This window comes from Halomonas terrestris, assembly GCF_049166755.1.
Classification (GTDB): Bacteria; Pseudomonadota; Gammaproteobacteria; order Pseudomonadales; family Halomonadaceae; genus Halomonas.
On sequence record NZ_JBMHFZ010000020.1, the window covers coordinates 1 to 55,732 of the forward strand.

Below are 55,732 nucleotides of genomic sequence, written 5' to 3' on the forward strand. Positions count from 1 at the left end.
ACGTGGAGAAAAGTTTCGAACGCATGGCGGAAAGGCGAAGAGCCTGTGAAACCCACTATCCACAGGCCCGGCAGACGACCACCGCCTGTGGATGGATTCCCTTGCCTCGAGGACGACAACGCCCGCGCAGGGCGGGCGTCGCAGTGGCGGCTCAATCGGCGGGCGGCGAGTGCTTCATCTTGCGCATCATCGCCATCACTGGCCCCGAGGCCACGTAGGTACCGAAGAGCAGCAGCAGCATCACCGAGGGTTCCACCGAGATCACCACGAAACCCAGCACGATGGCCAGCAGCACCACGAAGGGCACCGGCCCCTTGAGGTCGATATCCTTGAAGCTGTAGTAGCGAATGTTGCTGACCATCAGCACCCCGGCGGCGGCCACCACCATCAACATCAGCAACTTGAAGCCGAAGGCCTCGGCATCGAAGCTGTGGAAGGTCCAGACGCTGGCGGCGACGAAGGCCGCGGCCGACGGGCTCGGCAGGCCGATGAACCACTTCTTGTCGACGCTGCCGATCTGCACGTTGAAGCGCGCCAGGCGCAGCGCGGCACAGGCCACGTAGAGGAAGGCCACCACCCAGCCGGTCTTGCCGATGTCCTGCAGGATCCAGGTGAAGGATACCAGGGCCGGCGCCACGCCGAAGGAGAGCATGTCGGAAAGACTGTCATACTCGGCCCCGAAGGCGCTCTGGGTATTGGTCATCCGCGCCACTCGCCCATCCAGGCCATCGAGCACCATGGCGATGAAGATGGCCACCGCCGCCGCGGTGAAATCGCCGTTGATACCTGCCACCACGGCGAAGAAGCCGGCGAAAAGCGCCGAGGTGGTGAAGAGGTTGGGCAGCAGGTAGATCCCCTTGCGCCGGACCTTCCTGCCATCCTCGATGGACTCCTCGATGACCTCGGTCTCGCGAACGAAGGTCGCGGCAAGGTCCTCCTCGGCGGGCGGCGGCTCCGCAGCGCCGGGGGCGGTCCGTCCCTGTTCTGCACCAGACCGGTGGGCGTCATGCTCGGTATTGCGGGGGTCCTGACTCATTCGCCTCGTCCGTTGCCTGAAGGGGTTCGCTCTCGGGTGATGGCCCCATTCTACACGGTGGTGCCGGCTCGACCATGTCTGGCGTCATGGCCAGTCGCCCCCACAACGACACGAGGGCGCGGATATCCGCGCCCTCGTTGCCGGCAACGCCGCCGATGGCGATCAGTTCTTGGACTTGTCGACCAGCTGGTTGGCAGCGATCCACGGCATCATGCCGCGCAGCTTGGCGCCGACCTGCTCGATCTCGTGCTCGGCGTTCAGGCGGCGGCGCGCCGTCATCGACGGGTAGTTGGTGTTCCCCTCGTTGATGAACATCTTGGCGTACTCGCCGGTCTGGATACGCTTGAGCGCATGGCGCATCGCCTCGCGTGACTGCTCATTGATCACCTCCGGGCCGGTCACGTACTCGCCATACTCGGCATTGTTGGAGATGGAGTAGTTCATGTTGGCGATGCCGCCTTCGTACATCAGGTCGACGATCAGCTTGAGCTCGTGGAGACACTCGAAGTAGGCCATCTCCGGCGCATAGCCCGCCTCGGTCAGGGTCTCGAAGCCGGCCTTGACCAGCTCGACGGCACCGCCGCACAGCACGGCCTGCTCGCCGAAGAGGTCGGTCTCGGTCTCGTCCTTGAAGGTGGTCTCGATGATGCCGCTGCGACCGCCGCCGATGGCCGCCGCGTAGGAGAGCGAGAGCTCCTTGGCGGTGCCGGAGGCATCCTGGTGGATGGCGATCAGGTCGGGGATGCCGCCGCCACGCACGAACTCGGAGCGCACGGTGTGCCCCGGCGCCTTGGGGGCGATCATCACCACGTCCAGATCCCTGCGCGGCTCGATCTGGTTGTAGTGGATGTTGAAGCCGTGAGCGAAGGCCAGGGTCGCGCCCTCCCTGAGGTTCGGCTCGACCTGGTTCTCGTAGATCGCCTTCTGGTTCTCGTCCGGCGCCAGGATCATCACCATGTCGGCGCTCTTGCTGGCCTCCTCGACGGAGGCGACCTTCAGGCCGGCGGCCTCGGCCTTGGCGGCGGAGGAGGAACCGGCGCGCAGGGCGACGGTGACGTCGACGCCGGACTCCTTGAGGTTGTTGGCGTGGGCATGACCCTGGGAACCGTAGCCCACGATGGTGACCTTCTTGCCCTGGATGAGGGAGAGGTCGCAGTCCTTGTCGTAGTAGACGCGCATGATGTGCTCCTGTGAGGAAGGGGTGGGTAAGGGAATCAGCGTTGATGGCCACCCGCACCGTCTGTCGCGGCGCTGGGATTGCGTTGACCGATGCCGACACCTTACGCCAGTCGCCCCGTTGCGTAAAACGCGATATTTGCAACAATACATGCCGAAATATGCAATACTGTCCGGATGGACATGCGCCCCCTCCGACACTTCCTGGCCCTGGCCGATACCCTGCACTTCGGGCGCGCCAGCGATGCCTGTCATGTCAGCCCCTCGACGCTGTCCCGCTCGATCCGCCAGCTGGAGGAGAGCCTGGGCGGCGCCCGCCTGTTCGAGCGCGACAACCGCCATGTGGCGCTGACCCGGCACGGCGAGACCTTCCAGCGCTTCGCCCGGGAGACCCTGGCCCAGTGGGAACAGCTGCGCCTGTCCCTGAACAGCGAGGCCCAGCTCCTGACCGGCGAGATCAGCGTCTACTGCTCGGTGACCGCCAGCTACAGCTTCCTCTACGAGCTGCTCAGCGAGTTCCGCACCCGCCACCCGGGCATCGAGCTCAAGCTGCACACCGGCGACCCCGCCGAGGCCATGGCACGGGTGCTCGCCGGCGACGAGGACATGGCGATCACGCCCCGCCCCCGCCAGGCCCCGGAGGCGCTGGCCTTCAAGTCGCTGACCCGCTCGCCACTGGTGTTCATCGCGCCCCATGACCGGCACGACTGGATACCGGCCACCCCGGAGTCGCCCAGTGCCGAGCAGTGGCGCGAGGTACCGATGATCCTCTCGGAGGCCGGACTGTCGCGGAAATACAGCGACACCTGGTTCAGGGCACTCGGCATCGCGCCACGCATCTATGCCCAGGTGGCGGGCCACGAGGCGATCGTCAGCATGGTGGGGCTCGGGTTCGGGGTCGGCGTGGTGCCGAAGATCGTGCTCGACAACAGCCCGCTGGTGGAGCGGGTGCGGGTACTGCCGGTGAAGCCGGAACTGCCCCACTACGACGTCGGCCTCTGCGTGCTGGAGCGGCGCCTGAGGAGCCCACTGATCCGCGCGCTATGGGACGAGGTGGTGGAGCGCTGATGAAAAGGCCGCCCTGGAGGGCGGCCTGAAGCATTCAGCGACAATGCTGTATCGGGCAAGGCTTCACGTTACGAGTGAACGCGGTCGTCAATCAAAGCGAGAGCACCTTGTCGCCGCGGGCAATCCCCGACACCCCGGTGCGCGCCACCTCGAGGATGCCCACCGGCGCCATGGCCTGCAGGAAGGCATCCAGCTTGCCGGCATCGCCGGTGATCTGCACGGTGTAGAGGCTCGGCGAGACATCGACGATCTGGGCGCGGAAGATGTCCACCGTGCGCTTGACCTCGTCGCGGGCCGCGCCCAGCGCCTTGACCTTGACCAGCATCAGCTCGCGCTCGATGTGGTTGCCCTCGGTGAGGTCGACCAGCTTGACCACGTCGATCAGCTTGTTGAGGTGCTTGGTGATCTGCTCGATCACCCGGTCATCGCCCACGGTGGTCACGGTCAACCGCGACAGGCTCGGGTCCTCGGTGGGCGCCACGTTCAGCGTCTCGATGTTGAAGTTGCGCTGAGAGAACAGCCCCACCACGCGTGACAGGGCGCCCGGTTCGTTTTCCATCAGGATCGAGATGATATGGCGCATCAGGTCCGCTCCGTCTTCGAAAGCAGCATGTCACGCATGGAGCCCAGGGGCACCTGCATCGGATAGACGTGCTCGTGCGGGTCCACGGCGACGTCGAGGAACACCAGCTCGTGCTTGTCGGCAAAGGTCCTTTCCAGTGCCGGCTCGAGCTGGTCGAGGGTCTCGACCTTCAGCGCGGTGAAGCCATAGGATTCGATCAGTTTCTGGAAGTCGGGCAACGACTCCATGTAGGAGTGCGCATGGCGGGACTTGTAGTTCAGGTCCTGCCACTGGCGCACCATGCCCAGCGAGGCGTTGTTCAGGTTGACGATCTTCACGCCACCGCCGAACTGCTTACAGGTCGACAGCTCCTGCATCATCATCTGGAAGCTGCCCTCGCCGGTGACGCAGATCACCTGCTCGTCCGGGAAGTTCTGCTTGATGCCCATGGCCGCCGGGAAGCCGAAGCCCATGGTGCCGAGCCCGCCGGAGGTGATGAAACGGTTGGGCTTGTCGAACTTGTAGTACTGGGCCGCGAACATCTGGTGCTGGCCCACGTCGGTGGTCACGTAGGCCTCGCCGCGGGTGATCCGGCACAGTGCCTCGATGACCTCCTGGGGCTTGATCGCCTCGCCGGGCTGCGACGGCTCGTAGAGCTTGTCGGCCCGCTCCTCGCGCCAGCCATCGATCTTCTGCCACCACTCGGCCAGGGCCTCGGGGTTGGCGATCTCCTTGCCCTGCACCAGGCTGATCATCTCGTCGATCACGCTGGCAGCGGGGCCAACGATGGGCACGTCGGCCCGCACGGTCTTGGAGACCGAACTGGGATCGATGTCCACGTGGATGATCTTGGCCGTGGGACAGAACTTGGAGGTGTTGTTGGTCACCCGGTCATCGAAGCGCGCGCCGATGGCGATGATCAGGTCGGCATGGTGCATGGCCATGTTCGATTCATAGGAGCCGTGCATGCCCAGCCAGCCGAGGCACTGGCGGTCGCTCTGCGGGTAGGCGCCGATACCCATCAGGGTGGTGGTGATCGGGTAGCCCAGCCGCTTGACCAGGTCGGTGAGCCCTTCGCAGGCCCGGCCGGTGACCACGCCGCCGCCGGTGTAGAACACCGGGCGCTTGGCCTTGAGCATCATCTCCACGGCCTTCTTGATCTGGCCGGTATGACCACGGGTGACCGGGTTGTACGAGCGCATCTTGACCTTCTTCGGATAGACGTACTCGTAGCGCTCGGTGGGGGCGGTCATGTCCTTGGGAATGTCCACCACCACGGGGCCGGGACGTCCGGTCGAGGCCAGGTAGTAGGCCTTCTTGAGCACCTCCGGAATCTCGGTCGGGTGCCTGATCGAGAAGCTGTGCTTCACGATCGGACGGGTGACGCCGATGATGTCGGTCTCCTGGAAGGCATCGTCGCCGATCAGGTGGCTCATCACCTGACCGCACAGCACCACCATCGGGATCGAGTCCATGTAGGCGGTGGCAATGCCGGTGACCGCGTTGGTCGCGCCGGGCCCCGAGGTCACCAGCACCGTGCCGGGCTTGCCCGAGGCCCGGGCATAGCCGTCGGCGGCGTGGGTCGCGGCCTGTTCGTGGCGCACCAGGATGTGCTTGACCTTGTCCTGGCGGAACAGGGCATCGTAGATGTGCAGCGCAGCGCCGCCGGGATAACCATAGATATATTCGACGCCCTCATCCTGGAGGAAGCGGGCGATCATATCCGCGCCGGAAAGCAGTTCCACTAGTGTATCTCCCCTGGAGGTCTCGAGTGCGATCCGCTTCGCCCGTACGGCGAGCGGGGTCGAGTGCGGCGGTATGCCGCTGCCGGACACGCCGGCACCTGATGCCAAACCCTGGCAAATAGCCCTGTTGGGGCCTGCACTCTCATTCGGGAAGGCTGACTCAATGCGACATGAATCGACACTTCCCTATCGCGGCGGATCGCCGCGTCGGGGCGTTGGCCAGGACGAGCGGTTGGCCCGAACCTGGAAGTCCTTCGGCGGGTAGAGGCCATGGGGCCTACCCTTCGCGCGGTAGTGGGGGGTCACCCGCAGGAGCCCGCGCCCGCAATCAGGAACGGTCAAGATTCCATTAGCATCTCGACGGTGTCAACCGCCCGGGCCGCTCGGGTAGTCCATGGCAGGGGATTCGGCAAGGCGTTTCCGGCGCGATCGCGTCCGCAAGACGCCTGCCGAGGGGCAAAAAGGGCCCGCCGGCATGGGGAACCGGCGGGCAAGGGGTTACAGGACGCAACCTGATTTTCAGTGTAGCCCGCCGCCGACCGGGTGCCCGGTCGGCAAGGTAACGCTTTGTTAGGCTCAGCTCTGGAACACCAGCTGATCACCCTCCGCCTCGACGTGGATGACGTCGCCCGGTGAGAACTTGCCGGCCAGCAGGTCCTGGGCCAGCGGGTTCTCGATGCGGCTCTGGATCGCCCGCTTGAGCGGCCGCGCGCCGAACACCGGGTCGAACCCCGCCTCGGCCAGCTGGGCCATGGCGGCATCGCTGACCTCGAGGGAGAGGTCGTGCTCGGCCAGCCGTGCCCGCAGGCGGTCGAGCTGGATGGCGGCGATGGCCTGGATCTGCGCCTGGCCGAGGGCGTGGAACACCACCACCTCGTCGATGCGGTTGATCAGCTCGGGACGGAAGTGGTCGCTGACCACCGCCATCACCATCTCCTTCATCTGCGCGTAGTCCGAGTCGTCGCCCCCCATGCGCTGGATGATGTCCGAGCCCATGTTGGAGGTCATCACGATCACGGTGTTGCGGAAGTCCACGGTACGCCCCTGGCCATCGGTCAGACGGCCGTCCTCCAGCACCTGCAGCAGGATGTTGAAGACGTCGGCATGGGCCTTCTCCACCTCGTCGAGCAGCAGCACCGAGTAGGGCTTGCGACGCACCGCCTCGGTCAGGTAGCCGCCCTCCTCGTAGCCGACATAGCCGGGAGGGGCACCGATCAGCCGCGCCACGGAGTGCTTCTCCATGAACTCCGACATGTCGATGCGCACCATCGCCTCCTCGGTGTCGAAGAGGAAGTGGGCCAGCGACTTGCACAGCTCCGTCTTGCCCACCCCGGTGGGGCCGAGGAACAGGAAGGAGCCGTTGGGCCGGTTGGGGTCGGCCAGGCCGGCACGGGAGCGGCGCACGGCGTTGGCCACGGCGGTCACCGCCTCGTCCTGGCCGATCACCCGCTCGTGCAACGCCTCCTCCATGCGCAGCAGCTTGTCACGCTCGCCCTCGAGCATCTTGGCCACCGGGATGCCGGTCCAGCGCGAGACCACCTCGGCGATCTCCTCCTCGGTGACGTTGGAGCGCAGCAGCTGGTGCTTGGAGGTATCGGCCTCGGCCTCGCCGGCCTCGGCGATCTTCTTCTCCAGGTCGGGAATCACCCCGTACTGGATCTCGGACATGCGCCCCAGGTCGCCCTGGCGACGCGCCTGCTCCAGGTCGATGCGGGCCTTGTCGAGCGCATCCTTGAACTGGGCCGCGCCCTGGATGCTGGCCTTCTCGGCCTTCCAGATCTCGTCGAGGTCGGCGTACTCGCGCTCGAGCTCGCCGATCTGCTCCTCGAGGCTCTCGAGGCGCTTCCTCGAGGCCTCGTCGGTCTCCTTCTTGAGGTGCTCGCGCTCCATCTTCAACTGGATCAGCCGGCGGTCGAGGCGGTCCATCTCCTCGGGCTTGGAGTCGAGCTCCATGCGGATGCGCGAGGAGGCCTCGTCGATCAGGTCGATGGCCTTGTCGGGCAGCTGGCGGTCGGTGATGTAGCGGGTCGACAGCTTGGCCGCGGCGATGATCGCCCCGTCGGTGATGTCGACGCCGTGGTGCACCTCGTAGCGCTCCTTGAGGCCGCGCAGGATCGCCACGGTGTCCTCCTCGGAGGGCTCGTCCACCAGCACCTTCTGGAAGCGGCGCTCCAGGGCGGCGTCCTTCTCGATGTACTTGCGGTACTCGTCGAGCGTGGTGGCGCCCACGCAGTGCAGCTCGCCGCGGGCCAGCGCCGGCTTGAGCATGTTGCCGGCGTCCATGGAGCCCTCGGCCTTGCCGGCGCCGACCATGGTATGCAGCTCGTCGATGAACAGGATCACCCGGCCCTCCTCCTGGGCCAGCTCCTTGAGCACCGACTTGAGGCGCTCCTCGAACTCGCCGCGGAACTTGGCCCCGGCCAGCAGCGCGCCCATGTCCAGCGAGAGCACCCGCTTGTCCTTGAGCCCTTCCGGCACCTCGCCGTCGACGATGCGCTGGGCCAGGCCCTCGACGATGGCGGTCTTGCCCACGCCGGGCTCGCCGATCAGCACCGGGTTGTTCTTGGTGCGCCGCTGCAGCACCTGGATGGTACGGCGGATCTCGTCGTCGCGGCCGATCACCGGGTCGATCTTGCCGCTGGCCGCCCGCTCGTTGAGGTCCAGGGTGTACTTCTCAAGCGCCTCGCGCTGGTCCTCGGCGTTGGGATCCTCGACCCTCTCGCCGCCGCGCACGCTCTCGACGGCGGTCTCCAGCGCCTTGCGGGTCACACCGGCCTGGGTCAGCAGCTTGGTCACCGCATGGCCCATCTCCAGCGCGGCCAGCAGCACCAGCTCGCTGGCGATGTACTGGTCGCCGCGCTTCTGGGCCTCGCGGTCGGTGAGGTTGAACAGCTTGATCAGGTCGCGGGAGGGCTGCACCTCGCCGTCGAACTGGGCGACCCTGGGCAGGTCGTCGAGGTGACCCGCCAGGCCATCGCGCAGCCGGGCGGCATCGCCGCCGGCCTTCTGCACCAGCGCCTTCACGCCGGTGTCGGTGGCCTCGAGCAGCGCCAGCAGCAGGTGGCCGGGCTCGAGCTGGTTGTGTCCGCGCCCCACGGCCAGGGACTGGGCATCGGCCACGGCGTTCTGCAGCTTGGCGGTGAACTTGTCGAAACGCATTCGCTTTTTCCTCCATCGGGGTGGCGACGCGTTCGGACACGCCGCTCGTCCCTGTCGATTCGTCTTGACACACTCAATGGAGTCAGGATGGGCCGCTTTCAAGTCGGCGGCCAGAGGAAGCGGGTATCGGGTTGACGCAAGTCAAAGCCGTAAGCCGTAAGCCGGCTTGCAGCCACCAGCCCTTTCAACAAGGGTTTTCTTACCGCTTGAAGCTTGGAGCTTCCGGCTCCCCGAAGGGGTCAGCGGAGCCAGATCACGCTGGCCATGCGGCCGGTCCGGCCGTCGTCGCGGCGATGGGAGTAGAAGCGCGACTCGCAGGCGGTACAGAAATGCCCACCGCTGATGTGCGAGACCCCGAGCCGTTCGAGGCGCAGGCGCGCCAGCTTGTAGAGGTCGCCCATGTAGTGGCCGAGGCGGTAGGGGCTCGGCTCGAAGGCCTCGGTGGTCTCCGGATGCACGCCGACGAAGGCCTGCTGCACCTCGGGGCCCACCTCGAACTGGGCGTTGGAGATCGCCGGACCCAGCCAGGCCAGCAACTCTTCCGGCGGCACGCCCAGCGCCGCCACCGAGGCCTCGAGCACGCCCCCGGCCAGTCCGCGCCAGCCGGCATGGGCCACCCCAACGCGCTGGCCACGGCGGTCGCAGAAGAACACCGGCAGGCAATCGGCGGTGAGCACCACGCAGGCATGGCCCTGGTCGAAGGCCACCGCGGCGTCGGCCTCGGGTGGCTCGGCCGCGTAGCGTTGCTGCACTCGCGCGCCATGCACCTGGTTCAGCCACAGCAGCGGCCGCTCGTCCTTGAGTTCCTTCTGCAGCAGCCGCCGGCACAGGGCCACGTGGGCCGCGTTGTCGCCGACATGCTCGGCCGGGTTGAAGGCGGCGAAGTCCCCCTGGCTCGGCCCCGTCTCGCGGGTGGTGACGAAGGCACCCACGGTGGCGGGAGCCGGCCAGTCGGGCAGGATCAGGGTCGGACGCAGGTCCGGGGCATCGCTCATTGCGGGGTCCTCAACGCATGGTCTCGACGTCGTCGCGGAGGTAGTCGAGCAGCATCAGCATGTCATCCGGCAGCGGCGCACGAAAGGCCATCCGCTCGCCGCTGGCCGGATGCACGAAGGCCAGCTTGCGGGCATGCAGGGCCTGGCGGGGAAACTCGCGCAGCAGCGTCTTGAGCTCCTCGGAGGCGCCCGGCGGCAGCTTGAGCCGCCCGCCGTAGACGGGATCGCCCACCAGGGGAAAGCGCAGGTGTGCCAGGTGCACGCGGATCTGGTGGGTACGGCCGGTCTCCAGCCGGCAGCGCACATGGGTATGGGCGCGGAAGCGCTCCACCACCCGGTAGTGGGTCACCGCCGGCTTGCCGGAGGCATTCACCGCCTGGCGCTTGCGATCGCGCGGGTGGCGGCCGATGGGCGCATCCAGGGTGCCGCCGGCGGTCATCACCCCGACCGACACGGCATCGTACTCGCGGGAGACCGTGCGCGCCTGGAGCTGCTCGACCAGCGAGGTCTGGGCGGCCAGGGTCTTGGCCACCACCATCAGCCCGGTGGTGTCCTTGTCGAGACGGTGGACGATACCCGCCCGCGGCACGCCGGCCAGCGCCGGACAGTGGTGCAGCAGCGCATTGAGCAGGGTGCCGTCGGGATTGCCGGCGGCCGGGTGGACCACCAGCCCCGCCGGCTTGTCGATGACCAGCACCTCGTCGTCCTCGAAGACCACCTCCAGCGGAATGTCCTCGGGCTCGAAGCGGGTGTCGTCCTCGATCTCGGCCAGCAGGTACAGCTGCTCGCCACCATGGACCTTGTCCCTGGGCCTTGCCGGGCTGCCGTCGACCGTCAGGGCCCCGGCCTTGATCCAGCCCTTGAGGCGCTCCCGGGAGAAGTCGGCGAAGAGTTCGGCGGCGGCCTGGTCGAGGCGCAGGCCGGCCATGGCATCGGGAACGCGCTGCTGTACTTCCAGAGTCTTGGGCATGAGCGAGAGAGAGGCCCGTGTGCAGGAGTCGGATGGGATGACGCAAGTGGTGCAGGATGACTGCGTTTTGCCGCGCGGTGCTTTATAGTGAGCGAGCTTGCGGCCGATTCTACCACGGCCAAACCGGGTTGTTTGATACGAGGATCACGATGCGCGTTTTCACCACCCCTGCACGCCTTGCGGCCCTGGTGTTGGCCACCGCCCTGCTCGCAGGCTGTGCCAGCAACGGTACCCAGGAAGAGGAAGACGAGTTTGCCGGCATCGCCGAACGCGAACTCTACGAAGAGGCACGTGACGCCCTGGATCGTGGCCGCTATCCCACGGCGATCTCCCGGCTGGAGGCCATCGACACCCGCTTCCCGTTCGGCAACCACGCCGAGCAGGCCCAGCTGGAGCTGATCTACGCCTACTACGAGACCAACGACTGGGAGGCCACCCGCGCCGCCGCCAGTCGCTTCATTCGCCTGCACCCCAGCCATCCCCAGGCCGACTACGCGCTCTACATGCGCGGCCTGGCCGCCTGGCAGGCCGGCCGCTTCAGCCTCGAGCGGCTGCGCCTGATCGATATCTCCAAGCGTGACCTGGGCGCCTCGCGAGACGCCTACACCGACTTCAGCGAACTGGTCCGGCTCTACCCCGACAGCGCCTACGCCCCGGATGCCGAGCAGCGCATCGTCTACCTGCGCAACCTGATGGCCCGACATGAGCTGCATGTGGCCGACTTCTACCTGCGCAAGGGCGCCTACCTGGCCGCCATCGAGCGCGGCCGCTGGGTGATCGAGAACTACCCGAAAACCGAGGCCACCCGCGACGCCCTGGCGGTGATGGTGGAAGGCTACCTGGGCCTGGAGATGCGCGACCGCGCCCGCGAGACCCTCCAGGTACTGATCGACAACGCCCCGCGCCACGAGCAGCTGCGCGGCCGCACCTTCCAGCCGAGGCATGTCGGCGCCCAGTCGCTCTCGGCCTGACGCCCGGCACACCTTCCGGCCCCGCCAGCCAGGCTGGCGGGGCCTTCGTTGAAACCCTCCGGTGCCCGGCAAGCACCGAACAGGGTATCCTTGAAAGAAATCCAATAGTCGGACGCACCACCCACCGGGAAGCGCCGACCCGAGCCCCATGACGACAGCCACCCCCTCCCCCTCGACGCGCTTCATCCGTCGCGTGCACCGGCGTATCCGTTCCCTGGCGGCGCTGGGCATCCTGGCCACCGCCCTGCTGGCCGGGCTGATCACCGCCCTGCCCTTCTATCACTCCGTGCGCAGCAGCATCGAGCACACCAGCCAGCTCAGCGTGGAATCCCAGGCGGACGCCCTCCACCATCAGTTCAAGCGCTATCAGGATATCGCTCGCCAGCTCGCCGGCCGCACGGAGATTCGCCACCGCCTGGAGGCCTATGGCCGTGGAGACATCTCGCTGGCGGCGCTGTCGAGTTTCACCACCCCGCGCCTGGCCGACGCCATGGCCCAGGCCCCGGACATGGCCGGCCTGATCCGCCAGGGCCCCGACGGCGAGCTCGTCTCGCGCATCGGCACGACCCCGGCCGAGGCGGCGCCATCGCACCCCCCGCAGGAGGGCTATCCCTGCCGCGTCCACCTGCTGGACGACGGGGAATTGCTGATGCAGAGCTGCTCGCCGATCCTCACCCCCGAGGGAGAGCGTATCGGCCGGGACATCGTCTTCTTCCATGCCGAGCCCCTGCTGGACTTGCTGGCCAATACGGAACGCTTCGGTGAGGGCGCCAGGATGCGGCTGCGCACGACCAGCGGCCAGCAGGAGCTGACGCTGGGGCCGGAAGGGCCAGTCGTGAGCCCCGCCAGCTCCCCGGGCGACAGCGAAGACAGGATTCAGGTCACCCTCGAGGCCCCGCTGGGTGAACAGGGGTGGCACCTGCTGGTGGAACTGCCTTCACGACGCTTTCACCACGAGGCCCTGCAGCTGCTGCTGTGGCCAGCGCTGGCCATACTGCTGCTGGCCCTGGGAGGCACCTGGGTGGTCAGCCGTGCCCTGCACCCCCTGCTGGCCCGGGTGGACAGCCAGGCCCATGAGCTGGAAGGCTCGCAGCAGAAACTTCGCCTGGCCGCCAGCGTCTTTCGTTGCGCTCACGAGGCGATCGCCATCACCAGTCCGGACCATACCATCATCGAAGCCAACCCGGCCTTCGCCAGCCACCTGGGCTACGCTGCCCAGGAGCTGACCGGTCGGCCGATGAAAGCGCTGCTGGACTGCAACACCTCGAGCCCGGAGCGGCTGAAACATGACCTGCAACAGCTCGAACGCAAGGGGACCTGGCAGGGCGAGGTCCGCTACCGCTGCGCCAACGGGGATATTCTGGTGGCGCTGCAGACCGTCAGTGCCGTACGCAACGACAGCGGCGAGACGCTCCGCTATATCCACATCTTCAACGACGTCACCGAGCAGAAGGCCGCCGAAGAGGTGGTGCGCCGCCAGGCGTTCCACGATGAGCTCACCGGCCTGCCCAACCGCACCCAGCTGGAGCAGCACCTGGAACGGGCCATTCACCGCGCGCGCCTTGCCGGCAGGCAGCTGGCGGTGCTCTTCATGGACCTGGACCACTTCAAGGAGGTCAACGATACGCTCGGCCACCAGGCAGGGGACACCCTCCTGCAGGCCGTCAGCGAACGCCTGCGGGCCAACCTGCGGGCCGAGGACATGCTGGCACGGCTGGGCGGTGACGAGTTCGTGATCGTGGTGGACCCCGTTCACACCGCGGATAACGCCGACAGGGTTGCCGCCAATGTGGTCGAGGCCCTGACAATGCCGTTCACCATCGACGGCACCCAGGTGACCATCGGCGTCTCGATAGGCATCGCCCTCCACCCGACGGACGGCGTCAATGGAGACAGCCTGCTGCATGCCGCCGACTCGGCGATGTATCGCGCCAAGGCCGAGGGACGCAACACCTGGCGCTTCCACGCGAGCAGGCCGGGGCCGGTGCCGGCCTGAAGGCCCCATCGACTCCGTCGGCCGCCGCAAACCGAAACGCCACCGCCCGGGGGGACGGTGGCGTTCCTGCCAGCCCTGCACTCGCCGCCGTTACTCCCCCGGCTGCCAGCCGTTGACGATGGGGTAGCGGCGGTCGCGGCCGAAGCCTCGCGGGGTGACGCGCACGCCCACCGGGGCCTGACGACGCTTGTACTCGCAGCGATCGACCAGCTTGACCACCTTGTAGACGTCGTCACGCTCGAAGCCCGCCTCGATGATCGCCTCGGCGCTCATGTCACCCTCGATGTAGCGCACCAGGATGGCATCGAGCACATCGTAGTCCGGCAGGCTATCGCTGTCCTTCTGGTCCGGCGCCAGTTCCGCGGAGGGCGGCCGCTCGATGACCCGCTCGGGGATCGCCGGCGACTGGGTGTTGCGCCAGCGTGCCAGACGATAGACCCAGGTCTTGTAGACGTCCTTGATGGCGTTGTAGCCACCCACCATGTCGCCGTAGAGGGTCGCGTAGCCCACCGCCATCTCGCTCTTGTTGCCGGTGGTCAGCACCATCAGGCCCTTCTTGTTGGAGATCGCCATCAGCAGCACGCCGCGGCAGCGCGACTGCAGGTTCTCCTCGGTGGTGTCCCGCTCGGTGCCGGCGAAGCTCTCCGCCAGGGTCGACATGAAGGCCTCGACCATCGGCTCGATGGGCATCACCTCGTAGTCGACGCCGAGCAGCTTTGCCTGCTCCGCGGCATCCTCCTTCGAGATATCCGCCGTGTAGTGATAGGGCATCATCACCGCATGCACCCGCTGCGGCCCCAGGGCATCGACGGCGATGGCCAGCGACAGGGCCGAGTCGATGCCGCCGGAAAGCCCCAGCACCACGCCCTCGAAACCGCTCTTGTTGACGTAGTCGCGAAGCCCGGTGACCAGGGCACAGTAGAGGTTCTCCTCCGGCTCCACCTCGGGGTCGGTCTCGCCGGGCCGGGGCACCCACCGGCCCTTGTGGTGGACGAACTGCACCGGCATCAGGCCCACCGCCCAGTGCGGCGCCTGCACGCAGATCTCGCCCGCGGCATCCACGCAGGCCGAGCCGCCATCGAACACCAGTTCGTCCTGTCCGCCGATCATGTTGACGTAGATGAGCGGCAGCGACACCTCGGCGGCCCGCTCCTCTAGCAGCCGCAGGCGCTCGGCGGGCTTGTCCTGGTGGAACGGCGAGGCATTGAGGCTGACCAGGATCTGGGCGCCAGCCGCCTTGGCCGACCGCACCGGCTCGCCGTTCCACAGGTCCTCGCAGATCAGCAGGCCCAGCTTCGCCCCCTTGTGGTCGATCACCACGCTGCGGTCGCCGGCACTGAAGTAGCGCTGCTCGTCGAACACCTGGTAGTTGGGCAGTGCCTGCTTGGCGTACTCGTCGAGCCACTCGCCGTTGTAGAGCACGCCGGCCAGGTTCCAGGTCTTGCCCGCCCGGCGACCGGGGTAGCCGACGATCACCAGCACGTCGCGAACCACCTTCTCGGCCATGCGGGTACGCGCATGGCGCAGGCGGGTCTCCATGGCAGGCCGCAACAGCAGGTCTTCCGGCGGATAGCCGGTCAGGAACAGCTCGGGCAGCACCACGATGTCGGCACCATGCTCGATGCGGGCCTCGCGCACGGCCTCGATGGCACGGTCGGTGTTGCCGGGAATGTCCCCGACCAGCGGGTCAAGCTGAGCCATCACCAGCGTCAGGTCTTGCATGGGCGTAGAAATCTCTCGAGAATCGTTGGATACCGTCATTGTCCCGCAAGGGCGGCCGAGTGGCAAAGGCGGCCGACCTTCACCAGGGAGTCTCACAAAGGATGAACCTGTTGCTCATTCGCCTGATCATCTTCGCCGTGCTGTTCTTCGCCGGCCTCAAGCTCTACCGCATGTACCGGGACTGGAAGCTCGACCGAGAGGAACTGCTCGAGGGCGACGAGAACCAGGAGGGTGGCCAGATGGTGCGCTGCACCTGGTGCAAGGTCCATGTGCCGGAGAGCGAGGCGCTGCGCGACCGGGGCGAATGGTTCTGCAGCAGCGCCCATCGCGACAAGTACCTGGAAGAGCAGAAGAGCGAGTAGCGCCAGTGCCGGCGGGGCCCAGGCCCCGCCGACCCACCAGGCCCGTATCGCGCGTTCAGCCCGCGGATGCGGGACCGGGATCCGCCCCCGCAGCCTCCGACAGCCGCCCTTCCAGCCGATACGGCGCCGGCTCGATGGCCGGCTCGCGCCCGAGCAGCTGATCCACCAGCAGCCGGGTCGATGCCGGGGCCAGCACCAGGCCGTTGCGATAGTGCCCGGCGTTCACGCTCAGGTTATCCACACCCGGTACCGCACCGATGAAGGGCACCCCGTCCGGTGACCCCGGGCGCAGCCCCGCCCAGTGATGCGCCACCTCGCAGTCGGCCAGCGCCGGGATGATCGACACCGCACTCTGCCACAGCGATTGCCGGGCCTCGTTCGAGGTCGACTGGTCGAAGCCCGTCTCCTCGAGGGTGGAGCCGGCCAGCACCCGGCCATCCGCCCGGGGAATCACGTAGCGCCCATCCATCAGCACCACGCGCTTCACCAGCCCCGGCGGCGCCTTGAACAGGATCATCTGCCCCTTCACGGGGCGCACCGGCAGCCGCACATCGAACGGCGCCAGCAGGCCGGCCGCCCAGGCACCGCCACAGACGATCACCTGGTCGCCCGGCACCGGCCCGGCCGAGGTGCGAACCGCGGCAATCCGCCCGCCCGCCACGTCGAAGCCCGTGACCTCGCTACGCTCGCGCAGGGTGACCCTGGGCATGGCGGCCAGCCGCGCGCGCAGTGCCTGCAGCAGCCGCGGGTTGCGGATGCTGCCCAGCGTCGGCATCCACAGGGCCTCGGCAAGGCCCGGCGCCGCCCCGGGCTCCTTGGCGTAGAGGAAGTCGGCATCGACCCGCTCGAGGGGCTTGCCCACCTCCCGCGCCCAGGCCATGGCGCGCGCCTCGTCGTCGACACGCAGGTAGAGGAGCCCCTTCTGGCGATACTCCGGGTCGATGCCGGTCTCCTCCAGCAGGCGCAGGGCCAGTTCCGGATAGAAACCCTCGGACCAGGTGGAGAGACGCGAGATCGGTGCGCTGTACCGCCAGGGGTAGAGCGGCGAGACGATACCGCCGCCGGCCCACGACGCCTCGCGACCGCAGTCGCCGCGTTCGAGCAGGGTCACCGAATGGCCGGCATCGGCCAGTTGCAGCGTCGTCATCATGCCGATGACGCCGCCACCCACGACAAGGAATTCACTCACGGCAATTGTCCGTTTTGGCTGACAGAAGGCTCGCGCTCCCGGGCTAGGGTGAAAGGACCACCGACAGTTCCGAGGCACACCCAGGGAGGGGCATCATGCATCCCGCCTCGCACCATTCCCGGCAGCAAGCCGGCCATTACCATACCGGCAGCGCCGCCACGCAGGCAAAGCCGCAGCGGCCCTGCCGCCGTCAGAGTGGCCTGACCTTGATCGAGCTCATCGTCGCCATCGCCGTGCTCGCCATCCTGGTCACCTGGGCCATTCCCGGCTTCCAGAGCTTCGCCGCCAGGAACGAGGTCGCCGCCGAGGTCCTGCGCCTGAAAACCGCGCTGGCCATGGCGCGCAACACCGCCATCACCCGGCGCACCACCATCGTCGTCTGCCCGGTGGCCTCTGCCGAGGCCACCCATTGTGACGACAGCGACTGGTCGCTGCCCCTGGCCGTGGTAGAGGGCCAGGCCAGCGGCGGCAACCTGGCCGGCGCCGTGTTGCTCAAGCTGCTGGAGGGCAGTGATGGCCCGGCCACCACCTTCAACCGCGACTATCCGGTTCGCTACCAGGCCACCGGCTGGTCACGCGGACACAACGGCACCTTCACCATCTGCGGGAGCGATGGTGAAGGTGTGGAGGTTATTGTCAATAATATGGGGAAAGTAAGGGTGGGGGCTAATGAGGACAGGCTGAGGTGCTGAGCAACTTAATTTTCAGGCCAACCTCAACATCCTTCGTTAATCGAGCATGGAATCAGACGGCTCACATCAAATATACGATAAAACGACATACTCGATGTACAATGAGACATCAACCAAAGCTGGAATAAACTAATCTTTAACAACTACTTCCCGCCAAGCAAGAATCTCTCTTTCAGCGACACCCGTTCCATCACCATCTGCTAAAAAACACGCTTCGCCTAAAAGGACGCAAGCCATTTCAAGAGCATCAAAATCATAATTATATAGCCCTGTACCACCACCGGTAAAGTCGAGGCTGGCCCCAGGCTCTGAGAAAGTATAGAATGCATCATCACTTCCAGGAAATGCATCCAATTCATCGGAAATTGGAGAATAACTCTCTCCCTCTTCTGACTCAATAACCTTCGAGTATGGGGAAACGAGTATGGAGCCATTAAATGCTCCCTGCCCACCCCCACCACCACCAATGGAATAATCCCCCAAAACAATAATCAACCCATCATAAGAAGGTGTCCCGGAAAATTCTGCATCCCCCTTTACGACCAAAACCCCACTGCCCGAAAAGTTCCCGGAATCCTGATAATCACCATCGATAAAAGTCAACTTGCTTATCGGAGGATTATCTTCATCCCCTTCATTTAGCCGGTCACCAAAATCTATATTAGAATCATCAGGGGAAAAAATCCTATCATCTGCGGCCAAATCCCAAATAGCACTGACGAAGTGATGAAATTCATTGGCATCACTCAGAACTTCGACATCAATCTCACCTGAAATACCACCTTCGTAATTATCAATCCTTTTAGGATCTATACTATCCTCGATATACTTTTTATCCTCAGGCGTAGACGTAGATATTGCCGGCTTTGTAACACCAAGCACAGTCTCACCCTCCACGCCAAAAGCATCTGAGTTTGGCGACTCAAATGCTGTAACACTTCCCGGTATCGTAATCGGGGAAAGGCTCAAAAGCCCGCCGACCTTTATGTAATAGATCAGCACCTCTTTCTCTGAAATTACTTGATTTCCAGAAACAACTCTTCCAACACTTGAAAGGGAATACAAATTCCCTGAACCAGATCGACAAACAGCATAATCATATGTGACATCTTGCTGAGATGAAGGAACTTCACCTGAGGATGTAGTCTCATCTGAACCACATGCCCCCACCCCAAAAATATCGCTCACTTCATCAAATGCTGTAGATGCACCATACTCAGCAGCCATTAGAGAAACTACGGCAGCACGTTGATTGCCAGCCATTGATTCATCCAGCCTGGTTGAATTCATGCTAGAAAGCCCAAGCAGAAGCACAACAACCAGGAGAACAAGAGTCACGACTAGCGCCGCACCTCTATTATTACGCTCAGCCATCTGATTCTCCCGCGTTATCAAAAAAAATTATAGAACGGAGGCTATCGATGCTCTCCTCGCAACTTTAAGGTTAAATTCCTCCACGTCACCTTCACCAAAAACTTTTTCGAAACTAATCAAAATATCAACGAAATGGCTACTTGAAACACTAGGGGAAAAAACAACATCACTGACCCCTGAAACAAGAACCTCCTCATTACTATAGACACCCGGAGCATCGCTGCAACTGTAACTTACACGAATCTCACCCGCGTCATCATTAAAACCATAAATGACACTTAAAAGATCATACGATGCCCCGCAGTAAGGATCCCTTTCACGAGCGCCTGCACCATAAGTCAGAATTAGCGTTCCATCATCCCCGTTACTGCTTTGCACAGCTGAAGCTGTTCTGGTATCCAAAGAAATAATATCAAATAGAAACCGGACAGTTTGCTGTCGCTCGGACAGACTCTCGGCATGCCGAAATGACTGGAGCCCCATCAAGAAAACCTGCCCAGCCCCCAGAATGACAATCAAGCCAATCACCAGAGCCACCATCAGCTCTACCAATGTAAAGCCTGCTTGAGCCGCTGGTTCACGTTGGCGAAACATAGTTATTCTCCAGGGAGTCGAACAATATATATAAGCTGTGACACATTCTCACCAGAAAATCGCGCATCATCCCAATCGACTGTTATAGTGTATTCACATCCTACCTTCGCCACGGGCGTGCTGCTGAGATTTGGCAAGTGATTTATCCATTCTGCATGCCAGCTTTCAGTTCCCGTACCATTCACTAAAGAAGCATCCGGGCAGTTTGGTGGAGCTTCACCCAGCTCCACCCATAGCCTCTCCACTACATCCTGAGCTGCCAAGGTGGCGATTGAGCGATGATAAGATAGGTGAGCACTCTGTACCGCCTTGAGCTGCATGGCCGCCACGCCCAGCAACCCGAGCGACAGCACCAGCACGGCGATCAGCGCCTCGATCAGGGTAAACCCCCGGGATGACGGCCTGCTCATGAGAGTCCCTTTAGTCACTTTCATACTCGCCCTATTCGGGAATGGTATCCGTCTTGCTGACACGTCCGGTCAGGCCAATCTCGATGCCACTCGTTCTGTCGCTTCCCCAACTGACCGCGAGGGTGCACCCGGTCCAGTCGGAGCAGCTGGCCCGCCTGCCGAGGGGGTTGAACGCCACGGAGCCAGAAGTGACAGTAGTTCGATCATCCCGGGCCTCCCGTCTTCTCAGGACGTCGCTCGTATCATCCGCTGGATAAACGCGATACTCCCATGGCGACTCGCTGGTAACTGCGAAAACGATGCTCTCGCGCCGCTTGACCGCTTCGCTTCTGGCATAATTCAGCCCGGCAAGAATTTCATTATGATCAGCCGACAGCCGGTTGGTCGCCATCATGCCCTGGAACCCCGGCACGGCGACAGTGGCCAGGATCACGGCAACAGCGAGCGTGACCAACAATTCGATCAAGGTGAAGCCACTCTGGCTTCTGCGCTTACCAGCAAGCATTCGGCCCACGGTCTCCGTCACTCTCGATCCACAGTGTGGCGCAACCATTCGTCACGCGAGTTCCACCCGTTGCCTCTAGACGAAAAGTCGTCCCCGACTCAGTAAGACTGATCGTTGGGTAGACTCCGTCGGGTGATGATGTCGTAACCAGACAACCTGTGGCTGGATAGGTACTGGATACCGTATAGCAACGCTCCATCTCGGAAGCCGCCTGCATGAGACCGGACTGCCCATCCGTGACCCTCGCCCGCTCCACGTACCTTGTGTAACTGGGATAGGCGATCGAGGCGAGGATCGCGATCACGGCTACCGCAATCATCAGCTCGATGAGCGTGAAGCCGGCGGCTCGCCGGGTGATGCCTGAAGGGCCGTGGGGCCTGCGTCGGGTGCTCTGCTCGGTCACGCGGCGCGTCTCCATGGAGTGGTTACAATTGGTTTCAGTATGTATCAAGAATCTAGTTCCCGATAGGGGACAGGGCTAAAAAAGCCGGGCGTCGAGCCCGGCCTTCCTGCCTTGAGGTTCCCCGGGCGCCCAACGGCGCCGGTGAGTGGCCGCTCGCCGACCCTAGTCGCTGGCGATCACCCGCTCGCGCAACTCCCGCGGCATCGAGAAGGTGATGGTCTCGGCACGGCCATCGAGCTCTTCGGGCACCTCGGCGCCCAGCGCCTGCAGCCGTTCGATCACGCCCTGCACCAGTACCTCGGGGGCACTGGCCCCGGCGGTCACGCCCACCTGGCTCACGCCGTCCAGCCAGGTGGCGTCGATCTGCTCGGCACTGTCGATCAGGTGGGCCGGGGTGCCGACCCGCTCGGAGAGCTCGCGCAGGCGGTTGGAGTTGGAGCTGTTGGGGCTGCCCACCACCAGCACCAGGTCACTGCCGGCGGCCAGCTCGCGCACGGCGTCCTGACGATTCTGGGTGGCGTAGCAGATATCATCCTTGCGCGGCCCCTCGATGGCGGGGAACTTGGCGCGCAGGGCGTCGATCACCTTGGCCGTGTCATCCATGGAGAGGGTGGTCTGGGTGACGAAGGCCAGCCGACCGGGATCCTTCACCTCCAGGTTCGCCACGTCCTTCTCGTCCTCCACCAGGTAGATCTCCCCGCCGTGCGTGGTGTCATAGCGCCCCATGGTGCCTTCCACCTCGGGATGGCCCGCGTGGCCGATCAGGATGCACTCCTGGCCGCGCCGGGCGTAGCGCAGCACCTCCAGGTGCACCTTGGTGACGAGCGGGCAGGTGGCATCGAACACCTTGAGGCCCCGCCGCTCGGCCTCGAGCTGCACGGCGCGGGAGACGCCGTGGGCAGAGAAGATCACGATGACGTCGTCGGGCACTTCATGGAGCTCCTCGACGAAGACGGCACCGCGCTCGCGCAGGGTATCGACCACGAAACGGTTGTGGACCACCTCGTGGCGCACGTAGATCGGCGGGCCGAACACATCGAGCGCACGGTTGACGATCTCGATGGCGCGATCGACGCCGGCGCAGAAGCCGCGCGGGTTGGCGAGCCTGATTTGCATGGTTGCCTTGCCTTGATGCTAGAGCATCGGTATCGGATTGCCGGCACTGGGTGCCAGGCCTGTCTGTGTGCACGAAATAAGCGTTTCCATCACCGCCGGGGTCTGACCCCAAAGGCGGTTGCTCACCGCCGGGGCGCCTGCGGCGCCATTCGCCGGGCAAAGCCCAGCTCCCACCAGTGAACGGCAGCCTTCGCCGAACGGCTCAGTGGGTGGTGGCCGGCTTCACGTCGATCACTTCCACCTCGAAGGTCAGGGTACGCCCGGCAAGCGGATGATTGAAGTCCACCTCCACCTGCTCGCCCTCGATGCTCTTGATCACGCCGGGCAGCTCGCCGCCGGCGGCATCGGCGAACGACATCACCATCCCCACTTCCGGCTCGTCGCTCTCGAAGTCCTCGCGCTTGAGCAGCTGGATGTTCTGCGGGTTGTGCTGGCCGAAGGCCTGCTCCGGGGTGATCTCGAAGCTGCCGGACTCGCCGGCCGCCAGCCCCTTGAGGGGGTGCTCGAAGCCCGGCGGCAGGTTACCGTCGCCGACCTGGAAGGCGGCGGGCTGCTTGTCGCGGGTGGAGTCCACCACGGTGCCGTCTTCCAGCTTGAGGGTGAAGTGCAGCGTCACTTCCATGCCATCGTCGATGCGGTACTGGTCGCTGTTCTGGTCGGTCATGGTCTCTAGGGCTCGGTAAAGATGATTAAGTTCGGTGGTCTCGATGAGGCCGGGCAACACCGCCGGGGCGCCTGCGGCGCCAGTCGCCGGGCAGAGCCCAGTTCCCACAGGGGGCGGCAGTCTGGCCCTCGAAGCTGCCTCCTGGGCGCCGGGGCCTGTCAGCTGCGCTTGCGAGCACGACGCTTCTCGCCGAACACCGACTCCCAGATCAGCCCGATGGCCCCCAGGGTGATGCCGATGTCCGCCACGTTGAAGGCCGGGTAGTACCAGCCGGCGGCGTGGAAGGAGAGGAAGTCCACCACGTAGCCGTGTACCAGGCGATCATGGAGGTTGCCCAGGGCCCCGCCGATGATCATGGCCAGCGAGGCGGCAAGCAGCTTCTCGTCGGCCTTGAGCCGGGTCATCCAGACCGTCAGGCCGATGCTGGCCCCCACCGCGATGGCGGCGAAGAACCAGCGCTGCCAGCCGGGGTGGCCGGCCAGGAAGCTGAAGGCCGCGCCGGTGTTGTGCAGCAACGTCAGGTTGAAGAAGGGCAGCACCTCCACCGGCCGGGCGTACTCCAGCCAGGCGCTGGCGGCGTACTTGGTGGCCAGGTCCAGCACGATGATGGCCACGGCCAGCCACAGCCAGCGCAGGGGCTTGTTCATGGGGGCGACCCGGGGCTCATGCTTGCCGCTCACGCTCGCCTCGCCTCCTTCGGCCATGCCTGTACCTCATGCAAAGTGACGGGTTTCCCCGGGACCATCCGGCAGGTTGCTCACGCAGCGGCCACACAGCTCGGGGTGCTCACCATGCGACCCCACATCCTCGCGGTGGTGCCAGCAGCGCTCGCACTTGGTGTGTGCGCTCGCCGCCACGGCCACCCTGAGGCCGTCGATTTCGGTGGCCTCGGCGCCATCGCCTTCGGCGAGCGGCTTGAGGGTCACCTCGCTGGTCAGCATCACGAAGCGCAGCTCGTCGCCCAGCTTGGCCAGGGTGGCGTGCAGGGCGTCGTCCACGTAGAGGGTGACCTCGGCGGCCAGGCTGCCCTTGATGGTCTTGGCGTTGCGGGCGTCCTCCAGGCACTTGTTGACCGCCTGCTTGACCTCCAGCACCTGCTCCCAGAAGTCGCGGCCGAGCGGTGCGTCCTCGGCCAGGGTGCAAAGCCCCGGGTAGTACTCCTCGAGCAGCACGCTGTCGCCGCGCTCGCCGGGGATGTTCTCGAAGATCTCCTCGGCGGTGAACGAGAGGATCGGCGCCACCCAGCGCGACAGCGCTTCCACCACGTGATAGAGCGCGGTCTGGGCGCTGCGCCGCGCCACCGAGTCGGCCTGGGTGGTGTACTGGCGATCCTTGATCACGTCGAGGTAGAAGCCGCCCAGCTCCCGGGCGCAGAAGCCGTGCACCTGCTGGTAGACGTCCAGGAAGCGATACTCCTGGTAGGCGGTCTCGATGCGCGCCTGCAGCTGGGCGGCGCGATCCACTACCCACTGGTCCAGCGCCAGCATCTCGCCTGCGGCCACGGCATCGCGGCTCGGCTCGAAGCCGTTGAGGTTGGCGAGCAGGAAGCGCGCGGTGTTGCGGATGCGGCGGTAGACGTCGGCGGTGCGCTTGAGGATCTCGTCGGAGACCGCCATCTCGCCGCCATAGTCGGTGGAGGCGACCCACAGGCGCAGGATGTCGGCACCCAGCTTGTCCATCACCTCCTGGGGCGCCACCACGTTGCCCACCGACTTGGACATCTTGCGGCCCTGGGCGTCCACGGTGAAGCCGTGGGTGAGCAGGCCGCGGTACGGGGGATGGCCGTCGATGGCGCAGCCGGTGAGCAGCGAGGAGTGGAACCAGCCGCGGTGCTGGTCGGAGCCCTCCAGGTAGAGGTCGGCCACCGGGCCGCTCTCGTGGCCGTGGGGGTGCGAGCCGCGCAGCACGTGGCGATGGGTGGTGCCGGAGTCGAACCAGACGTCCAGGGTGTCGGTGACCTTCTCGAAGTCGGCGGCCTCCTCGCCCAGCAGCTCCACCGGGTCGAGGCGGAACCAGGCGTCGATGCCCTCCTGCTCCACGCGCCTGGCGGCCTCTTCCATCAGCTCCAGGGTGCGCGGGTGCAGCTCGCCGGTGGCCTTGTGCAGGAAGAAGGGGATCGGCACGCCCCAGTTGCGCTGGCGCGAGATGCACCAGTCGGGACGATTGGCGATCATGCTGTGCAGCCGCGCCTGGCCCCAGGCCGGCGTGAACTGGGTGGCCTCGATGCCTTCCAGGGCGCGCTCGCGCAGGGTCCTGCCGTCCTTGCCCTTCACGTCCATGCCCACGAACCACTGGGCGGTGGCGCGATAGATGACCGGGGACTTGTGGCGCCAGCAGTGCATGTAGCTGTGGGTGATGACCTTGTGGGCCATCAGGGCGCCCACCTCGGCGAGCTTGGCGACGATCTGCGGATTGGCCTTCCAGATCATCTGGCCCCCGAAGAACGGCAGGTCGTCGGCGTAGACGCCATTGCCCTGCACCGGGTTGAGCATCTCGTCGAAGGTCATGCCGTGGGCGCGGCAGGTGACGAAGTCGTCGACGCCGTAGGAGGGGGCCGAGTGGACGATACCGGTGCTGCCCACCTCGGATTCCACGTAGTCGGCCAGATAGACCGGCGACAGGCGGTCGTAGAGGGGGTGGCGGAACTGGATGCCGTCCAGCCGCTCCCCGGTGGCGGTGGCGATGATCTCGCCGGTCAGCTCGAAGCGCTCGAGGCAGCTCGCGACCAGCTCCTCGGCCAGCACCAGCAGCCGCTCGCCGGTATCCACCAGGGCATAGGTGAACTCGGGATGGACGTTCAATGCCTGGTTGGCCGGGATGGTCCAGGGGGTGGTGGTCCAGATGACCATGGCGGCCGGCCTGGGCAGCGCCTCGAGGCCGAAGGCGGCGGCCAGCTTCTCGGCATCCTCCACCGGAAAGGCGACGTCGATGGCGTCGGACTTCTTGTCGGCGTACTCCACCTCGGCCTCGGCCAGGGCGGAGCCGCAGTCGAAGCACCAGTTGACCGGCTTGAGGCCCTTGAAGACGTAGCCCGCCGCGACCATCTCGGCCAGGGCGCGGATCTCGCCGGCCTCGTTGGCGAAGTCCATGGAGCGATAGGGGTTGCCCCAGTCGCCGATCACGCCCAGGCGCACGAAGTCGGCCATCTGGCCCTGGATCTGCTCGGCGGCGTACTCGCGGCACAGCGCGCGGGCGCGCTCGGCCTCGAGGTGCTTGCCGTGGGTGGTCTCGACCTTGTGCTCGATGGGCAGGCCGTGGCAGTCCCAGCCGGGCACGTAGGGGGCGTCGAAGCCGGCCAGGTTCTTCGACTTGACGATGATGTCCTTGAGGATCTTGTTGACGGCGTGACCGATGTGGATGCTGCCGTTGGCGTAGGGAGGGCCGTCGTGCAGCACGAACAGCTCCCTGCCGCGGCGCTCCTCGCGCAGGCGATGGTAGAGATCCAGCGCGTCCCACCGGGCCAGACGCTCGGGCTCCCGCTTGGGCAGCATGCCGCGCATGGGAAAGTCGGTTTCTGGCAGATTCAGAGTGTGCTTGTAGTCGCTCATATCCTGGGGGTCAGCCGTCGTCGTGGTCGGCGGGCGCACCCGCCGAGGAATCGGAAGTCACGGCCTCGCGCGCCAGCGGCGCCGATGCCAGAGGAAGGGAATCGTCCGTCACCGCCTGCCCGGCGGCACCCGCAGTGGACTGCTTCGGAACGGCACCGGCGGCGGGGTGCTGAAGAACTGCACCGGCGGCGGGGTGCTGAAGAAAGTACTCCCGGGCGCGGCGCTGGTCGGCGCCGATCTGGCGCTTGAGGGCGTCGAAATCATCGAACTTCACCTCGCCGCGCAGCTTGGCGCAGGGGAAGACCGTCAGTCGCTGGCCGTAGAGGTCGCCGTCGAAGTCGAACAGGTGCACCTCCAGCACCGGTCGCTTGCTGCCCATGGTGGGGCGCCAGCCGATATTGGCCACACCGGGACGGCGCCGGCCGTCGGGCAGCTCGGTGATCACCGCATAGACCCCCTGCAACGCCAGCGGCCGGGGCGGTTGCGGCAGGTTGGCGGTGGGCACGCCGATGGTGCGACCGAGCTGCTGGTCGGGCATCACCCGGCCACCCAGGCGGTAGGGGCGCCCCAGCAGGCGCGCGGCGGCCTCGAAGTTGCCGCTGGCCAGCAGGGTACGCACCCGGGTGCTGGAGACGCGCTCGTCGTCGAGGGTGAAGGTGCGGGTGTGCTCGACGCTGAAGCCGCACGTCTCGCCCACCTCGGTGAGCAGGTGGAAGTCACCGCGACGGTCGCAGCCGAAGCGGAAGTCGTCGCCCACCACCAGGTGGCGTACGCCCAGGCCATCGATCAGCACCCTGTCGATGAACTCCTCGGCGGTGAGGCTGCGCAGGGCATCGTTGAACGGCAGGCAGAGGATGTACTCGACACCGGCCTCCACCAGCAGCCGCACCTTCTCGCGCAACCGGGTGAGTCGCGGCGGGGCCTGGTCGCCGGCGAAGAACTCGCGAGGCTGGGGCTCGAAGACCACCACCGTGACCGGCAGGCCGAGTGCCGCGGCCTGTTCGCGGCACTGGTCGAGGATCGCCTGATGGCCGCGATGCACCCCATCGAAGTTGCCGATGGTGGCCACGCAGCCGCGATGCTCCTCGCGCAGGTTGTGCAGTCCTCGAATCACTCGCATGGGTATCGCCACGGGCCCCGCAGAAGTTTGAACAGGTAAAGTGCCGGATTATACCGGACAGCCGCCCCCTTGACAGCCGGGCCGGCTTGGTCTTTGGGCGCGGCCAGCATGATCAGCCCTTCATCCGGAAATGCCGCAGGCGCACGCCGGTGGCCGCCAGCCAGGCGAAATAGACCGCCGCGCCGGCCACCACCAGCGCCGCCAGCCAGGCGACCCGCGTCCACACGCCCCAGCCCAGCCACGCCTGCCAGTCGGGCGAGACCCACCACAGGCCCACGCCCATCACCGCGCAGCCACCCAGCAGCTGCACCGCATAGCGCCCCCAGCCGGGCTGGAACACCAGCACGCCCTCCTTGTGCAGGAGCCAGCCCAGCAGGCCGGCGTTGAGGAAGGCCGAGAGCGCCGTGGCCAGGGCCAGGCCGGCGTGGGCCAGGGGCCAGATCAGGATCAGGTTCAGCACCATGTTGGCCACCATGGCGATGATGCCGATCTTCACCGGGGTCCTGGTGTTCTGGCGGGCGAAGAAGCCCGGCGCCAGCACCTTGATCAGCATGAAGGCGATCAGCCCCAGGGAGTAGGCGCGCAGGCTCATGGCCGCCATGGCGATGTCGCGCTCGGTCATGGCGCCGTAATGGAACAGCGAGATCAGCAGCGGCTCGGCGAGCACCGCCAGCGCCAGGGCCGCGGGCAAGCCCAGCAGCAGCACGGCGCGGATCGCCCAGTCCAGCATCTCGGCGAAGTGCTGCCCGGACTGCTCGGCATGCCGCCTGGAGAGTGCCGGCAGGATCACGGTACCGATGGCGATGCCGAACACCCCCAGCGGCAGCTCCACCAGGCGGTCGGAGTAGTAGAGCCAGGAGACGCTGCCCGGCGCCAGCAGCGAGGCGAGCACGGTATCCAGCAGCAGGTTGATCTGCGACACCGAGACGCCGAACAGCGCCGGCGCCATCAGCACCATGATCTGCCTGACGCCCGGATGCACGAAGCTCGGCCAGGGTCGCGGCATCAGCCCCAGGCGCACCAGGAAGGGCACCTGGAAGGCGAGCTGGGCGACCCCGGCGATCAATACCCCCCAGGCCAGCGCCATGGCCGGCTCGTCCATCAGCGGGGTGAGCAGCAGCGCCGCGCCGATCAGCGAGAGATTGAGCAGCACCGGGGTGAAGGCGGGCACCGCGAAACGGTTCCAGGTGTTGAGCACACTGCCGGCGAAGGCCGTCAGCGAGACCAGCAGCAGGTAGGGGAAGGTCAGCTGGAGCATGTCGGCGGTGAGCGCCAGCTTGTCCGGGTCGCGGCCGAAGCCGGGCGCGAAGACCCAGACCAGCCAGGGAGCGGCGAGCATGGCCAGCGCCGTGAGCAGTGCCAGCACCGCGGTGAGGCTGCCCGCCACGGCATCGAGCAGTTCGCGTACCTCGCGCCGGCTGCCGCGGGTGGCGTACTCCGAGAGCACCGGCACGAAGGCCTGGTTGAAGGCCCCCTCGGCGAACAGCCGGCGCATGAAGTTGGGAATCTTGAAGGCGACGAAGAAGGCATCGGCGCCATTGCCGGCGCCGAACAGCGTGGCCACCACCACGTCGCGCACCAGGCCCATGACACGCGACAGCATGGTCATGACGCTGACCACCAGCCCCGAGCGCATCAGCCCGCCCCCCTTGGGGGCCACCACGCGATCGTCCCCGGCCGGCACGGGGGAGGTGTCGCGGCTCGGGACGGAGGGCTGTCGATCCTGCTCGTGGTCGGTCACGGCGCTCTTCCTTGCGAGACCTCGGGGTAACGGGCACAAAAAAACCGGCCACAGCCGGTTTTTCTGTTCAAGTGCCTATCCGGCCATGGAGTCGCCCTGCCTTCGGGGAAGGCAGATGAGTCTCAGGCAGCCAGCGCCTTGATACGCTTGTTCAGGCGGCTCTTCAGGCGCGCGGCCTTCTTCTTGGAGAGCACGTCCTTGTCGGCGATGCGATCGATGACCGGCTGCGCCTTCTGGAAGGCGGCCATGGCCGCGGCGTGGTCGCCGCCGTTGATGGCCTTGATGACGCCCTTGACGTAGGTGCGCACCATGGAGCGCTGGCTCGCCTTCAGAACACGACGACCTTCCGCCTGACGGGCGCGCTTGCGAGCTTGCTTGCTGTTTGCCACTGAACTGTCTCCTTGGAGATTCTGTCGCCACCGCCCTCGGCGCTGGCTTCGATAACGTATTGATCCGGCAGGAAGGTCCGAACCTTTCCGCCGGCTTGGCCATCTGGCCGACCGCTTGACACCAGCGATCGTTCACGGGCCGTGTCTGAGAGGATGGCGTATCCTACCACAGCCCGCGCCGCGCTTGCTACAGCACTGCCTTCACAGCACCACCAGGTTGTCGCGATGGATCAGCTCCGGCGCCTCCATGAAGCCCAGGATCGCCTCGATCTGGTGGCTCGGCTTGCCGAGGATCTGGCTGGCGTCCTCGGCGCCGTAGTTGACCAGCCCCTTGGCGACCCGGTGCCCCTGCTCATCGACGCACAGCACCATGTCCCCCCGCACGAAACTGCCGGATACCGCCTTGACGCCGACGGCCAGCAGGCTGGAGCCGCTGTCGCGCAGCACCTTCACCGCGCCGGCGTCCAGGGTCAGGGTGCCGCGGACCTGGAGCTGACCGGCCAGCCAGCGCTTGCGGGCCGCCATCGGGGCCTGCTCGGGGCTGAGCAGGGTCCCGAGCCGCTCGCCCGCCGCCAGCCGCGTGAGCACCGCCGACTGGCGGCCGCTGGCGATCACGGTATAGGCGCCGGAACGGGCCGCGAGCCGCGCCGCCTGGACCTTGGTGGTCATGCCGCCTCGCCCCAGGGCCCCGCCGCTCCCGGCCACCGCGGCCAGGCCCGGGTCGTCGGCCCGCCCCTCGTGGATCAGCGTCGCCTCGGGATCGTGGCGCGGGTCGGCATCGAACAGCCCCTCCTGGTCGGTGAGGATCACCAGGGCATCGGCCTCCAGCAGGTTGGCCACCAGGGCGCCCAGGGTGTCGTTGTCGCCGAAGCGGATCTCGTCGGTGACCACGGTGTCGTTCTCGTTGACCACCGGCACCACGCGCAGGTCGACCAGGGTACGCAGCGCCGAGCGGGCATTGAGGTAGCGCTTGCGGTTGGAGAGGTCGTCGTGGGTCAGCAGCACCTGGGCGGTGAGCAGGCCATGGCGAGCGAAGTGGTGCTCGTAGCACTGGGTCAGGCCGTTCTGCCCCACCGCCGCCGCCGCCTGGAGCTCGTGCACCGCCGAGGGGCGCGCCTGCCAGCCGAGACGCACCATGCCGGCGGCCACGGCGCCGGAAGAGACCAGCACCACCTCGATGCCGCGCCGGTGCAGCTCGGCGATCTGGTCGACCCAGCCGCCGATGGACGGCTCGTCGAGCCCACGGCCGTCGTTGGTCAGCAGCGCACTGCCGATCTTGACCACCACCCGGCGGGCGCCCCTCAGCGCCTCACGTTCGACCACCTGCTCGTTGTGCTCCATTCGCTCCTCAACCCTGACGTGATATCCGCTCTTTCAGTGCCAGCCTCAGTATCGAGCCCCCCTCACGCAGAGAACTGAGCGAGCGAAGGCCAGACAAGGCAAAAATTGGCGAAAGAGCGGAGTTTGCTGTTGCAAATGAGCATCTTGAGCCAATTTTTAACGCCGTATGGCCGAGCGCAGCCAGTTCCTGCCACTAGGGGGCGTATTCGACCTCGACGTCATAGTCATCATCATCGAAGTCGTCGTCATCCTCGTCGTCACGCTTGCGCTTGCGGCCCAGGCGCGCCTCGGTACGGGCCACGGCCTCGTCCTCCATGCGCGCCCGCATCTCGCGCTCGCGCTCCGCAGCCTCCTCGTCCTCGTTCTCCAGCCGGCGCTGCTCGGTGAGCCAGCGGTGGGCGGCCTGCACCAAGGCATCGGTGCCGTCGCCGCTGATCGCCGAGATGCGGAACACCGGACCTTCCCAGCCCAGCCGCCCGACGATCTCGTCGACTCGCGCCTCGCGCTCCTCTTCCGGCAGCAGGTCGAGCTTGTTGAGCACCAGCCAGCGCGGCCGCTCGGCCAGGGTCGGCGAGAACTGGCCGAGCTCGTGGATGATCGCCTCGGCGGCCTCCACCGGGTCGGACTCGTCGAAGGGCGCCACATCGACCACGTGGAACAGCAGCCGGGTGCGGGTCAGGTGCTTGAGGAAGCGCAGCCCCAGGCCGGCACCGTCGGAAGCCCCCTCGATCAGGCCCGGCACGTCGGCCATCACGAAGTGCTCGTGCATGCCGAGCTTCACCACCCCCAGGTTGGGCACCAGGGTGGTGAAGGGGTAGTTGGCGACCTTGGGCTTGGCCGCGGAGACGGCGCGGATCAGCGTCGACTTGCCCGCGTTGGGCAGGCCCAGCAGGCCCACGTCGGCCATCACCTTCATCTCGAAGCGCAGGTTGCGGCGCTCGCCGTCGGTGCCCGGCGTGGTCCGCCGCGGCGCCCGGTTGGTCGAGGACTTGAAGTGGATGTTGCCGAGCCCGCGGCGGCCGCCCTGGGCCACCAGCACCACCTGGCCGCTCTCGGTGATGTCGGCGATCACCTCGAGGGTGTCCTCGTCGATCACCGTGGTGCCCACCGGCACCTTGACGTGCAGATCCTCGCCGGCCTTGCCGCTCATCTGCCGGCCCATGCCGGGCTGGCCGTTCTGGGCCTTGTAGAAGCGCTGGTACTTGAAGTCGATCAGGGTGTTGAGGGCATCGTCACCGATCAGGTAGACACTGCCGCCATGGCCACCGTCGCCACCGTCGGGGCCGCCCTTGGGCACGTACTTCTCGCGGCGGAAGCTGAGGCAGCCATTGCCGCCCTTGCCGGCTTCCACGATGATCGAGGCTTCGTCGACGAACTGCATCTGTCACTCTCCAGACGGCAACCTGCCGCCATGATACAAGAAGGCCCCGCCTGGGCGGGGCCTTCCTGCTGCAAGTCCGCGCGCTCTCAGGCAGAGACGACGCTGACGAACTTGCGGTTCTTCGGACCCTTGGTCTCGAACTTGATCACGCCATCGTTCAGGGCGAACAGGGTGTGATCGCGGCCGAGGCCGACGCCGGTGCCGGCGTGGAACTTGGTGCCGCGCTGACGCACGATGATGTTGCCGGCGGTCACCGCCTGGCCACCATAGAGCTTGACGCCAAGGCGCTTGGATTCGGAATCGCGGCCGTTACGCGTGGAGCCGGCTGCCTTCTTATGTGCCATGGAATAAACCTCCGTTCAGGGGAATGGACCGCTTACGCGGAGATCCCGGTGATCTTGACTTCAGTGAACCACTGGCGGTGGCCCTGACGCTTCATGTGGTGCTTGCGGCGGCGGAACTTGATGATGGTCACCTTGTCGCCGCGGCCGTGGGAGACGACCTCGGCGGCCACCTTGGCACCGTCGACCAGCGGCGCGCCGACCTTGACGTCGTCGCCATCGGCCACCAGCAGCACCTCGTCGAACTCGACGGCCTCACCGGTCGGGACTTCCAGCTTCTCCAGCTTGAGGGTCTGGCCTTCCTGGACGCGGTACTGCTTGCCACCGCTCTTGATAACTGCGTACATGTCTCTCTCTCCGGAACTCATCGTGGATTGGCTCTTCATCGACCTGCTTCGAGTGGCGCCCCTTCCGGCAGCCATCTGACAGGGAGCGAGATGAGTGGGCCGCGCATTATAACCATGCCCGCGACGCCGTACAACCCGCCCCCGGCCTCTCCACGGTCGCCGGCCGCTTCGTCTTGACGCCCCCATGGGGGGCCCATAGCATGTCCGGCAATCCAAGGCCAGAGGGGGTCAGGTCTCGCCCCGGCCCCCCACCTACCGTCGATACCACCTACATGCCTGCCAACGACTCGCCGCCCACCAAAGATTCCGCCCCCTCGCCCATCCACGCCGTGGTCGCCGAGGACTTCGCCGCCGTCAACCGCACCATCGTCGACCAGCTCGCCTCGCGCATCCCGCTGGTCGAGACGATCGGCCAGTACATCATCCAGAGCGGCGGCAAGCGCCTGCGCCCGCTGCTGGTGCTGCTGGCCGCCCGCTCGCTGGGCTACCGCGGCGACAAGCACATCACCCTGGCCACCCTGATCGAGTTCATGCACACCTCGACCCTGCTGCACGACGACGTGGTCGACGAGTCGCACATGCGCCGCGGCAAGGCCACCGCCAACGACGCCTGGGGCAATGCCCCCTCGGTGCTGGTGGGCGACTTCCTCTATTCCCGCTCCTTCCAGATGATGGTCGGAGTGGGCTCGATGCGGATCATGGACGTGCTCTCGGCCGCCACCTGCACCATCGCCGAGGGCGAGGTGCAGCAGCTGACCAACGTGGGCAACCCGGACACCGACGAGGCCGCCTACTTCGAGACCATCCAGGGCAAGACGGCGATGCTGTTCGAGGCCGCCTCCCACAGCGGTGCCATCATCGCCGAGGCCACCCCGGAACAGGAGGCCGCGCTGCAGTACTACGGCCGCTACCTGGGGCTGGCCTTCCAGCTGGTCGACGACCTGCTCGACTACCAGGGCGACGCCGCGGCCATGGGCAAGAACGTCGGTGACGACCTGGCCGAGGGCAAGCCGACCCTGCCGCTGATCCAGGCCATGGCCGCCGGCACCCCCGACCAGGCGCGCCTGGTGCGCCAGGCGATCCGCAAGGGCGGGCTCGATCACCTGGACGAGGTGCTGGCCATCGTCCGCGAGACCGGCGCCCTGGACTACACCCGCGCCCGGGCCGAGGAGATGGCGGCCAAGGCCCTGGAGCAGCTCGAGCGGCTGCCGGCCAGCGACTATCGCGACAGCATGGCCGACCTGGCCCGCATGGCGGTGGACCGCCAGGCCTGACCGCGGGACACCCGCCAGGGCAATCGCAGTGGGTCTGGCGCAATGGGCTGGTCCGTCGACATGATCTCGACGCCCGCCGAGGGGCTTGCACGACAGCGGCGTTTGCGTATAATGCGCTTCCGTCGGCGAGGCGACACGCCCCGCGACGAACGTTCGGAGTATAGCTCAGCTTGGTAGAGCGCTGCCTTCGGGAGGCAGAGGTCGTAGGTTCGAATCCTGCTACTCCGACCAAGAATTTCAATGACTTAGGCCACCCCCTCCATGCCGCCTGAGTCTCACGTGACCAGATCGTGACTCGAGACCCTCGGCTCTTGCCGGGGGTTTTGCGTTTCTGAACCCTCCTCCTCATCAAGCTTGGCAGCCGCTATCGTTAGGGGGGGATTCCGCATGATCCCCCACCCGACACTTGGCCGAGAAGCAATAACGCAGCGACCCTGTCTTCAGCATTTGTCAGGTGACACGGAAAACAGCCCCTCCGGGAACTCACCGAACCGTCCCGGCTTTCTCGGAGGCTCCAAACCCTGGCTGAATTGCCCTAAGGGACGCACGAAGGTATGGACAGCAGCACCGGTCTGCCCGGTTTCTCAAACTATGCCCGACTGGACGACTTCGAATCGGACGATGAATGCCGTGAGTGGCTGGCGCAGCAGCTCAACCATTTCGTCAACGCCTTCCGGCCGCGGTTGAAGGCGATGGCCAGGTGAAGATGGCCTGCGGGGGGTTACAGGACCTCGAGGAACTCCCGCAGCCGGTCCGCCGTGACGATCAGGCCACAGGCTGCCAGGGTATCGAGATAATCCTCAGCGCTTCTTGGCGGCTTGCGCAAGCTGGCCCGGTGACGATGGACGGTCCTGAGGACCAGCCCCTCGTTCAGCTCGAACTGCTGCTCCAGAAAGGTATCGGGGTGGACGGCCTCGATCCCGAAGCCGCCCAGTGTATCGGCCGGGAAGTCCTTCAGATTGAAGGTGATGATCAGCTGCGCTCCGGCGCGAATGGCCGCGGCCAGTACGTGGCGGTCATCAGGGTCGGGTAGCTCAAGCGCCGGGATCAGCGGTTCGTGCCCGGTGACCAGCGCATCCGGCACCGCCCGATTCATGAGCTCGACGGTTCGCGGTAGCGCTTCTGCCAGTTCAGGACGCTTCTTGAGCAGGTTGCGCGTCCACTCGTGGTGGATCTGCTCGGTCCAGCGCGCTGCATAGAGTCCCGTGGTGGCCAGGCGCATCAACAGGTCCCGCAATGGCGCAGGATAGAGCACGCAGGCGTCGTATACGACCACGAAGCGCATCAGTAGCCCATATCCAGGTCCTGGGCCTGGTCGGCCAGCTCCTGGAGTGCAGCCTCGGATACCTCCTCCTGCTGGCGCTTGTAGGCCAGCAGGTCCTGCAGGCGAATCCGGCGATGCGTGCCCACTCGGCTGAACGGAATAGCACCCTCCTCCAGCAGCTTGACCAGATGGGGCCGCGAGACATTGAGCATGTTGGCGGCTTCCTGGGTCGTCACCTCGGCATGGGTGGGGAGGATCGTCACGGCATTGCCCTGGGCCATCTCGGTCAGCAGATCACGCAGCAGCACCAGCGCCTGCCGGGGCAGCACCAGGTCCGCACCATCCAGCTTGATATGCGCACGATCGCTCTCGGGCCGCTCGCGGAGCAGCTGGCTGAGCTCGGTGGCACTGGCCCTGGCCAGGCGGGTGAGCTCGGCATCGTGGGGCAAGGTATCCCGGGTGGCAGGGTTCATGGCATGACCTCCTGGCAGCCCCCGCTATTGCTGGCTGCCTTCGCGTGTTCCATCGATACTTGCCAGGCTATTCGAAATAAACAAAATTCGCAATATCCGAAACGGGCTATTGGTCCTCGGGCTGGTATGCTCGAGCAAGTGAGTCTGGTCAAGGCCATAGGAGTACTTGTATGAGTCGGTATCGAACCCCGGGCTCACAAGGTAGCGCCGAGCCCGGTTCCGGTGGCCGGGTCAAGGCCAACAAGCTCGCCATCACCGCCCAGGAGAGCCTGGGTGGGGCCGCCGCCGAGCTATTGCTGAAGCTGTACGAGGAGGTGTTCGGAGGATCAGCCGCTTGATATCGCGCTGCTGAAGCACCGGCACCATCGTTGGCTCGGTAGCCTCTACGACTGGACGGGCGAGGAGCGCCAGGTCATTCTGGAGAGGAATGGCTTCCCGTTCGCCGCAGCGAGACAGCTGACAACTGCCCCACCTACTGCGTGAACTGGATCCGAAGTGGCTGAATCGGCTGACGCCCTGCAGCGGAATGAGCCATGAGGATGCGATACACGCCATCGCTCAGGTTCATGTCGAGCTGATCCTGATGCATTCGTTCAGAGAGGGAAATGGCCGCATCACCCGCCTGCATGACTGCGACCATACCCGAGTGCGTCTTCAGACTGACCCTGACCAATCCGCCCGGCTCAGCCTCGGAAGGCAGAGGTCGCAGGTTCGAATCCTGCTACTCCGACCAACGAATTGGAAGGCCCTGCGAGATCGCAGGGCCTTTTTCGTATCCGCCGCCGGCGCGCTCAGGTCACGGTGATCACGGTGCACCTGGCGGTGTGGCTGACCCGGTGCGAGACGCTGCCGAAGACCATGCCGCGCACATCGCTCAGGCCACGGCTGCCCATGACGATGGCATCGGCCCCGAGCGACTCGGCATGGTCGACGATCCGCTTCGCCGGCCATCCCTGGAAGATGTGCTCCTCGACGTCCAGCCCGGAGAGGTCGACGCTGCTGCGAGCCTTCTCGATCACCTGCCGACCCTCCTGCTTCATCTCGCTCGCCAGCTTGTCGCGCTGCTCCTGCGAGAAGGGCTCGGCGGTCCCCCCGAGGAACAGGCCGATGTTGTCCGGCGGGAACTCGGTGACGGTCACCAGGTGCAGCCGTGCGGACGATGCACGGGCCAGCTGTGCAGCGACGGCCAGTGCCTTTTCGGCATGGGTCGAACCATCGACGGGAACGAGTATGGACTGGTACATGATTATCTGCCCCTTCGGCGACGAAACGGGGCACCACCGGCGCCCCTCCTGAGTAAAAGCCTAGCCGCTGTCCGCGGATAGGCAATGTCCTGGGTCAAGCCGCCCAGCCAAACCCGAGGATCGGCATGGCCAGGCCGAACACCGCCAGGCCGATGACCACCAGCGCCACCAGGCCGACCGGCGCACCGGCCCGCATCATCTCGGCCACGCTGAGGCGACCGCTGCCGAAGACCACCGCATTGGGCGGCGTGGCCACCGGCAGCATGAAGGCGCAGCTCGCCGCCATGGCCACCGGCACCGCCAGCAGCAGGGGGCTGGCACCCAGGCTCACGGTGAGCGAGGCGGTCAGCGGCAGGATAGCCGCCGCCGTGGCGGTATTGCTGGTCACATGGCTCATCACCATGACCACCAGCACCACCAGGCCCACCAGCGCCCAGACCGGCCAGCTGCCGAACCCCGCCAGCCCCTCGGCCACCGCCGCCGCCAGGCCGCTGCTCTCGATGGCCGTGCCGAGGCTGAGCCCCCCGCCCACCATGATCAGCACCCCCCAGGGCAGGTACCTGGCGCTCTCCCAGTCCATCAGGAACTGCCGCTCCGACCAGCGGGCCGGCACCACGAACAGCAGCAGGGCGCCGACCACCGCGATGCCGGCGTCGCTGAGCTCCACCCCGAGCCACGACTGCAGCAGTGGCCGTGTCACCCAGGCCAGAGCCACGAGGGCGAAGATCGCCGCCACCCGCCGCTCCGGCCCGCTCATGCGCCCCAGGTCCTGCGCCTGCTCGCTGAGCATGTCCGCCACGCCGGGCAGCGCCTCGACCCCGACCGGGTAGATGCGTCGCGTCAGCAGCCACCAGGCCAGCGCCAGCAACAGCAGCGCAGGAGGGACGGCAACGAGCATCCACTGGGCGAAGCCGATCTCGATGCCGTGGTTGTCGGCCATGAAACCCGCCAGCAGGGCATTGGGCGGGGTGCCGATCAGCGTGCCCATGCCACCGATGTTGGCCGCCAGCGCGATGCCGAGCAGCAGCGACAACTCCATGTGGTGACTCGCCCCGCCGCCCCCCTGGCGCTCCAGCAACGCCAGCACCGAGAGGCCGATGGGCACCATCAGGGCGGCCGTGGCCGTGTTGCTGACCCACATGCTCAGCGCCGCGGTGGCGACCATGAAGCCACCCACCAGCTGGTCGGGGCGTTGCCCCGAGACACGCAGCACCAGCATGGCGATGCGCCGGTGCAGGCTCCAGCGCTGGATCGCCTCGGCCAGCAGGAAACCGCCCAGGAAGAGGAAGATCAGCGGGTTGGCATAGGGGGCCGCCGCATCGTTGACCGAGGTGACGCCCAGCAGCGGCAAAAGGGCCACCGGCAGCAGGGCGGTGACAGCGATCGGCACGGGCTCCAGCACCCACCAGGTGGCCATCCAGGCGGTGAGCGCCACCACCTGCCAGGCGGCGGGCGGCAGGCCGGAGGGTGCCTCGAGCAACAGCAGACCGGCCGCCATCAGCGGACCCAGCGGCAGCCCCAGGGTGATCTTCAACCGTGAGACGCGCTCACTGCGCGCGCTCGCCTCCTGCGTCTGCGCCTCCTGCACACTGCTTCCGGCCATGCTCTCCTCCAGCCATCCCGTCGACCTGCCCAGCATACACGCTGGCCGCCGAGGGCCCGACGCCCACCGGGGCCAGGCCGTCGACTGCTCGCCTACAGCCAGCGTTCGAGCCGCAGCACCCGGCTCAACCAGGCACTGAGTCGCTGCCAGGCGCTGCCGGGCTCGCGATCCAGGCGAACGGCTTCGCCCTCGACTTCCGACTCCCACGACAGGGCCCCGTCCCTGCCCGCCTGTACCACCCGGTAGCTCAGGGCGGGAGCGGCGCCCACCTCGGTGAGCTCGAGAAAGTCCGCGGCCAGGGCCTCGCTCTGTGCCAGCACCCCCACCTCGGTGTTCCACCACACCGACCGCGGATCGGCATTGGCCGAGCCGACGAAGACCCTGTCGTCGTCGATACCCACCGCCTTGATATGCAGCACCGAGGCCGAGCTGCCGGGGATGCCGATGGCGACCCCCTCGCCGTTGTCGGCCTCGGCGCGCAACTCGAAGAGCGCCACCCCGCTCTCCAGCAGGTCGAAGCGATGGGGCATGTAGACCCCGTGCACGATCGGCACGTCCGAGGCCTCCAGGGAGTTGGTGATCACCGCCACCTCGACCCCCGACTCGGCAAGCTCGCGCAGCATCCGGCTGCCCGCGTCGGTGGGCACGAAGTAGGCGGCGACCACCACCAGCCGCGTCTCGGGGTCGACAAGCCGCTGCAGTTGTCCGGCCATGGTCCGGACCAGCGGCGGGCGCCCCCGCCACCCGGGCTTGCCGGGCGGGTCCCACAGGGCCTCGCCATGGCCCCAGTGCAGCTCCTCGACCAGCGGCTCCCGGGCCCGGTTGTCGTGCCGCTTCCTGAGTGCGCTGAAATAGGCCGAGTCGGCCTGTCCGTCGAGCCAGGCCTCCAGCGACGCCTGAAGCTCACGCCAGGCCTCCTCTGGTGCACGGTGGTAGCGTCCGACGGGCTGGGCCAGGCCATGGTTCCAGTAGAGATCGAAGCTGCGTGACAGCGGTTCCACCACCGGCCCCAGGGTCAGCAGGTCCAGGTCGGCGAAGTTGCGGGGTTCGCTGGCGTTGTAGTACTCGTCGCCCAGGTTGCGCCCGCCGACGATGGCCAGGGTGTTGTCGGCGATCCACAACTTGTTGTGCATGCGGCGATGCTGGCGACCGAGCACGGGGATCGTCGCCAGCACCCGGGCCGCCAGGTGGCCACGCCCCACCGCCAGGGGATGGTAGACACGCACCTGGATGTTCGGGTGGCTGTCCAGCGCCGCCAGGCGGCCTCCCTGCCCCACCGCACCGATGTCGTCGATCAGCAGCCGCACCTGCACGCCGCGCTCGGCGGCTCCCAGCACGCGATGCAGCAAGGCCCGGGTGGTGAGGCCATCCCCCATCAGGTAGGTCTGGATATCCAGGCGACGCTCCGAACGGGCGGTGAGCAGGGCCCGCACGGCGAAGGCATCCTTGCCGTTGGCCAGCAGGGCGAAGCCGCTCTGGCCCTCGTGAGGTGCCGCCTGACGCTCGGCCCAGCGCCCCAGGGCCGTGGCCCCGGCCTCGGCGGGCGGCAGGGCGCTGGTGTGCACCCTGGGCACCGGGGTGGTGGCGCAGCCACCCAGCAACAGCAGCAGGCAGCAGAGCGCGACCCGCCAATGCCGGCGAAACCGCTCAGGCGACATCGTCGTCGTCATCGTCGGCCAGCCGCCGTGCCAGCGCCTTGCGTGCGCGGTTGCGCCGATACAGGCGCACCAGGGCGATCCACAGCGCCGCCAGCACCATGGCTGCCAGGGTCACCCCCTGCCAGGGCCGGGCGGCATCCCCCATCAGGGTCTCGAGGGTGATGATGAGTATGAAGCCCAGCGCCTGACTGGCGATGGCCAGGGCACGCAGGGTGTCGAAGGCAGGCTTGGCCATGGATGCTCCCGCACGAGTGTGAGTGACAGCCTCGCACGCTGGCAGTAGGCTAGCCGTCAATCGCGCCATTGTAACGCGCCCGCCAGCGGACGCCGACCCTCACTCGTGGAGCCTCGCCCGTCATGGATGCCATCGCCCTGGGACCCGTGCTGATCTCCGTGCCCCGTCTCTATGCCTTCGCCGTCGCCCTGCTCCTGCTGCTGGCCAGTGCCTGGCTGCTGGCCCTGCCACGCCGGGAGCATGCGCGCTGGTTCAACGGCCTGGTGCTGGCATGGCTGGTCGGTGCGCGACTCGGCCACGTGGCCCTGAACCTCGAGGCCTATGCCGCCGCTCCGCTGGATGTCCTCAAGGTCTGGCAGCCGGGGTTCCATGGCCTGTGGGGCATGGTGGCGGGCCTGGTCTGGACCGGCTGGGCGCTGCGCCGCCACCTGTTGCGGCTGATCGGCGCCATGGCCCTGGTGGTGGGGGGGGCGAGCCTGTGGCTGGTGCTGGTGACGCTGGCCCCGCTGGGCGGCGACATGCCACTGCGCGAGCTGCCCGACATTACCCTGGAGAACCTCGAGGGGGAGCCGGTCGAGCTGCGCTCCCTGCTGGGCGAGCGGGTGGTGGTCAACCTCTGGGCCACCTGGTGCCCCCCCTGCCTGCGGGAGATGCCGCTGCTGGCCGAGGCCGACACCCGCGACGGGGTCAGCGTGGTGGTGGCCAACCAGGGCGAGGACCTGATGCAGGTGGTGCGTTATCTCGACGAACAGGGCCTGGCGTTCCGCTACCCGCTGCTCGACCCGAGCCAGGAGCTGATGGTACGGATGGAGTCTCCCGGGCTACCCACCACGGTGCTGTTCGATGCCGAGGGTCGTGCCGTCGAGCGCCACGTGGGCGAGCTCTCCAGGGCCCAGCTGGACGCCTGGCTGGCGCGCCACTGACCGATATTCACAGGGACGACGGGGACAGGCCTTGAGGGGGTCCGATGCCAAGGAGGGCATCGGTAGCGTACAGGGATGTATTCACAGCGCCCCCTCCTGGACCTGTCGCCGTAGAAGTCCCCTACGAGGCCAACGCCATGCTTAAGCCGCGCCGGCCTTTGCTGTAAGATATCGCGCCCTGTTGCCGCCATCCCGGCGTTGGCGGCGAACGAGCACACCGATATTCAGCATCCTCCGAGGCACCATGAGCGACTATTCACCCGGCCAGCGCTGGATCAGCGACGGCGAGGCCGAACTCGGCCTGGGCACCATCCTCGGCTGCGACTTCCGCAGCGTCACCGTGCTCTTCGGCGCCAGCCAGGAAACCCGCACCTACAGCAGTCGCCAGGCACCGCTCACCCGGGTGGCCTTCGGCAGCGGCGACCGCATCCAGTCCGCCGAGGGCTGGAGCCTGACCGTCGATGACAGCAAGGAGGTCGACGGCCTGATCGTCTACATCGGCGAGGATGACAGTGGCGAGCTGCGCGAGCTGCCCGAGGCACAGCTGGCCGACACCATGCAGTTCGACCAGGCCCGCGACCGCCTGCTCACCGGCCAGGTCGACCGCAACGACTGGTTCGACCTGCGCTTCCGTACCCTGCACCACTTCCACCGCATCGAGCAGAACCCGGCGCTGGGACTGGCCGGCCCGCGGGTCGACCTGATTCCCCACCAGCTCTACATCGCCGACGAGGTGGCGCGCCGCCATGCCCCGCGGGTGCTGCTGGCCGACGAGGTGGGCCTGGGCAAGACCATCGAGGCGGGGCTGATCCTGCACCGCCTGCTGCTCACCGGCCGCGCCGAGCGGGCGCTGATCCTGGTACCGGCGAGCCTCACCCACCAGTGGCTGGTGGAGTTGCTGCGCCGCTTCGCCCTGGAGGTGACCCTGCTCGACGAGCAGCAGAGTCAGGCCCATGGCGAGACCAACCCCTTCGAGGCCGGCCAGCTGGTACTGGCGAGCCAGGACTGGCTGTTCGCCAACCCGCACCGCCAGGCCCAGGCCGAGGCCTGCGGCTGGGACCTGCTGATCGTCGACGAGGCCCACCACCTCGAGTGGTCCGACGAGGTGGTGGGCCCCGGCTATGCCTGCGTCGAACGGCTGGCGGCGGCGGTGCCGGGCCTGCTGCTGCTCACCGCCACCCCCGAGCAGATGGGGCTCACGAGCCACTTCGCCCGGCTGCGCCTGCTCGACCCGGACCGCTACCACAGCCTCGAACGCTTCCGCGAGGAGGAGCAGCACTATGTGGAGGTGGCCGAGGCGATCGATGCCCTGGAGCGCCTGCCCGGCGATGACCCGGACCGTGCGCGGGTCGCCACGGTCATCGACGAGCCCGACAGCCTGGCGCTGCTGGCCACCCTGGCCAACCCCGAGGCCGACGCGGACCAGCATGCCGCGGCCCGCGACCAGTTGCGCGACCAGCTGCTCGACCGCCACGGCACCGGCCGGGTGATGTTCCGCAACAGCCGCCGCCACGTGGGCGGCTTCCCGGAGCGACGCCTGCATGTCGCCGAACTCGCGCTGCCCTCCGCCTACCGCCGGGTACTGCGCAGGCTGGAGCGCGACGAGGACTACCTCGACGAGCTGCTGATCGAGACCGGCCTCGACCACCCGGAGGTGCTGGTCTACCTGGACACCATGTACCGGGCCCTGGCCGACGACCCCCTGAACGAGGAGCCCTGGTGGCAGATCGACCCGCGGGTCAACTGGCTGCTGGAGCGCCTGGCCGACGACGGCGACGCGGGCCTGGCCGGCGACAAGGTGCTGGTGATCGCCCACGACCGCGAGACCGCCCAGGGCCTGGCCGAGGCGCTGCGCGTGCTGGGCGGCTACCATGCCCCGGTGTTCCACGAGGGGCTCTCGCTCGTGGAGCGGGATCGCGCCGCCGCCGCCTTCGCCGACGAGGAGGAGGGGTGCCAGGTGCTGGTCTGCTCGGAGATCGGCTCCGAAGGGCGCAACTTCCAGTTCTGTCGCCACCTGGTGATGTTCGACCTGCCGCTGCACCCGGACCAGCTCGAGCAGCGCATCGGGCGGCTGGACCGCATCGGCCAGCGCCACGCCATCGAGCTCCACGTGCCGGTGTTCGAGGGTAGCCCCGGCGAGAAGCTGCTGCGCTGGTACCACCAGGGCATGGACGCCTTCAGCAGCCCCCATGGCGTGGGCAGCGAGATCTTCGCCGCCTTCGGCGATGCCCTGGCCGACGCCCTGCTCGACGACGAGAGCCTCGAGGAGGTGATCGAGGAGACACGGGCGCTGTTCGCCAGCCGTCTCGCCGAGCGCGACGCCGGCCGCAACCGGCTGCTGGAACTCAATGCCTGCCGCATCGATCGCGCCGAGGCGGTCGCCGCGGCGATCCGCGAGCTCGACGAGGATCGTGCCCTGCCGCGCTACCTGGACCAGGCCCTGGACATCTTCGGTGTCGACAGCCAGGAGCTGGGCGGCGGCATCCTCCACCTGCAGCCGAGCCCGCAGATGCTCGACGGCCTGCCGGGCCTGGTGAAGGGCGAGGAGGGCTTCTCGGGCACCTTCTCCCGGCTTCGCGCCCTGGCCCGCGACGACGTCCAGCACCTCTCCTGGGAACACCCGCTGCTGCGCGAGATGATGGGCCGGATCCTCGACGGCACCATGGGCAACACCGCCCTGGCGCTGCTCAAGCATCCATCGATTCCCGCCGGCCGGCTGATGGTCGAACTGATCTTCCGCACCCACTGCCCGGCGCCCAGGCGACTGCACCTCAACCGCTTCCTGCCACCCACCGCGGTACGGGTGCTGCTCGACGAATCCGGCGCCAGCCTCACCGACAAGGTCTCCTTCACCGGGCTGTCGAAGAACCTGCAGAAGGTCAAGAAGGCCATGGCCCGCGACCTGATCCGCAGCCGCCACGACCAGCTGCGCGAGCTGATCGAGGATGGCGAGAACGAGGCCGAGCGCGAGCTCTCCACCATCGTCGAGGCCGCCCAGGGCCGCATGCGGGCCGAGCTCGACGGCGAGCTCAACCGCCTGGAGGCGCTGGCCCGCCACAACCCGGCGGTGCGTGACGACGAACTCCAGGCGCTACGCGAGGAGCGCGCCGCCCTGGACGCGGCGATCGAGGGCACCCGCCTGCGCCTGGACGCCGTGCGGGTCATCGTCACCGTGGGCGAGGAGACGCGCTGAGGCCATCGAGCCCGGATAACGCCTCGGGGACGATCCGGCGACAGGCCCGGGCGCCCTCTCCCGGCTCGGGGACCTCAGCCCAGGATATCGGCCAGGGCCTCGTCGAGGGCCGGGAAACGGAACTCGAAGCCGGCCTCGAGCAGCCGTTTCGGGCGCATGTCGGCGCCGGTCAGCAGCAGCCGTGACATCTCCCCGAAGGCGGTCTCCAGCACGATGGCCGGGACCGGGATGATCGCCGGTCGGCCCAGCTGCTTCGCCAGCACCCGGGTGAACTCGGCATTGGTCACCGGATGCGGCGCACTGCCGTTGAAGGGCCCCTCGAGTTCCCCATTGTCGAGCAGGAAGAGGATCGCCCGCACCAGGTCCTCGCGGTGGATCCAGGGCATGAACTGCGAGCCATCACCGAAGCGCCCGCCCAGCCCCAGCTTGAAGGGCGGCAGCATCTTCTGCAGGCTGCCCCCGCCGGCGTCGAGCACCAGCCCGGTCCGCAGGAGCGCCACCCGGGTGCCGAAATCCACCGCCTCGCTGGCGACATCCTCCCAGCGCTTGCACAGGCGATGGGCGAACTCGTCGTGGGGCGGGGTCTCCTCGGTCACCTCCCGGTCGCCCTGGTCGCCGTAGTAGCCCAGGGCGGATCCGGAGACCATGACCCCGGGGGCGCGCTTGCCGGCGGAGGCGAGCTGTTCGCAGAGGATCACCAGGTCGCGGGTGATGTTGACCCGGGAATCGATCAGCCGCTTCTTCTGGTCATCGCTCCAGCGACGCGCGGCGATGGACTCACCGGCCAGGTTGACGATGGCATCCGGCGGGGTGTCGACGAAATCCAGCACCGAACGACGGATGTCGGTGCCACTCGGGAGCCGGTCCCGCACCTGGCCCGGCTCCCGGGACACCACCAGCAGGCGATGCCCGGCCTCCTCGAGCCGCTGACACAGTCGTTGCCCGACGAAGCCGCTCCCTCCGGTGACCAGCACTCGCATCGTGGTTCCCTCCTCTCGCGCCATTGAGTTATACAGCCGTTGTACACTTCTGCTAGTCTAGCTGAAAACCCCTTGAGCTGCGCGAGCCTGCGATGCCCCACACCCCCTCACCCGCCACCGCCGTCATCGGCGCCGGTATCGCCGGCCTGGCCTGCGCCAGGGTCCTGCACGATGCCGGCCACCCGGTCGTCCTCTTCGACAAGGGGCGGGGCCCCGGCGGGCGCATGTCCAGTCGCCGCCTGCCCGTGGCGGTGGTCGAGCTGGGTGCCCAGTTCTTCAGTGTGCGCGACGCCACCTTCCGTCGCCAGGTCGCTGCCTGGCAGGCAGCGGGCTGTGCGGCACCCTGGCCCGAGGCCCTGTGGCAGGTCGACGAGCGCGGCTGGCGGCGTCACCACGACGACCTCGAGCGCTTCATCGGCAGCCCGCGCATGAGCGCCGTCACCCGCCACCTGGCCGAGGGGCTGACGCTCATCGCCGGGACCCGCATCGAGCGACTGACAGGCAATGCCGGCCAATGGTGGCTGGTCGACCAGCACGGCGAGCGTCACGGCTCCTTCGCACGGGTGGTGATCAGCGCCCCCACGCCGCAGGCCCACGCGCTGGTCGCCTCCCACGATGGCGCCCTGGCCACGGCCTGCGAGGCGGTGATCCAGCGCCCCTGCTGGGCCGCCTGGGCGCTGTTCGACGAGCCGCTGCCGGCGCTGCCCGGGGTGGACGACAACTGGCAGGCCGTGCGGCTGGCCCCCGGCCACGGCAGCAGCCCGCTGCGCTTCGTCAGCCGTAACGACCGCAAGCCCGGCCGCGCCGCCCAGGGCGAGAGCCTGAGCCTGCTGGCCCGCATCGACTGGAGCCAGGCGCGCCTGGAGGAGAGCCCCGAGACCGTGGCGGAGGCGCTCCTCGACGCCTTCCAGCGCGCCCTGCCCGGCGACCTCGCGCTGCCCCGCCCGCGATCCCTCGGCGCCCACCGCTGGCGCTACGCCCAGCCGGACGTCTTCGCCACCGGCGAGGCGGTCAACCAGGACTACCGCCGCTCGGCCAGCGGCCTGGCCCTGTGCGGCGACGGCTGGCGCGGCCCCAGGGTCGAGGATGCCTGGCTCTCCGGCCATCACCTCGGCGAGACCCTGGCCGCGGCGATCGGCGAACAGGCCGGGGAGACTCCCGCCGGCTGAATCGACGAGGCGGAATCCCGGCCCCATGTTGTACATTGGTGCTGACTTGTACAAAATCAGCCCCTGGACACCGGCCGCCTCGACATCGACGGGGCAAGCGATCAGCAAGAGGCACAAGCGCCCATGAGTGACAAGGCGACCCATCCGGCCGACACGCCGCTCTACCCGATCCGGGAGGTCTCCCGGCTGACCGGCGTCAACTCGGTCACCCTGCGGGCCTGGGAGCGCCGTTATGGCCTGATCCGCCCGCGCCGCACACCCAAGGGCCACCGCCTCTACGCCCGAGACGACATCGAGCGCATCGAGCGCATCCTGCAGTGGCTCAATCGCGGCGTGCCGGTGAGCCAGGTGCGGGAACTGCTCGAGCAGCCCGAACCGGTCGAGACCCCGACACCCGCCGCCGGGGACTGGCCGAGCCAGCGCCAGCAGCTGGTCGCCGCCCTGGAGGCCTTCGACCTGGCTCGGCTGGAGGCCCTGTTCAACCAGAGCCTGGCCCTCTATCCGGTGGCGACCTGCGTCTCGGAGCTGTGGCAACCGGTGATCCGCGAACTGGAGGAGCACTGGAGCGACCAGCTCGGCGCCCTGCTGCAGCGGCGCACCCTGGAAACCTTCCTGCGCACCCGCATCGGCACCCGGCTCTATCATGCCAACCAGGCCGCCGGCGGCCCCCTGGTGCTGGTCGGCCAGCTGCCGGACGACCCCGGCCCGCTGTGGGTGCTGCTGGCGGCCATGACCGCCAGCGACCAGGGCTACCGGGTCGTGCTGTTCGATGCCCCCCTGCCGTTCGGCGAGCTGCCGCTGGCCGTGGAGCGCTTCCACGCCTCGGCCCTGCTGCTGGCCAGCGGCAAGGCCGAGCGCGCCGACCTGATACGGCGCCAGTTGCCGCGCCTGGCCGAGCAGCTCGACGCCCCCCTGGCCCTGTGCGGTCCGGTCGCCCGCATCCGGGCCACCGAGCTGGAGTCGTGCCGGGTCGAGGTGCTGGGCGACGACCTGCCCCAGGCCATCACCCGCCTGGGCTCGCTGATCCGGGATAGCTGAGCGACCGTCGGAGCCCCCATGCCTGCCCCTGTCCTGATCTGGTTCCGCAGTGACCTGCGTGTCCACGACAACCGTGCACTGGCCGCCGCGGCCCGCCAGGGGCCGGTCGTCGCGGTCTTCCTGCGCTGCCTCTCCCACTGGCAATGCCACGGCCACGGGGCCAACAAGCTCGATTTCTGGGGCCGTGGCGTGGCATCCCTGAGGGAGGCGCTGGCCGGGCTCAACATCCCCCTGCTGCATCGCGATATCGACGACTTCGCCGCGGCCCCGGCGACCCTGCTGGCCCTGGCCCGGGAGACCGGCGCCGGGGCCCTGCACTTCAACCACGAGTACCCGCTGGACGAGATGCGCCGCGATCGCGCCGTGGTCGAGGCCTTCGACGCGGCCGGCCTCGCCGCCACCGGCCACCATGACGCCGTGGCCTTCGCCCCCGGCGAACTGCTGACCGGCAAGGGCGACGTCTACGGCGTCTTCACCCCCTTCGCCAGGGCCTGGCACCGCCGGCTCACCCCGGAGCGCCTCGCGCTGAGCGACACGCCGGCGCCCCAGGCGCCGCTGCCGATCGCGTGCGACCCGCTGCCCGTGCTGCCCGAGCTCGCCGACAGCCCGGTCGACGGCCGCCGGTGGCCCGCGGGCGAAGGCCCCGCCGCCGACCGCCTGGAGCGCTTCCTGCGCTTCCGCGGCCGCCACTACGCCAGGCAACGCGACTTCCCGGCGATCCGCGGCACCAGCGAGCTCTCGCCCTACCTGGCGCTGGGCATGATCTCCCACCGACAGTGCCTGCAGGCGGTGCTGGCCGAGAACGACGGCGCCCTGGCCGAGGGCGACGCGGGACTCGCCGCCTGGGTCAACGAGCTGGTGTGGCGGGAGTTCTACCGCCACGTGGCCGTCGGCTTCCCCCGGGTGTGCCGGCACCGCGCCTTCCAGGCCCACACTGAGGCGCTGGCCTGGCGCGACGACGATGCCGGCTTTCGCGCCTGGTGCGAGGGGCGTACCGGCTACCCCATCGTCGATGCCGCCATGCGCCAGCTGGTGGCCACGGGGTGGATGCACAACCGGCTGCGCATGATCACCGCCATGTTCCTCAGCAAGCACCTGCTGATCGACTGGCGGCGCGGCGAGGCCTTCTTCCTGCGCCACCTGGTGGACGGCGAGTTCTGCGCCAACAACGGTGGCTGGCAGTGGGCCGCTTCCACCGGAACCGATGCCGCCCCCTACTTCCGCATCTTCAACCCCACCACCCAGTCGAACCGCTTCGACCCCGACGGCCGCTTCATCGCCGAGTGGCTGCCCGAACTCGCCGGGCTGCCGGCCAAGGCCCGGCATGCCCCGCCACGGGACCGGCTGGAGCGCCTCGACTACCCGTCCCCCATCGTCGACCACAGGGCTGCCCGCGCCCGCGCCCTCGAGGCCTTCAAGGCCCTCGGGACCGCCTGACCCCCCACGCATCCATCGGAGGACATCGCCATGACCCGGGACCCCGCCCTGGAGGCCTTCTGCGCCTTCTTCAATAAACTAGACAAGACATGTACAAAAAAGCTATACATGTTCTACACAGATAACGCGGTCTTCATCGATCCCCTGCAGCGCATCGAAGGCCGAGAGGCCCTGGAAGCCTACTTCAGCTCCCTGTACGAGAACGTCACATCGTGCCAATTCGATTTCCATCATCAGCAGCGCCAGGGCAATACCGCCTTCGTCACCTGGCGCATGAGGCTGGTGCACCCGCGGCTCGATGGCGGTCGGGAGATCGCCGTGGAGGGTTGCTCGCAGCTGGACTTTGCGGCGAACGACACCGCCCGGGTGGCGAGGCATCGCGACTACTTCGATGTCGGCGCCATGGTCTACGAGCGCCTGCCGCTGCTGGGCGGCGCGGTGAAGCTGGTCAAGGAGCGGCTGGGGCATTGAATCCGCCAGGCCGCGGGCAATGATCGAGGGGAGCGGCATGATGGCATCGCAGGGTACCCAGCGCATCTGGCTGACCGGGGCGTCCTCGGGCATCGGCCGTGCCCTGGCCGAGCGGCTGCTGGACCAGGGCCACCGGGTCGCGCTCAGTGCCCGCCGCGAGTCGGCGCTGGCCGAGCTGGCCGAGGGCCGCGACAACGCCCTGCCATTGCCGCTGGACGTGGCCGACCGCGGCACGGTGCAGCGGGCCGGGGAGCGCCTCGCCGAGGCCTTCGGCGGGCTGGACCTGGTGATCCTCAACGCCGGCACCTGCGAGTACCTGGAGGCCCGCCACTTCGACACGGCCCTGGTGGAGCGCGTCTTCGCCTGCAACTTCTTCGGCGCCCTGCACGGCGTGGAGGCAGCCCTGCCGCTACTGCGCCGGGCCCGGGCCGAAGGCGGCCGGCCGCTGATCGCGGCCACCTCCAGCGCGGCCGCCTATGTGCCGCTGCCGCGCGCCGAGGCCTACGGCGCCTCCAAGGCGGCGCTCAGTCACTTCATGGAGTCGCTGCGCCTGGACCTGCACGCCGAGGGCATCGGCGTCTGCCTCATCCACCCGGGCTTCGTCGAGACCCCGCTCACCGACCGCAACGACTTCGCCATGCCCCTGCGCCTCGGCGCCGATGCCGCCGCCGAGGCGATCCTCGACGGCCTGGCCAGGCGCCGCCTGGACATCCACTTCCCGCGCCGCTTCACCCTGCTGGTCAGGCTGATGGGCATCCTGCCCCCGGCCCTACGCCTCCGGCTGGGCCTGCGCATGACCCGGCAACAGCCCGCCCCAGAGGCCACGCCATGACCGCATCCTTCCCGTCACCTCCCGCCCGGGCAGGCGGCCCGCGCGTCGCCGTGATCGGCAGCGGCATCGGCGGCATGGCTGCCGCCTGGTACCTCTCCAGCCGCTACCAAGTCACCCTGTTCGAGGCCGACTCGCGCCTCGGCGGCCACACCGCGACCGTCGACGTGGAACTCGAGGGTCGCCACTACGCCATCGACACCGGCTTCATCGTCTTCAACGACTGGACCTACCCGCACTTCCAGCGGCTGCTGGCACGGCTCGGCGTGGCGACCCAGCCCACCGAGATGAGCTTCTCGGTCCACGAGACGGCCCGCGACTTCGAGTACAACGGCCATACCCTGGCGAGCCTGTTCGCCCAGCGCCGCAACCTGCTGCGCCCGAGCTTCCACCGCCTGCTGCGCGACATCCTGCGCTTCAACCGCGAGGCCACCCGGGCGCTGGAGGATGGCAGGCTCGACCCGGCCATGGCCCTGGGCACCTGGCTGGATGCCCACGGCTTCGGCGCCGACTTCCAGCGCCACTACCTGCTGCCCATGGGGGCGGCGATCTGGTCGGCCAGCATCCGCGACCTGCGCGACTTCCCGCTGCTGTTCTTCGTGCGCTTCTTCCGCCACCACGGCCTGCTCTCGGTGGACGACCGGCCCCGGTGGCATACCCTGGTGGGCGGCTCGCGCCGCTACATCCCGGCCCTGACCGCGCCCTACGCCGGCGGTATCCGGCTGGCCACCCCGGTCCGCGGCATCCGCCGCCATGCCGACCGAGTCGAGGTGAGAAGCGATGCCGGCGTCAAGGCCTTCGACCAGGTCGTGCTGGCCTGCCACGCCGACCAGGCGCTGGCGCTGCTCGAGGATCCCACGGCGGCGGAGCGCGAGGTGCTCGGCGCCCTGCCCTACCAGGACAACGAGGTGGTGCTGCATACCGACACCCGGCTGCTGCCGCGCCGGCGGCGCGCCTGGGCGAGCTGGAACTACCGCCTCGACGGCCGCGACGAGGCCTCCAGGGTCTCGGTGACCTACGACATGAACATCCTGCAGCGCATCAGCGCCCCGCACACCTTCTGCGTGACGCTCAACGACAGCCAGGCCATCGACCCGGCCCGGGTGCTCGGCCGCTACACCTATGCCCACCCCCGGTTCACCCTGGCCGGCCAGGCGGCCCAGGCGCGCCACGGCGAGATCTCCGGGCCCGACCGGCGCACCCACTACTGCGGCGCCTACTGGCGCAACGGCTTCCACGAGGATGGCGTCTGGAGCGCGCTGCGCGTCGCCCGGGCGCTGGGCTGTGACGAGGAGGGCACGCCGGCCGAACCGGCCGCCACCGGGCGGGTCGCCGACGAGGGGGTTCCGGCATGATCGCGGCCCCCCGCTCGCGCATCTATCGCGGCAGCCTGCGGCATCGACGCTTCCTGCCGAGGCCCCACGCCTTCTCCTACGGGGTATGGATGGCCTGGCTCGACCTCGACGAGCTGCCCGAGCTGTTCGACGGGGTCCCCGGCTTCAGCGCCCGGCGCCCCGCCCTGGCGCGTTTCCGCCGCGAGGACTATCTCGCGCCCCATGACCGCCCGCTGAAGCAGGCGGTGCGCGAGGAGCTGGAGCGCCAACTGGGCAGCGCCCCGGACGGTCGGATCTGCGTGCTGACCCAGCTGCGCACCCTGGGGCTGGGCTTCAACCCGGTATCGCTCTACTACGCCCATGACGCCCGCGGCGAGCTGCGCGCGGTGCTAGGCGAGGTGAGCAACACCCCCTGGGGGGAACGCACCCGCTACGCCTGTGCCGTGACGCCGGAGCGCCATGCCCATGTGGCCGAGTTCGACAAGGCCATGCACGTCTCGCCCTTCAACCCCATGGACATGACCTACCGCTGGCGCTTCAACACCCCCGGCGAACGGTTGGCGATGCACATGGAGAACTGGAAGGCGGGAGAACGCCACTTCGACGCCACCCTGACGCTCGACGCCCGGCCAGCGACCCGCCGCGTGCTGCTCGCGACCCTGGCCCGCCAGCCGTGGATGAGCCTCAAGACCCTGGCCGGCATCCACGTCGAGGCGCTGCGCCTGTGGCTCAAGCGCGTGCCGATCCACGACCACCCCGGCCCCGCCACGAGATCCCGTAAGGAGAGTTCGTCGTGAACACCCTGCGCTCTGCCAGCACCACCCGCCCCCTGCCGGCCGATGCCGACCGCCTGACCCGCTGGCTGAGGCCGCGCCTGCTCGCCCGGCTCGATGGCCTGGAAGGGGGGACCATCACCCTGATCGAGGGCCATCGGCGCCATCACCTGGGCCAGGGTGGCGACCTCGCCGTGACCCTGGTGATCCGCGACAGCCGGGCCTGGAGGCGCCTCGCCCTGGGGGGCAGCGTGGGCGCCGCCGAGGCCTACATGGACGGCGACTGGGACGCCGACGACCTGGTGGCACTGGTGCGCCTGATGGCCCTCAACCTGGAGCGGGTCAACGGCGAGCTGGAGAACGGCACCGCCCGCCTGGGGCGCTGGCTGCGCGGCGCACTGCAAGCGCTGCAGCGCAATTCCCGCCGGGGGGCCCGCCGCCATGTCGCCGCCCATTACGACATCGGCAACGACCTCTTCGCCACCTTCCTCGACCGGCAGCACCGGATGTACTCCAGCGCGGTCTTCCCCCACGCCGAGGCCAGCCTGGAGGAGGCCTCCACCCACAAGCTCGACCTGATGCTGGAGAAGCTCGACGTGCGCCCCGAGCACCACCTGCTGGAGATCGGCACCGGCTGGGGCGGGCTGGCCATCCATGCGGCCAGGACCCGCGGCTGCCGGGTCACCACCACCACCATCTCCGCGGAGCAGTACGCCCACACCGCGCGGCGCATCGAGGCGGAGGGGCTGGGCGAGCGGATCACCCTGCTCCAGCGGGACTACCGCGAGCTCGAGGGGCAGTACGACCGGCTGATCTCGGTGGAGATGATCGAGGCGGTGGGCCACCAGTACCTGGACACCTACCTGGCGACCCTGGACCGGCTGCTCGCCGAGGACGGTCTGGCCATGCTGCAGGCGATCACCATCCGCGACCAGCGCTTCGACGAGGCCAAGCGCGAGATGGACTTCATCAAGCGCCACATCTTCCCGGGCGGCTTCCTGCCCTCCCACCACGCCATCCTGCGCAGCCTCACCCGCTGCACCTCGCTCAATGTCCTGGCCCTGGACGAGATCGGGCTGCACTACGCCCGCACCCTGCGCGAGTGGCGCCACCGCTTCGAGGCGAACCTGGATACCGTGAGGAAGCTCGGTTACGAGGAGCGTTTCATCCGCATGTGGCGCTACTACCTCTGCTACTGCGAGGGGGGCTTCCTGGAGCGCACCATCGGCACCTGCCACCTGCTGCTGGCCAAGCCCGCCGCCAGGCCGGCCCCGCTGGCCGGCGCCCCGTGATCGCCGGGCTAGGCCGGCACCTCGACCGCCACCCGAGCCCCATCGGGCGCCCCCCCGGACGAGTCGTGGTCCTGCCACTGAGCCTCGAGCATTTCCGCCGGCAGGGGGCGGGCATAGAGAAAGCCCTGCACCAGCGAGCAGCCCGCCGCCTTCAGGAAGTCGCGCTGGGCGATCGTCTCCACCCCCTCGGCGATCACCTCGAGCTCGAGCCCCCGGGCCATGGCCAGCACCGCGCCGACGATGGCGGCATCGGCCCGGTCGTCGGGCAGCGCCTTGATGAAGGCCCGATCGAGCTTGAGCTTGTCCAGCGGCAGCTTCTTGAGGTAGCCCAGCGAGGAGTAGCCGGTGCCGAAGTCATCGATGGCGATGGGGTGGCCCCGCTCGCGCAGCACGCCGAGGCGTGGCGAGATATCGCCGGCCCGCTCGTCGAGCAGCACCGACTCGGTGATCTCCAGGCCGAGCATCCCGGCCGGCATGTCGTGCCGGGCGAGCCCGGCGGCGAGCGCCGTCTCCAGCTCTCCCTGGAACATCTGCAGCGCCGAGACATTGATCCAGACCGGCACCTCGGGCATGCCGAGGCGCCGCCAGCGCGCCAGTTGCGACAATGCCTGGTCGATCACCCAGTTGCCCAGTGAGGCCATCAGCCCATGGCGCTCGGCCAGGGGAATGAAGTCCGCCGGGGAGATCATCCCGTCCCGCGGGTGCCGCCAGCGTAGCAGGGCCTCGAGCCCCACCAGGGCGCCATCCGCCAGGTGGTGCTGTCCCTGGTAGTGGAGCTCCAGCTGGGTGCCGGTCGCCAGGGCGTTGCGCAGCTCGTTGACCAGCCCCAGCTGGGGACTGTCCTGGACGTCCAGGGCCGGCCGGAAGCGCTGGCTGTGGTTGCGCCCGTGGCGCTTGGCGGAATACAGCGCCGACTCCAGCCGCTGGAACAGCACGCCGGACTCCCGGCCGTCCTCGGGCGCCCGGCAGCTGCCGATGGTCAGGCCGAAGCGCAGGGTGTTGCCCTCGATCTCGAAGGGCTCCCCCAGGTGAGCCTGGAGGCCGGCGATCCAGTGGTCATGGTCATCGAAGGTGGTGGTGCGGATCACCATGAACTCGTCGCCACCCAGTCGCCCCACCACGCCACCGGCCACGTGACCGGCGAGTCGCTGGCCGAAGCGTGCCAGCAGGCGATCGCCCATCTCCACCCCCAGGCCATCGTTGATCGACTTGAAGCCGTCGATGTCGATCAGCGCCATGTCCAGGCTCTCGCCGGCCCGCAGGTGGCGCAGCCGCGAGTCGAGCAGGTCGTGCAGGCGACGGCGGTTGGGCAGGCCGGTGAGCGGATCCTCGAAGCCGATGCGGCGCAGGTCCCGCTCGCGGGCCTTGTGCATCGAGATATCGGTGAACAGGCAGACATGGTGGGTGATCCTCCCCCGGTCGTCGCTCACCGTCCGGACCCGCAGCCACTCGGGATACTCGTCGCCGTGCTTGCGGCGGTTCCAGATCTCCCCCTCCCAGCGCCCGGTGCTGCGCAGGGTCTGCCAGTAGCGCTCGAAGAAGGCCTTGTCATGACGCGGGGCGGAGAGGGTGGTGGCGTTGCGTCCCAGCACCTCTTCGGCGGTGTAGCCGGTGATGCGGGTGAA

52 protein-coding genes and 1 tRNA gene (1 of these 53 cut by a window edge) are annotated in these 55,732 nt (G+C 67.6%); 20 read left to right on the forward strand and 33 right to left on the reverse strand.

The annotated features are described in order from the left end of the window. Window positions 1-151: 151 nt before the first annotated feature. Together pssA and ilvC are read right to left on the reverse strand one after the other, a co-directional pair. Entirely contained in the window at window positions 152-1,036 is an 885-nt protein-coding gene (gene pssA / locus ACOMD9_RS16570; protein WP_421417075.1) for a CDP-diacylglycerol--serine O-phosphatidyltransferase, read from the reverse strand. 162 nt (window positions 1,037-1,198) lie between these two features. Then, window positions 1,199-2,215, reverse strand: a complete 1,017-nt coding sequence (ilvC, locus tag ACOMD9_RS16575) for a ketol-acid reductoisomerase (RefSeq protein ID WP_421417076.1) — start codon at window positions 2,213-2,215, stop codon at window positions 1,199-1,201. Between the two features lie 174 nt (window positions 2,216-2,389). Here ilvC and ilvY point away from each other — a divergent pair, with 174 nt between their 5' ends. Continuing rightward, window positions 2,390-3,280, forward strand: coding sequence for an HTH-type transcriptional activator IlvY (gene ilvY / locus ACOMD9_RS16580; protein ID WP_421417077.1), 891 nt, complete (start codon window positions 2,390-2,392; stop codon window positions 3,278-3,280). Window positions 3,281-3,371: 91 nt separating this feature from the next. Here the strand turns inward: ilvY and ilvN are convergent, their stop codons facing one another. The 5 genes from ilvN to rluD all read right to left on the reverse strand — a co-directional run bounded on the left by ilvN (window position 3,372) and on the right by rluD (window position 10,711). Next, complete coding sequence (gene ilvN, locus ACOMD9_RS16585; protein ID WP_421417079.1) at window positions 3,372-3,863, reverse strand: acetolactate synthase small subunit; 492 nt, start codon at window positions 3,861-3,863, stop codon at window positions 3,372-3,374. Then, entirely contained in the window at window positions 3,863-5,587 is a 1,725-nt protein-coding gene (locus tag ACOMD9_RS16590) for an acetolactate synthase 3 large subunit (protein WP_421417081.1), read from the reverse strand. Before ACOMD9_RS16590 ends, ilvN begins: the two co-directional genes overlap by 1 nt. Window positions 5,588-6,163: 576 nt before the next feature. Beyond that, entirely contained in the window at window positions 6,164-8,746 is a 2,583-nt protein-coding gene (gene clpB / locus ACOMD9_RS16595) for an ATP-dependent chaperone ClpB (protein ID WP_421417082.1), read from the reverse strand. Window positions 8,747-8,985: 239 nt separating this feature from the next. After that, complete coding sequence (gene pgeF, locus ACOMD9_RS16600; RefSeq protein ID WP_421417084.1) at window positions 8,986-9,741, reverse strand: peptidoglycan editing factor PgeF; 756 nt, start codon at window positions 9,739-9,741, stop codon at window positions 8,986-8,988. Between the two features lie 10 nt (window positions 9,742-9,751). Continuing rightward, a complete protein-coding gene (rluD, locus tag ACOMD9_RS16605) occupies window positions 9,752-10,711 on the reverse strand; it encodes a 23S rRNA pseudouridine(1911/1915/1917) synthase RluD (protein WP_421417085.1) in 960 nt (319 codons plus the stop codon). 149 nt (window positions 10,712-10,860) lie between these two features. On the opposite strand from rluD, the gene ACOMD9_RS16610 reads away from it, so the two are divergent. Both ACOMD9_RS16610 and ACOMD9_RS16615 read left to right on the forward strand, forming a co-directional pair. Next, a complete protein-coding gene (locus ACOMD9_RS16610) occupies window positions 10,861-11,682 on the forward strand; it encodes an outer membrane protein assembly factor BamD (RefSeq protein WP_421417087.1) in 822 nt (273 codons plus the stop codon). Between the two features lie 148 nt (window positions 11,683-11,830). Then, entirely contained in the window at window positions 11,831-13,678 is a 1,848-nt protein-coding gene (locus ACOMD9_RS16615) for a diguanylate cyclase domain-containing protein (protein WP_421417088.1), read from the forward strand. A 90-nt stretch (window positions 13,679-13,768) separates the two neighbouring features. On the opposite strand, the gene ACOMD9_RS16620 is transcribed toward ACOMD9_RS16615, so the two are convergent. Further along, window positions 13,769-15,400, reverse strand: coding sequence for an NAD+ synthase (locus tag ACOMD9_RS16620; protein WP_421417090.1), 1,632 nt, complete (start codon window positions 15,398-15,400; stop codon window positions 13,769-13,771). Window positions 15,401-15,501: 101 nt separating this feature from the next. Between ACOMD9_RS16620 and ACOMD9_RS16625 the strand changes: the two genes are divergently transcribed. Next, on the forward strand, window positions 15,502-15,762 hold the full coding sequence (locus ACOMD9_RS16625; RefSeq protein ID WP_421417091.1) for a PP0621 family protein: 261 nt from the start codon (window positions 15,502-15,504) through the stop codon (window positions 15,760-15,762). A gap of 55 nt (window positions 15,763-15,817) precedes the next feature. Here ACOMD9_RS16625 and thiO read toward each other — a convergent pair whose 3' ends face one another. Then, the gene (thiO, locus tag ACOMD9_RS16630; protein ID WP_421417093.1) at window positions 15,818-16,951 is read right to left on the reverse strand and encodes a glycine oxidase ThiO; all 1,134 of its coding nucleotides are present in this window, start codon (window positions 16,949-16,951) and stop codon (window positions 15,818-15,820) included. 95 nt (window positions 16,952-17,046) lie between these two features. On the opposite strand from thiO, the gene ACOMD9_RS16635 reads away from it, so the two are divergent. Beyond that, window positions 17,047-17,643, forward strand: coding sequence for a GspH/FimT family pseudopilin (locus ACOMD9_RS16635; RefSeq protein ID WP_421417095.1), 597 nt, complete (start codon window positions 17,047-17,049; stop codon window positions 17,641-17,643). Between the two features lie 129 nt (window positions 17,644-17,772). On the opposite strand, the gene ACOMD9_RS16640 is transcribed toward ACOMD9_RS16635, so the two are convergent. The 16 genes from ACOMD9_RS16640 to rplU all read right to left on the reverse strand — a co-directional run bounded on the left by ACOMD9_RS16640 (window position 17,773) and on the right by rplU (window position 32,917). Further along, complete coding sequence (locus tag ACOMD9_RS16640; protein WP_421417096.1) at window positions 17,773-19,017, reverse strand: PilX N-terminal domain-containing pilus assembly protein; 1,245 nt, start codon at window positions 19,015-19,017, stop codon at window positions 17,773-17,775. 27 nt (window positions 19,018-19,044) lie between these two features. Then, window positions 19,045-19,611: a PilW family protein gene (locus tag ACOMD9_RS16645; protein WP_421417097.1), complete on the reverse strand. Its 567-nt coding sequence runs from the start codon at window positions 19,609-19,611 to the stop codon at window positions 19,045-19,047. Between the two features lie 2 nt (window positions 19,612-19,613). Next, window positions 19,614-20,021: a type IV pilus modification protein PilV gene (pilV, locus tag ACOMD9_RS16650; RefSeq protein ID WP_421417099.1), complete on the reverse strand. Its 408-nt coding sequence runs from the start codon at window positions 20,019-20,021 to the stop codon at window positions 19,614-19,616. 31 nt (window positions 20,022-20,052) lie between these two features. Next, complete coding sequence (locus tag ACOMD9_RS16655; protein WP_421417100.1) at window positions 20,053-20,526, reverse strand: GspH/FimT family pseudopilin; 474 nt, start codon at window positions 20,524-20,526, stop codon at window positions 20,053-20,055. Then, on the reverse strand, window positions 20,513-20,944 hold the full coding sequence (locus tag ACOMD9_RS16660; protein WP_421417101.1) for a type IV pilin protein: 432 nt from the start codon (window positions 20,942-20,944) through the stop codon (window positions 20,513-20,515). Before ACOMD9_RS16660 ends, ACOMD9_RS16655 begins: the two co-directional genes overlap by 14 nt. Window positions 20,945-21,091: 147 nt before the next feature. After that, entirely contained in the window at window positions 21,092-22,045 is a 954-nt protein-coding gene (gene ispH, locus ACOMD9_RS16665; RefSeq protein ID WP_421417102.1) for a 4-hydroxy-3-methylbut-2-enyl diphosphate reductase, read from the reverse strand. A 202-nt stretch (window positions 22,046-22,247) separates the two neighbouring features. Further along, entirely contained in the window at window positions 22,248-22,709 is a 462-nt protein-coding gene (gene fkpB, locus ACOMD9_RS16670) for an FKBP-type peptidyl-prolyl cis-trans isomerase (RefSeq protein WP_421417104.1), read from the reverse strand. A gap of 158 nt (window positions 22,710-22,867) precedes the next feature. Continuing rightward, a complete protein-coding gene (lspA, locus tag ACOMD9_RS16675) occupies window positions 22,868-23,413 on the reverse strand; it encodes a signal peptidase II (RefSeq protein ID WP_421417105.1) in 546 nt (181 codons plus the stop codon). 9 nt (window positions 23,414-23,422) lie between these two features. Beyond that, window positions 23,423-26,257 (reverse strand): isoleucine--tRNA ligase, encoded by a 2,835-nt coding sequence (ileS, locus tag ACOMD9_RS16680; protein ID WP_421417107.1) that lies wholly within the window; start codon window positions 26,255-26,257, stop codon window positions 23,423-23,425. 10 nt (window positions 26,258-26,267) lie between these two features. Next, complete coding sequence (ribF, locus tag ACOMD9_RS16685; RefSeq protein WP_421417108.1) at window positions 26,268-27,377, reverse strand: bifunctional riboflavin kinase/FAD synthetase; 1,110 nt, start codon at window positions 27,375-27,377, stop codon at window positions 26,268-26,270. Between the two features lie 112 nt (window positions 27,378-27,489). Further along, window positions 27,490-29,013 (reverse strand): murein biosynthesis integral membrane protein MurJ, encoded by a 1,524-nt coding sequence (murJ, locus tag ACOMD9_RS16690; protein WP_421417171.1) that lies wholly within the window; start codon window positions 29,011-29,013, stop codon window positions 27,490-27,492. A gap of 227 nt (window positions 29,014-29,240) precedes the next feature. Next, window positions 29,241-29,507 (reverse strand): 30S ribosomal protein S20, encoded by a 267-nt coding sequence (gene rpsT / locus ACOMD9_RS16695; protein ID WP_421417110.1) that lies wholly within the window; start codon window positions 29,505-29,507, stop codon window positions 29,241-29,243. A 201-nt stretch (window positions 29,508-29,708) separates the two neighbouring features. After that, on the reverse strand, window positions 29,709-30,848 hold the full coding sequence (gene proB, locus ACOMD9_RS16700) for a glutamate 5-kinase (RefSeq protein ID WP_421417112.1): 1,140 nt from the start codon (window positions 30,846-30,848) through the stop codon (window positions 29,709-29,711). 193 nt (window positions 30,849-31,041) lie between these two features. After that, a complete protein-coding gene (cgtA, locus tag ACOMD9_RS16705; RefSeq protein ID WP_421417113.1) occupies window positions 31,042-32,229 on the reverse strand; it encodes an Obg family GTPase CgtA in 1,188 nt (395 codons plus the stop codon). A gap of 86 nt (window positions 32,230-32,315) precedes the next feature. Beyond that, entirely contained in the window at window positions 32,316-32,573 is a 258-nt protein-coding gene (gene rpmA / locus ACOMD9_RS16710) for a 50S ribosomal protein L27 (RefSeq protein ID WP_102626715.1), read from the reverse strand. A 32-nt stretch (window positions 32,574-32,605) separates the two neighbouring features. Next, window positions 32,606-32,917 (reverse strand): 50S ribosomal protein L21, encoded by a 312-nt coding sequence (rplU, locus tag ACOMD9_RS16715; protein WP_102626716.1) that lies wholly within the window; start codon window positions 32,915-32,917, stop codon window positions 32,606-32,608. A 272-nt stretch (window positions 32,918-33,189) separates the two neighbouring features. Here rplU and ispB point away from each other — a divergent pair, with 272 nt between their 5' ends. The 3 genes from ispB (at window position 33,190) to ACOMD9_RS16730 (ending at window position 34,895) form a co-directional block, all read left to right on the forward strand. Further along, the gene (gene ispB / locus ACOMD9_RS16720; protein WP_421417115.1) at window positions 33,190-34,191 is read left to right on the forward strand and encodes an octaprenyl diphosphate synthase; all 1,002 of its coding nucleotides are present in this window, start codon (window positions 33,190-33,192) and stop codon (window positions 34,189-34,191) included. A gap of 154 nt (window positions 34,192-34,345) precedes the next feature. Further along, window positions 34,346-34,422 (forward strand) — tRNA-Pro (locus ACOMD9_RS16725). A gap of 323 nt (window positions 34,423-34,745) precedes the next feature. Further along, a complete protein-coding gene (locus ACOMD9_RS16730) occupies window positions 34,746-34,895 on the forward strand; it encodes a hypothetical protein (RefSeq protein WP_421417117.1) in 150 nt (49 codons plus the stop codon). 17 nt (window positions 34,896-34,912) lie between these two features. Here ACOMD9_RS16730 and ACOMD9_RS16735 read toward each other — a convergent pair whose 3' ends face one another. Together ACOMD9_RS16735 and ACOMD9_RS16740 are read right to left on the reverse strand one after the other, a co-directional pair. Beyond that, entirely contained in the window at window positions 34,913-35,476 is a 564-nt protein-coding gene (locus tag ACOMD9_RS16735; protein ID WP_421417118.1) for a PIN domain-containing protein, read from the reverse strand. Further along, entirely contained in the window at window positions 35,476-35,928 is a 453-nt protein-coding gene (locus tag ACOMD9_RS16740; RefSeq protein WP_421417119.1) for a helix-turn-helix domain-containing protein, read from the reverse strand. Before ACOMD9_RS16740 ends, ACOMD9_RS16735 begins: the two co-directional genes overlap by 1 nt. A 170-nt stretch (window positions 35,929-36,098) precedes the next feature. On the opposite strand from ACOMD9_RS16740, the gene ACOMD9_RS16745 reads away from it, so the two are divergent. Both ACOMD9_RS16745 and ACOMD9_RS16750 read left to right on the forward strand, forming a co-directional pair. Then, entirely contained in the window at window positions 36,099-36,266 is a 168-nt protein-coding gene (locus ACOMD9_RS16745) for a hypothetical protein (protein ID WP_421417120.1), read from the forward strand. Between the two features lie 170 nt (window positions 36,267-36,436). Further along, a complete protein-coding gene (locus ACOMD9_RS16750) occupies window positions 36,437-36,733 on the forward strand; it encodes a Fic family protein (RefSeq protein WP_421417172.1) in 297 nt (98 codons plus the stop codon). Here the strand turns inward: ACOMD9_RS16750 and ACOMD9_RS16755 are convergent. The 4 genes from ACOMD9_RS16755 to ACOMD9_RS16770 all read right to left on the reverse strand — a co-directional run bounded on the left by ACOMD9_RS16755 (window position 36,720) and on the right by ACOMD9_RS16770 (window position 40,668). Beyond that, window positions 36,720-37,172 carry a universal stress protein gene (locus ACOMD9_RS16755; protein ID WP_421417121.1) on the reverse strand — a complete coding sequence of 151 codons (453 nt, stop codon included), beginning with the start codon at window positions 37,170-37,172 and terminating at the stop codon, window positions 36,720-36,722. The genes ACOMD9_RS16750 and ACOMD9_RS16755 overlap by 14 nt on opposite strands. Before the next feature lie 94 nt (window positions 37,173-37,266). Beyond that, window positions 37,267-38,775 carry an SLC13 family permease gene (locus tag ACOMD9_RS16760; RefSeq protein ID WP_421417123.1) on the reverse strand — a complete coding sequence of 503 codons (1,509 nt, stop codon included), beginning with the start codon at window positions 38,773-38,775 and terminating at the stop codon, window positions 37,267-37,269. Window positions 38,776-38,867: 92 nt separating this feature from the next. Then, window positions 38,868-40,433, reverse strand: a complete 1,566-nt coding sequence (locus tag ACOMD9_RS16765) for a phospholipase D family protein (RefSeq protein ID WP_421417124.1) — start codon at window positions 40,431-40,433, stop codon at window positions 38,868-38,870. Continuing rightward, window positions 40,423-40,668 (reverse strand): hypothetical protein, encoded by a 246-nt coding sequence (locus ACOMD9_RS16770; protein ID WP_421417125.1) that lies wholly within the window; start codon window positions 40,666-40,668, stop codon window positions 40,423-40,425. The genes ACOMD9_RS16765 and ACOMD9_RS16770 overlap by 11 nt, the downstream gene beginning before the upstream one ends. A gap of 122 nt (window positions 40,669-40,790) precedes the next feature. Here ACOMD9_RS16770 and ACOMD9_RS16775 point away from each other — a divergent pair, with 122 nt between their 5' ends. Together ACOMD9_RS16775 and rapA are read left to right on the forward strand one after the other, a co-directional pair. Beyond that, entirely contained in the window at window positions 40,791-41,591 is an 801-nt protein-coding gene (locus tag ACOMD9_RS16775; RefSeq protein WP_421417127.1) for a redoxin family protein, read from the forward strand. 244 nt (window positions 41,592-41,835) lie between these two features. After that, window positions 41,836-44,784, forward strand: a complete 2,949-nt coding sequence (gene rapA / locus ACOMD9_RS16780) for an RNA polymerase-associated protein RapA (protein WP_421417129.1) — start codon at window positions 41,836-41,838, stop codon at window positions 44,782-44,784. Window positions 44,785-44,858: 74 nt separating this feature from the next. On the opposite strand, the gene ACOMD9_RS16785 is transcribed toward rapA, so the two are convergent. Beyond that, window positions 44,859-45,764: a TIGR01777 family oxidoreductase gene (locus ACOMD9_RS16785; RefSeq protein ID WP_421417130.1), complete on the reverse strand. Its 906-nt coding sequence runs from the start codon at window positions 45,762-45,764 to the stop codon at window positions 44,859-44,861. A gap of 92 nt (window positions 45,765-45,856) precedes the next feature. Between ACOMD9_RS16785 and ACOMD9_RS16790 the strand changes: the two genes are divergently transcribed. The 8 genes from ACOMD9_RS16790 to ACOMD9_RS16825 all read left to right on the forward strand — a co-directional run bounded on the left by ACOMD9_RS16790 (window position 45,857) and on the right by ACOMD9_RS16825 (window position 54,107). Then, on the forward strand, window positions 45,857-46,933 hold the full coding sequence (locus tag ACOMD9_RS16790; protein WP_421417131.1) for an NAD(P)/FAD-dependent oxidoreductase: 1,077 nt from the start codon (window positions 45,857-45,859) through the stop codon (window positions 46,931-46,933). A 123-nt stretch (window positions 46,934-47,056) separates the two neighbouring features. Next, window positions 47,057-47,971 carry a MerR family transcriptional regulator gene (locus ACOMD9_RS16795; protein WP_421417132.1) on the forward strand — a complete coding sequence of 305 codons (915 nt, stop codon included), beginning with the start codon at window positions 47,057-47,059 and terminating at the stop codon, window positions 47,969-47,971. Window positions 47,972-47,989: 18 nt separating this feature from the next. Next, a complete protein-coding gene (gene phrB, locus ACOMD9_RS16800; RefSeq protein ID WP_421417133.1) occupies window positions 47,990-49,408 on the forward strand; it encodes a deoxyribodipyrimidine photo-lyase in 1,419 nt (472 codons plus the stop codon). A gap of 30 nt (window positions 49,409-49,438) precedes the next feature. Then, window positions 49,439-49,879, forward strand: coding sequence for a nuclear transport factor 2 family protein (locus ACOMD9_RS16805; protein WP_421417134.1), 441 nt, complete (start codon window positions 49,439-49,441; stop codon window positions 49,877-49,879). A gap of 37 nt (window positions 49,880-49,916) precedes the next feature. Further along, on the forward strand, window positions 49,917-50,711 hold the full coding sequence (locus tag ACOMD9_RS16810; RefSeq protein WP_421417136.1) for an SDR family NAD(P)-dependent oxidoreductase: 795 nt from the start codon (window positions 49,917-49,919) through the stop codon (window positions 50,709-50,711). Next, the gene (locus tag ACOMD9_RS16815) at window positions 50,708-52,063 is read left to right on the forward strand and encodes an NAD(P)/FAD-dependent oxidoreductase (RefSeq protein ID WP_421417137.1); all 1,356 of its coding nucleotides are present in this window, start codon (window positions 50,708-50,710) and stop codon (window positions 52,061-52,063) included. The genes ACOMD9_RS16810 and ACOMD9_RS16815 overlap by 4 nt, the downstream gene beginning before the upstream one ends. Further along, window positions 52,060-52,839: a DUF1365 domain-containing protein gene (locus tag ACOMD9_RS16820; protein WP_421417138.1), complete on the forward strand. Its 780-nt coding sequence runs from the start codon at window positions 52,060-52,062 to the stop codon at window positions 52,837-52,839. The genes ACOMD9_RS16815 and ACOMD9_RS16820 overlap by 4 nt, the downstream gene beginning before the upstream one ends. Then, a complete protein-coding gene (locus ACOMD9_RS16825) occupies window positions 52,836-54,107 on the forward strand; it encodes a class I SAM-dependent methyltransferase (protein ID WP_421417139.1) in 1,272 nt (423 codons plus the stop codon). The genes ACOMD9_RS16820 and ACOMD9_RS16825 overlap by 4 nt, the downstream gene beginning before the upstream one ends. An 8-nt stretch (window positions 54,108-54,115) precedes the next feature. Here ACOMD9_RS16825 and ACOMD9_RS16830 read toward each other — a convergent pair whose 3' ends face one another. Beyond that, on the reverse strand, window positions 54,116-55,732 hold the 3' portion of the coding sequence (locus ACOMD9_RS16830) for a putative bifunctional diguanylate cyclase/phosphodiesterase (RefSeq protein WP_421417140.1). It continues 255 nt past the right edge of the window; the window shows 1,617 of its 1,872 coding nt (coding positions 256-1,872); the start codon falls outside the window, past its right edge; the stop codon is at window positions 54,116-54,118.

What these genes read in the sequence shown, in the direction of transcription:
- ACOMD9_RS16660 (WP_421417101.1), bottom strand. Translation starts at nt 20,944, where the DNA reads ATGGAGACGCGCCGCGTGACCGAGCAGAGCACCCGACGCAGGCCCCAC.
- cgtA (WP_421417113.1), bottom strand. Translation starts at nt 32,229, where the DNA reads ATGCAGTTCGTCGACGAAGCCTCGATCATCGTGGAAGCCGGCAAGGGC.
- ACOMD9_RS16810 (WP_421417136.1), top strand. Translation starts at nt 49,917, where the DNA reads ATGATGGCATCGCAGGGTACCCAGCGCATCTGGCTGACCGGGGCGTCC.
- pssA (WP_421417075.1), bottom strand. Translation starts at nt 1,036, where the DNA reads ATGAGTCAGGACCCCCGCAATACCGAGCATGACGCCCACCGGTCTGGT.
- ACOMD9_RS16820 (WP_421417138.1), top strand. Translation starts at nt 52,060, where the DNA reads ATGATCGCGGCCCCCCGCTCGCGCATCTATCGCGGCAGCCTGCGGCAT.
- murJ (WP_421417171.1), bottom strand. Translation starts at nt 29,013, where the DNA reads ATGCGCTCGGGGCTGGTGGTCAGCGTCATGACCATGCTGTCGCGTGTC.
- ispB (WP_421417115.1), top strand. Translation starts at nt 33,190, where the DNA reads ATGCCTGCCAACGACTCGCCGCCCACCAAAGATTCCGCCCCCTCGCCC.
- ACOMD9_RS16795 (WP_421417132.1), top strand. Translation starts at nt 47,057, where the DNA reads ATGAGTGACAAGGCGACCCATCCGGCCGACACGCCGCTCTACCCGATC.
- ACOMD9_RS16775 (WP_421417127.1), top strand. Translation starts at nt 40,791, where the DNA reads ATGGATGCCATCGCCCTGGGACCCGTGCTGATCTCCGTGCCCCGTCTC.
- ACOMD9_RS16805 (WP_421417134.1), top strand. Translation starts at nt 49,439, where the DNA reads ATGACCCGGGACCCCGCCCTGGAGGCCTTCTGCGCCTTCTTCAATAAA.
- ACOMD9_RS16645 (WP_421417097.1), bottom strand. Translation starts at nt 19,611, where the DNA reads ATGTTTCGCCAACGTGAACCAGCGGCTCAAGCAGGCTTTACATTGGTA.
- ACOMD9_RS16785 (WP_421417130.1), bottom strand. Translation starts at nt 45,764, where the DNA reads ATGCGAGTGCTGGTCACCGGAGGGAGCGGCTTCGTCGGGCAACGACTG.
- ACOMD9_RS16735 (WP_421417118.1), bottom strand. Translation starts at nt 35,476, where the DNA reads ATGCGCTTCGTGGTCGTATACGACGCCTGCGTGCTCTATCCTGCGCCA.
- ribF (WP_421417108.1), bottom strand. Translation starts at nt 27,377, where the DNA reads ATGCGAGTGATTCGAGGACTGCACAACCTGCGCGAGGAGCATCGCGGC.
- pilV (WP_421417099.1), bottom strand. Translation starts at nt 20,021, where the DNA reads ATGAGCAGGCCGTCATCCCGGGGGTTTACCCTGATCGAGGCGCTGATC.
- rluD (WP_421417085.1), bottom strand. Translation starts at nt 10,711, where the DNA reads ATGCCCAAGACTCTGGAAGTACAGCAGCGCGTTCCCGATGCCATGGCC.
- ispH (WP_421417102.1), bottom strand. Translation starts at nt 22,045, where the DNA reads ATGCAAATCAGGCTCGCCAACCCGCGCGGCTTCTGCGCCGGCGTCGAT.
- ilvY (WP_421417077.1), top strand. Translation starts at nt 2,390, where the DNA reads ATGGACATGCGCCCCCTCCGACACTTCCTGGCCCTGGCCGATACCCTG.
- rapA (WP_421417129.1), top strand. Translation starts at nt 41,836, where the DNA reads ATGAGCGACTATTCACCCGGCCAGCGCTGGATCAGCGACGGCGAGGCC.
- ACOMD9_RS16625 (WP_421417091.1), top strand. Translation starts at nt 15,502, where the DNA reads ATGAACCTGTTGCTCATTCGCCTGATCATCTTCGCCGTGCTGTTCTTC.
- ACOMD9_RS16760 (WP_421417123.1), bottom strand. Translation starts at nt 38,775, where the DNA reads ATGGCCGGAAGCAGTGTGCAGGAGGCGCAGACGCAGGAGGCGAGCGCG.
- rplU (WP_102626716.1), bottom strand. Translation starts at nt 32,917, where the DNA reads ATGTACGCAGTTATCAAGAGCGGTGGCAAGCAGTACCGCGTCCAGGAA.
- ACOMD9_RS16790 (WP_421417131.1), top strand. Translation starts at nt 45,857, where the DNA reads ATGCCCCACACCCCCTCACCCGCCACCGCCGTCATCGGCGCCGGTATC.
- proB (WP_421417112.1), bottom strand. Translation starts at nt 30,848, where the DNA reads ATGGAGCACAACGAGCAGGTGGTCGAACGTGAGGCGCTGAGGGGCGCC.
- ACOMD9_RS16615 (WP_421417088.1), top strand. Translation starts at nt 11,831, where the DNA reads ATGACGACAGCCACCCCCTCCCCCTCGACGCGCTTCATCCGTCGCGTG.
- clpB (WP_421417082.1), bottom strand. Translation starts at nt 8,746, where the DNA reads ATGCGTTTCGACAAGTTCACCGCCAAGCTGCAGAACGCCGTGGCCGAT.
- ACOMD9_RS16765 (WP_421417124.1), bottom strand. Translation starts at nt 40,433, where the DNA reads ATGTCGCCTGAGCGGTTTCGCCGGCATTGGCGGGTCGCGCTCTGCTGC.
- ACOMD9_RS16740 (WP_421417119.1), bottom strand. Translation starts at nt 35,928, where the DNA reads ATGAACCCTGCCACCCGGGATACCTTGCCCCACGATGCCGAGCTCACC.
- fkpB (WP_421417104.1), bottom strand. Translation starts at nt 22,709, where the DNA reads ATGACCGACCAGAACAGCGACCAGTACCGCATCGACGATGGCATGGAA.
- ACOMD9_RS16655 (WP_421417100.1), bottom strand. Translation starts at nt 20,526, where the DNA reads ATGCTTGCTGGTAAGCGCAGAAGCCAGAGTGGCTTCACCTTGATCGAA.
- pgeF (WP_421417084.1), bottom strand. Translation starts at nt 9,741, where the DNA reads ATGAGCGATGCCCCGGACCTGCGTCCGACCCTGATCCTGCCCGACTGG.
- ilvC (WP_421417076.1), bottom strand. Translation starts at nt 2,215, where the DNA reads ATGCGCGTCTACTACGACAAGGACTGCGACCTCTCCCTCATCCAGGGC.
- ACOMD9_RS16610 (WP_421417087.1), top strand. Translation starts at nt 10,861, where the DNA reads ATGCGCGTTTTCACCACCCCTGCACGCCTTGCGGCCCTGGTGTTGGCC.
- ACOMD9_RS16635 (WP_421417095.1), top strand. Translation starts at nt 17,047, where the DNA reads ATGCATCCCGCCTCGCACCATTCCCGGCAGCAAGCCGGCCATTACCAT.
- ACOMD9_RS16815 (WP_421417137.1), top strand. Translation starts at nt 50,708, where the DNA reads ATGACCGCATCCTTCCCGTCACCTCCCGCCCGGGCAGGCGGCCCGCGC.
- ACOMD9_RS16730 (WP_421417117.1), top strand. Translation starts at nt 34,746, where the DNA reads ATGGACAGCAGCACCGGTCTGCCCGGTTTCTCAAACTATGCCCGACTG.
- ACOMD9_RS16640 (WP_421417096.1), bottom strand. Translation starts at nt 19,017, where the DNA reads ATGGCTGAGCGTAATAATAGAGGTGCGGCGCTAGTCGTGACTCTTGTT.
- ACOMD9_RS16755 (WP_421417121.1), bottom strand. Translation starts at nt 37,172, where the DNA reads ATGTACCAGTCCATACTCGTTCCCGTCGATGGTTCGACCCATGCCGAA.
- ACOMD9_RS16745 (WP_421417120.1), top strand. Translation starts at nt 36,099, where the DNA reads ATGAGTCGGTATCGAACCCCGGGCTCACAAGGTAGCGCCGAGCCCGGT.
- lspA (WP_421417105.1), bottom strand. Translation starts at nt 23,413, where the DNA reads ATGGCCGAAGGAGGCGAGGCGAGCGTGAGCGGCAAGCATGAGCCCCGG.
- ACOMD9_RS16770 (WP_421417125.1), bottom strand. Translation starts at nt 40,668, where the DNA reads ATGGCCAAGCCTGCCTTCGACACCCTGCGTGCCCTGGCCATCGCCAGT.
- rpmA (WP_102626715.1), bottom strand. Translation starts at nt 32,573, where the DNA reads ATGGCACATAAGAAGGCAGCCGGCTCCACGCGTAACGGCCGCGATTCC.
- ACOMD9_RS16620 (WP_421417090.1), bottom strand. Translation starts at nt 15,400, where the DNA reads ATGCAAGACCTGACGCTGGTGATGGCTCAGCTTGACCCGCTGGTCGGG.
- phrB (WP_421417133.1), top strand. Translation starts at nt 47,990, where the DNA reads ATGCCTGCCCCTGTCCTGATCTGGTTCCGCAGTGACCTGCGTGTCCAC.
- ilvN (WP_421417079.1), bottom strand. Translation starts at nt 3,863, where the DNA reads ATGCGCCATATCATCTCGATCCTGATGGAAAACGAACCGGGCGCCCTG.
- ileS (WP_421417107.1), bottom strand. Translation starts at nt 26,257, where the DNA reads ATGAGCGACTACAAGCACACTCTGAATCTGCCAGAAACCGACTTTCCC.